The organism is Amycolatopsis dongchuanensis, from assembly GCF_039542405.1.
Classification (GTDB): domain Bacteria; phylum Actinomycetota; class Actinomycetes; order Mycobacteriales; family Pseudonocardiaceae; genus Amycolatopsis_E; species Amycolatopsis_E sacchari.
The window spans coordinates 121,638-178,174 of sequence record NZ_BAABIB010000072.1; the positions used below are offsets into that span (position 1 = coordinate 121,638).

General features: G+C 72.2%; 54 protein-coding genes (2 of these 54 cut by a window edge). 27 read left to right on the forward strand and 27 right to left on the reverse strand.

The annotated features are described in order from the left end of the window. The 4 genes in view from ABFX51_RS16750 to ABFX51_RS16765 are tightly spaced (at most 16 nt apart) and all read left to right on the forward strand, a layout consistent with a single transcriptional unit that may run on beyond the window. Positions 1-160 carry the 3' portion of a class I SAM-dependent RNA methyltransferase gene (locus ABFX51_RS16750; RefSeq protein WP_091510229.1) on the forward strand. The gene continues 1,082 nt to the left of window position 1, outside the view, so the window shows 160 of its 1,242 coding nt (coding positions 1,083-1,242); its start codon lies off the left edge, out of view; it ends in the stop codon at positions 158-160. Then, a complete protein-coding gene (locus ABFX51_RS16755; protein ID WP_091510231.1) occupies positions 138-704 on the forward strand; it encodes a TIGR03086 family metal-binding protein in 567 nt (188 codons plus the stop codon). Before ABFX51_RS16750 ends, ABFX51_RS16755 begins: the two co-directional genes overlap by 23 nt. Then, positions 704-1,870: a DUF2786 domain-containing protein gene (locus ABFX51_RS16760; RefSeq protein WP_245783167.1), complete on the forward strand. Its 1,167-nt coding sequence runs from the start codon at positions 704-706 to the stop codon at positions 1,868-1,870. Before ABFX51_RS16755 ends, ABFX51_RS16760 begins: the two co-directional genes overlap by 1 nt. A gap of 16 nt (positions 1,871-1,886) precedes the next feature. After that, complete coding sequence (locus ABFX51_RS16765) at positions 1,887-2,600, forward strand: leucine-rich repeat domain-containing protein (RefSeq protein WP_091510234.1); 714 nt, start codon at positions 1,887-1,889, stop codon at positions 2,598-2,600. Positions 2,601-3,610: 1,010 nt separating this feature from the next. Here ABFX51_RS16765 and ABFX51_RS16770 read toward each other — a convergent pair. After that, positions 3,611-5,077, reverse strand: coding sequence for an aldehyde dehydrogenase family protein (locus ABFX51_RS16770; protein ID WP_091510235.1), 1,467 nt, complete (start codon positions 5,075-5,077; stop codon positions 3,611-3,613). Positions 5,078-5,356: 279 nt separating this feature from the next. Between ABFX51_RS16770 and dxs the strand changes: the two genes are divergently transcribed. Further along, positions 5,357-7,255 carry a 1-deoxy-D-xylulose-5-phosphate synthase gene (dxs, locus tag ABFX51_RS16775; RefSeq protein ID WP_346054172.1) on the forward strand — a complete coding sequence of 633 codons (1,899 nt, stop codon included), beginning with the start codon at positions 5,357-5,359 and terminating at the stop codon, positions 7,253-7,255. Positions 7,256-7,685: 430 nt separating this feature from the next. On the opposite strand, the gene ABFX51_RS16780 is transcribed toward dxs, so the two are convergent. Both ABFX51_RS16780 and ABFX51_RS16785 read right to left on the reverse strand, forming a co-directional pair. Then, on the reverse strand, positions 7,686-9,278 hold the full coding sequence (locus tag ABFX51_RS16780) for a purine-cytosine permease family protein (RefSeq protein WP_245783168.1): 1,593 nt from the start codon (positions 9,276-9,278) through the stop codon (positions 7,686-7,688). 104 nt (positions 9,279-9,382) lie between these two features. Beyond that, the gene (locus ABFX51_RS16785) at positions 9,383-10,096 is read right to left on the reverse strand and encodes a TetR/AcrR family transcriptional regulator (RefSeq protein WP_091510240.1); all 714 of its coding nucleotides are present in this window, start codon (positions 10,094-10,096) and stop codon (positions 9,383-9,385) included. Between the two features lie 79 nt (positions 10,097-10,175). Between ABFX51_RS16785 and ABFX51_RS16790 the strand changes: the two genes are divergently transcribed. Beyond that, the gene (locus tag ABFX51_RS16790) at positions 10,176-10,907 is read left to right on the forward strand and encodes an SDR family NAD(P)-dependent oxidoreductase (RefSeq protein ID WP_091510242.1); all 732 of its coding nucleotides are present in this window, start codon (positions 10,176-10,178) and stop codon (positions 10,905-10,907) included. After that, on the forward strand, positions 10,904-12,367 hold the full coding sequence (locus tag ABFX51_RS16795; RefSeq protein ID WP_218153512.1) for an MFS transporter: 1,464 nt from the start codon (positions 10,904-10,906) through the stop codon (positions 12,365-12,367). The genes ABFX51_RS16790 and ABFX51_RS16795 overlap by 4 nt, the downstream gene beginning before the upstream one ends. On the opposite strand, the gene speB is transcribed toward ABFX51_RS16795, so the two are convergent. Both speB and ABFX51_RS16805 read right to left on the reverse strand, forming a co-directional pair. After that, positions 12,345-13,277 carry an agmatinase gene (gene speB, locus ABFX51_RS16800; protein WP_346054174.1) on the reverse strand — a complete coding sequence of 311 codons (933 nt, stop codon included), beginning with the start codon at positions 13,275-13,277 and terminating at the stop codon, positions 12,345-12,347. The genes ABFX51_RS16795 and speB overlap by 23 nt on opposite strands. After that, on the reverse strand, positions 13,274-14,710 hold the full coding sequence (locus ABFX51_RS16805) for a sodium:solute symporter family protein (RefSeq protein ID WP_346054175.1): 1,437 nt from the start codon (positions 14,708-14,710) through the stop codon (positions 13,274-13,276). Before ABFX51_RS16805 ends, speB begins: the two co-directional genes overlap by 4 nt. A 101-nt stretch (positions 14,711-14,811) precedes the next feature. On the opposite strand from ABFX51_RS16805, the gene ABFX51_RS16810 reads away from it, so the two are divergent. Then, positions 14,812-16,257 carry a PucR family transcriptional regulator gene (locus ABFX51_RS16810; RefSeq protein ID WP_346054176.1) on the forward strand — a complete coding sequence of 482 codons (1,446 nt, stop codon included), beginning with the start codon at positions 14,812-14,814 and terminating at the stop codon, positions 16,255-16,257. Positions 16,258-16,259: 2 nt separating this feature from the next. On the opposite strand, the gene ABFX51_RS16815 is transcribed toward ABFX51_RS16810, so the two are convergent. From ABFX51_RS16815 to ABFX51_RS16840, 6 genes are read right to left on the reverse strand one after another with little or no spacing between them, the layout of a single operon-like run. Further along, on the reverse strand, positions 16,260-16,511 hold the full coding sequence (locus ABFX51_RS16815) for a helix-turn-helix domain-containing protein (RefSeq protein ID WP_091510248.1): 252 nt from the start codon (positions 16,509-16,511) through the stop codon (positions 16,260-16,262). A 1-nt stretch (position 16,512) separates the two neighbouring features. After that, positions 16,513-17,769, reverse strand: a complete 1,257-nt coding sequence (locus ABFX51_RS16820; protein WP_091510263.1) for an NAD(P)/FAD-dependent oxidoreductase — start codon at positions 17,767-17,769, stop codon at positions 16,513-16,515. Then, complete coding sequence (locus tag ABFX51_RS16825) at positions 17,762-17,989, reverse strand: ferredoxin (protein WP_177228795.1); 228 nt, start codon at positions 17,987-17,989, stop codon at positions 17,762-17,764. The genes ABFX51_RS16820 and ABFX51_RS16825 overlap by 8 nt, the downstream gene beginning before the upstream one ends. Further along, a complete protein-coding gene (locus tag ABFX51_RS16830; RefSeq protein WP_346054177.1) occupies positions 17,986-18,573 on the reverse strand; it encodes a ferric reductase-like transmembrane domain-containing protein in 588 nt (195 codons plus the stop codon). Before ABFX51_RS16830 ends, ABFX51_RS16825 begins: the two co-directional genes overlap by 4 nt. 12 nt (positions 18,574-18,585) lie before the next feature. Further along, the gene (locus ABFX51_RS16835) at positions 18,586-19,356 is read right to left on the reverse strand and encodes a DUF4142 domain-containing protein (protein ID WP_346054178.1); all 771 of its coding nucleotides are present in this window, start codon (positions 19,354-19,356) and stop codon (positions 18,586-18,588) included. Beyond that, positions 19,340-19,855 carry a hypothetical protein gene (locus ABFX51_RS16840; protein WP_346054179.1) on the reverse strand — a complete coding sequence of 172 codons (516 nt, stop codon included), beginning with the start codon at positions 19,853-19,855 and terminating at the stop codon, positions 19,340-19,342. The genes ABFX51_RS16835 and ABFX51_RS16840 overlap by 17 nt, the downstream gene beginning before the upstream one ends. A gap of 266 nt (positions 19,856-20,121) precedes the next feature. On the opposite strand from ABFX51_RS16840, the gene ABFX51_RS16845 reads away from it, so the two are divergent. From ABFX51_RS16845 to map, 11 genes are all read left to right on the forward strand, one after another. Beyond that, the gene (locus tag ABFX51_RS16845) at positions 20,122-20,670 is read left to right on the forward strand and encodes a sigma-70 family RNA polymerase sigma factor (RefSeq protein ID WP_091510267.1); all 549 of its coding nucleotides are present in this window, start codon (positions 20,122-20,124) and stop codon (positions 20,668-20,670) included. A gap of 6 nt (positions 20,671-20,676) precedes the next feature. Next, complete coding sequence (locus ABFX51_RS16850; protein WP_346054180.1) at positions 20,677-21,375, forward strand: zf-HC2 domain-containing protein; 699 nt, start codon at positions 20,677-20,679, stop codon at positions 21,373-21,375. Positions 21,376-21,557: 182 nt separating this feature from the next. Next, positions 21,558-23,090 (forward strand): DUF1996 domain-containing protein, encoded by a 1,533-nt coding sequence (locus tag ABFX51_RS16855; protein WP_346054181.1) that lies wholly within the window; start codon positions 21,558-21,560, stop codon positions 23,088-23,090. A gap of 117 nt (positions 23,091-23,207) precedes the next feature. Next, entirely contained in the window at positions 23,208-24,140 is a 933-nt protein-coding gene (locus ABFX51_RS16860) for an SCO0930 family lipoprotein (protein ID WP_346054182.1), read from the forward strand. A 19-nt stretch (positions 24,141-24,159) separates the two neighbouring features. Continuing rightward, on the forward strand, positions 24,160-24,714 hold the full coding sequence (locus ABFX51_RS16865; RefSeq protein WP_346054183.1) for a sigma-70 family RNA polymerase sigma factor: 555 nt from the start codon (positions 24,160-24,162) through the stop codon (positions 24,712-24,714). Next, positions 24,711-25,394 (forward strand): anti-sigma factor family protein, encoded by a 684-nt coding sequence (locus ABFX51_RS16870; RefSeq protein ID WP_346054184.1) that lies wholly within the window; start codon positions 24,711-24,713, stop codon positions 25,392-25,394. Before ABFX51_RS16865 ends, ABFX51_RS16870 begins: the two co-directional genes overlap by 4 nt. A 45-nt stretch (positions 25,395-25,439) precedes the next feature. After that, the gene (locus tag ABFX51_RS16875; protein ID WP_346054185.1) at positions 25,440-26,117 is read left to right on the forward strand and encodes a response regulator transcription factor; all 678 of its coding nucleotides are present in this window, start codon (positions 25,440-25,442) and stop codon (positions 26,115-26,117) included. After that, positions 26,114-27,253, forward strand: a complete 1,140-nt coding sequence (locus ABFX51_RS16880) for a sensor histidine kinase (RefSeq protein WP_346054186.1) — start codon at positions 26,114-26,116, stop codon at positions 27,251-27,253. The genes ABFX51_RS16875 and ABFX51_RS16880 overlap by 4 nt, the downstream gene beginning before the upstream one ends. A 90-nt stretch (positions 27,254-27,343) precedes the next feature. Next, complete coding sequence (locus ABFX51_RS16885; protein ID WP_346054187.1) at positions 27,344-28,981, forward strand: peroxidase family protein; 1,638 nt, start codon at positions 27,344-27,346, stop codon at positions 28,979-28,981. Positions 28,982-29,007: 26 nt separating this feature from the next. Further along, positions 29,008-29,823 carry an aldo/keto reductase gene (locus ABFX51_RS16890; protein ID WP_346054188.1) on the forward strand — a complete coding sequence of 272 codons (816 nt, stop codon included), beginning with the start codon at positions 29,008-29,010 and terminating at the stop codon, positions 29,821-29,823. A gap of 74 nt (positions 29,824-29,897) precedes the next feature. Beyond that, entirely contained in the window at positions 29,898-30,677 is a 780-nt protein-coding gene (map, locus tag ABFX51_RS16895) for a type I methionyl aminopeptidase (RefSeq protein WP_346054189.1), read from the forward strand. Positions 30,678-30,721: 44 nt separating this feature from the next. Here map and ABFX51_RS16900 read toward each other — a convergent pair whose 3' ends face one another. The 5 genes from ABFX51_RS16900 to ABFX51_RS16920 form a co-directional block, all read right to left on the reverse strand. Continuing rightward, the gene (locus ABFX51_RS16900) at positions 30,722-32,830 is read right to left on the reverse strand and encodes a 3-hydroxyacyl-CoA dehydrogenase NAD-binding domain-containing protein (RefSeq protein WP_346054190.1); all 2,109 of its coding nucleotides are present in this window, start codon (positions 32,828-32,830) and stop codon (positions 30,722-30,724) included. Continuing rightward, entirely contained in the window at positions 32,827-34,020 is a 1,194-nt protein-coding gene (locus ABFX51_RS16905; protein ID WP_346054206.1) for a thiolase family protein, read from the reverse strand. Before ABFX51_RS16905 ends, ABFX51_RS16900 begins: the two co-directional genes overlap by 4 nt. 790 nt (positions 34,021-34,810) lie before the next feature. Beyond that, a complete protein-coding gene (locus ABFX51_RS16910) occupies positions 34,811-36,046 on the reverse strand; it encodes a ribonuclease D (RefSeq protein ID WP_091510288.1) in 1,236 nt (411 codons plus the stop codon). 68 nt (positions 36,047-36,114) lie between these two features. Next, on the reverse strand, positions 36,115-36,831 hold the full coding sequence (locus ABFX51_RS16915) for a response regulator (protein WP_091510303.1): 717 nt from the start codon (positions 36,829-36,831) through the stop codon (positions 36,115-36,117). 427 nt (positions 36,832-37,258) lie between these two features. Then, complete coding sequence (locus ABFX51_RS16920; RefSeq protein WP_346054191.1) at positions 37,259-37,819, reverse strand: DUF3000 domain-containing protein; 561 nt, start codon at positions 37,817-37,819, stop codon at positions 37,259-37,261. Positions 37,820-37,906: 87 nt separating this feature from the next. On the opposite strand from ABFX51_RS16920, the gene hemE reads away from it, so the two are divergent. Genes hemE through ABFX51_RS16940 form a run of 4 tightly spaced genes read left to right on the forward strand, consistent with a single transcriptional unit; the run spans position 37,907 to position 42,328 of the window. After that, positions 37,907-38,983 carry a uroporphyrinogen decarboxylase gene (gene hemE / locus ABFX51_RS16925; RefSeq protein ID WP_346054192.1) on the forward strand — a complete coding sequence of 359 codons (1,077 nt, stop codon included), beginning with the start codon at positions 37,907-37,909 and terminating at the stop codon, positions 38,981-38,983. Beyond that, positions 38,983-40,356 carry a protoporphyrinogen oxidase gene (hemG, locus tag ABFX51_RS16930; protein ID WP_346054207.1) on the forward strand — a complete coding sequence of 458 codons (1,374 nt, stop codon included), beginning with the start codon at positions 38,983-38,985 and terminating at the stop codon, positions 40,354-40,356. The genes hemE and hemG overlap by 1 nt, the downstream gene beginning before the upstream one ends. A gap of 4 nt (positions 40,357-40,360) precedes the next feature. Then, on the forward strand, positions 40,361-41,053 hold the full coding sequence (hemQ, locus tag ABFX51_RS16935) for a hydrogen peroxide-dependent heme synthase (RefSeq protein ID WP_091510307.1): 693 nt from the start codon (positions 40,361-40,363) through the stop codon (positions 41,051-41,053). Positions 41,054-41,065: 12 nt separating this feature from the next. Beyond that, positions 41,066-42,328 (forward strand): CoA transferase, encoded by a 1,263-nt coding sequence (locus tag ABFX51_RS16940; RefSeq protein ID WP_346054193.1) that lies wholly within the window; start codon positions 41,066-41,068, stop codon positions 42,326-42,328. 347 nt (positions 42,329-42,675) lie between these two features. On the opposite strand, the gene ABFX51_RS16945 is transcribed toward ABFX51_RS16940, so the two are convergent. The 5 genes from ABFX51_RS16945 to ABFX51_RS16965 all read right to left on the reverse strand — a co-directional run bounded on the left by ABFX51_RS16945 (position 42,676) and on the right by ABFX51_RS16965 (position 46,948). Beyond that, positions 42,676-43,440, reverse strand: coding sequence for a glycine-rich protein (locus ABFX51_RS16945; RefSeq protein WP_346054194.1), 765 nt, complete (start codon positions 43,438-43,440; stop codon positions 42,676-42,678). 457 nt (positions 43,441-43,897) lie between these two features. After that, positions 43,898-44,320 carry a peptide-methionine (R)-S-oxide reductase MsrB gene (gene msrB, locus ABFX51_RS16950; protein ID WP_346054195.1) on the reverse strand — a complete coding sequence of 141 codons (423 nt, stop codon included), beginning with the start codon at positions 44,318-44,320 and terminating at the stop codon, positions 43,898-43,900. A gap of 10 nt (positions 44,321-44,330) precedes the next feature. Then, on the reverse strand, positions 44,331-44,624 hold the full coding sequence (locus ABFX51_RS16955; protein WP_091510314.1) for a hypothetical protein: 294 nt from the start codon (positions 44,622-44,624) through the stop codon (positions 44,331-44,333). Between the two features lie 18 nt (positions 44,625-44,642). Beyond that, positions 44,643-46,151 carry a serine/threonine-protein kinase gene (locus ABFX51_RS16960; RefSeq protein ID WP_428832477.1) on the reverse strand — a complete coding sequence of 503 codons (1,509 nt, stop codon included), beginning with the start codon at positions 46,149-46,151 and terminating at the stop codon, positions 44,643-44,645. A 68-nt stretch (positions 46,152-46,219) separates the two neighbouring features. Next, positions 46,220-46,948 carry a TVP38/TMEM64 family protein gene (locus ABFX51_RS16965; RefSeq protein WP_346054196.1) on the reverse strand — a complete coding sequence of 243 codons (729 nt, stop codon included), beginning with the start codon at positions 46,946-46,948 and terminating at the stop codon, positions 46,220-46,222. A 43-nt stretch (positions 46,949-46,991) separates the two neighbouring features. Here ABFX51_RS16965 and ligD point away from each other — a divergent pair, with 43 nt between their 5' ends. After that, positions 46,992-48,008 carry a non-homologous end-joining DNA ligase gene (gene ligD, locus ABFX51_RS16970; RefSeq protein WP_346054197.1) on the forward strand — a complete coding sequence of 339 codons (1,017 nt, stop codon included), beginning with the start codon at positions 46,992-46,994 and terminating at the stop codon, positions 48,006-48,008. 120 nt (positions 48,009-48,128) lie between these two features. Here the strand turns inward: ligD and ABFX51_RS16975 are convergent, their stop codons facing one another. Further along, positions 48,129-49,019: an LLM class flavin-dependent oxidoreductase gene (locus tag ABFX51_RS16975; RefSeq protein ID WP_346054198.1), complete on the reverse strand. Its 891-nt coding sequence runs from the start codon at positions 49,017-49,019 to the stop codon at positions 48,129-48,131. 40 nt (positions 49,020-49,059) lie between these two features. On the opposite strand from ABFX51_RS16975, the gene ABFX51_RS16980 reads away from it, so the two are divergent. Next, the gene (locus ABFX51_RS16980; protein ID WP_346054199.1) at positions 49,060-50,085 is read left to right on the forward strand and encodes an MsnO8 family LLM class oxidoreductase; all 1,026 of its coding nucleotides are present in this window, start codon (positions 49,060-49,062) and stop codon (positions 50,083-50,085) included. Here the strand turns inward: ABFX51_RS16980 and ABFX51_RS16985 are convergent. From ABFX51_RS16985 to ABFX51_RS17000, 4 genes are all read right to left on the reverse strand, one after another. After that, complete coding sequence (locus ABFX51_RS16985; RefSeq protein ID WP_245783172.1) at positions 50,010-51,206, reverse strand: glycosyltransferase 87 family protein; 1,197 nt, start codon at positions 51,204-51,206, stop codon at positions 50,010-50,012. The genes ABFX51_RS16980 and ABFX51_RS16985 overlap by 76 nt on opposite strands. A 130-nt stretch (positions 51,207-51,336) precedes the next feature. Further along, positions 51,337-52,899 (reverse strand): alpha/beta hydrolase, encoded by a 1,563-nt coding sequence (locus ABFX51_RS16990; RefSeq protein WP_346054200.1) that lies wholly within the window; start codon positions 52,897-52,899, stop codon positions 51,337-51,339. A gap of 58 nt (positions 52,900-52,957) precedes the next feature. After that, a complete protein-coding gene (locus ABFX51_RS16995; protein WP_428832478.1) occupies positions 52,958-54,028 on the reverse strand; it encodes an ATP-dependent DNA ligase in 1,071 nt (356 codons plus the stop codon). Between the two features lie 15 nt (positions 54,029-54,043). Then, positions 54,044-54,568 carry a GNAT family N-acetyltransferase gene (locus ABFX51_RS17000; RefSeq protein WP_091510328.1) on the reverse strand — a complete coding sequence of 175 codons (525 nt, stop codon included), beginning with the start codon at positions 54,566-54,568 and terminating at the stop codon, positions 54,044-54,046. A gap of 84 nt (positions 54,569-54,652) precedes the next feature. Here ABFX51_RS17000 and ABFX51_RS17005 point away from each other — a divergent pair, with 84 nt between their 5' ends. Beyond that, on the forward strand, positions 54,653-55,111 hold the full coding sequence (locus tag ABFX51_RS17005) for a MarR family transcriptional regulator (RefSeq protein WP_091510330.1): 459 nt from the start codon (positions 54,653-54,655) through the stop codon (positions 55,109-55,111). Between the two features lie 2 nt (positions 55,112-55,113). On the opposite strand, the gene ABFX51_RS17010 is transcribed toward ABFX51_RS17005, so the two are convergent. Continuing rightward, complete coding sequence (locus ABFX51_RS17010; protein ID WP_091510333.1) at positions 55,114-55,860, reverse strand: pyrimidine reductase family protein; 747 nt, start codon at positions 55,858-55,860, stop codon at positions 55,114-55,116. A 40-nt stretch (positions 55,861-55,900) separates the two neighbouring features. On the opposite strand from ABFX51_RS17010, the gene zapE reads away from it, so the two are divergent. Next, positions 55,901-56,537, forward strand: partial view of a cell division protein ZapE gene (zapE, locus tag ABFX51_RS17015; RefSeq protein WP_091510335.1) — the 5' portion only. Its footprint extends 386 nt past the window's final position; 637 of the gene's 1,023 nt are visible here — the first part of the coding sequence; it begins with the start codon at positions 55,901-55,903; its stop codon lies off the right edge, out of view.

The following is a 56,537-nucleotide window of genomic DNA, read 5'->3' on the forward strand; positions in this document are numbered from 1 at the left end:
CCTGGCGACGTTCGCCGGATCGGGTTACCGGCTGGCGGAGTTGCGGGCGTTCGACGCGTTCCCGATGACGCACCACGTCGAGTGCGTGGCCCTCGTCGTGCCCGAAATTGTCGGTGGGTCGCGGCATGATGCGGGGCATGAATCCTCTGGACGAGTTTGACCGCGCGGCCGCGGCGGTCACGGGCATTGTCAGCGCGGTCGAGCCAGGGCAGCTGGAGCTGCCCACGGCGTGCACCGAGTGGTCGGTGGGTGACGTCATCGCGCACCTGCTGTACGGCAACGTGAGGGCGGTGGCCTTCGCGAGCGGCTCGCCGCCACCGGATCAGGTGCCGCTCGGCGATGATCACGTGGCGGCGTTCGAGCGGTCGGTGCGGGAGGTGCGGGCCGCGCTGAGCGAGCCGGGGCTGCTGGAGCGCACGGTGCAGACGCCGTTCGGGCCGTCGCCCGGCGTGCTGCTCGTGCACATGCGGCGCAACGAGTTCCTCGCACACGGCTGGGACATCGCCGACGCCACGGGACAGTCGACCGACTTCGAGCCGGAGCTGGTGGAGCGGGCGATCGCCCAGTGGCGGGAGCGTGCGGATTCCGTGCCCCGTGGTCCAGGCGCGCCGTTCGCGGCGGAGAAGAGCCCGCCGCCGGGCGCGAGCGCGGCGGACCGGCTGGCCGCGCTGCTCGGCCGTGAATCCGTGCGTGGCGGGCGGTAGTGCGCGAACTGGAGGACATCTCGAACCTGCTGCTGCACGCTGCGATGTCGGCGCGCGCAAGGGATCCGGTGGTCCGCGAGCTGACCGGTCCGGCGTTCGCCGGGCAGCGGCGGCTGGTGGACACGGCGGCGGACCTCGTGGTGCTGGAGGTCGTCGCGCGGCTGTTGCGGAGGGGGTGGCAGCCGTACGACGTGCACCGCATCGTGCTCCGGCGCGGTGACGGGGAAACGGCGTCTCTGGCCGGGGATGCGATCGCGGCCGAGGTGGCCCGCAGACCCGCTGCCACCGTGGACCGGCGGTGGCGGGAGCAGCTGGTGCGGATCGGCGCGGAGGTGTGGTGGCAGGCCGACCGGCCGCGGCTGACGCAGTGGGCCGAGCGGCACGGGCGAAGTCCGGAGCAGGCGTTGTCCCGGGCGGTGGGGGCGCTGGCGGTGCTCGCGCCGCTGCCACCGTTGCCGGAGCTGCCGTTGCCGTCGGGTGCGCGGGAGGGCGTGGACGAAAAGGTGCTGGCGCGCGTACGGGCGTTGCTGGCCAAGGCGGAGTCGACGCCGTACCCGGAGGAGGCCGAGGCGCTGTCGGCGAAGGCGCAGGAGCTGATGAGCCGGTACTCGTTCGAGCAGGCGCTGGTGGAGCCGCGGCCCGCCGGTGCGGCGCGCCGGTTCTGGCTGGACGAGCCGTACCTGGCGCCGAAGGCGTCGCTGGTGACGGCGGTGGCGACGGCGAACCGGTGCCGGGCGGTGTCGTACGAGAAGCTGGGTTTCCTCGCGGTGGTGGGGCACGAGGTGGACCTGGACTTCGTCGAGCTGCTCGCGACGTCGCTACTGGTCCAGGCCACTGAGGCGATGCTCGCGGCGGGGCGGCAGGTCGGGCACGGCGGTCAGTCGCGCACCCGCTCGTTCCGGCACGCCTTCCTGCTGGCGTACGCCGCGCGGATCGGCGAACGCTTGGGGGAGGCTGCCAGCGCGGCCGGCGCCGAGGTCGCGGACGACCGGTTGCTGCCGGTGCTCGCCCGGCGCAGCCAGGAGGTGGACGCGCTGTTCACGGCGTTGTTCCCCGCGGTCGGCCGCCGCAAGCACACGGTCAGCAACGGTGCGGGCTGGCACGCGGGCCGGGCCGCCGCGGACCAGGCGAAGCTGACGTTGGAAAGGAGGCGCCTGTCGGCGTAGGGGTAATTTTCGCGCGGTGACCCGCCTCGAACTCGATCACCGGAAGTTGACGCGCCTGCCCAGCCTGCCGCCGGAGCTGGAGTACCTGAGCGCGTACGACAACGAGCTGACCGAGTTGCCGGGGGAGTTGTGGCGGTTGGGGCGGTTGCGGGTGCTCAACCTCGCGGCCAACCGGCTGACGGAGATTCCCGCCGAGATCGGCCGCCTCGCGGCGCTGCACACCCTGGACCTGGGGCACAACCGGCTCACGTCGCTGCCCTCGGAGCTGGGTGACCTGCCGAACCTGAGCGAGTACCTGTACCTGTCGGGCAACAGGCTCACGAGGCTGCCCGAGTCGCTGACCCGGCTGTCCGCCCTGCGCTACCTCAGCGCGACGGACAACAGGCTCGAAGTGCTGCCCGAAGACATGTCGGGCCTGCGCGAGCTGCGCGAGTTGCGCCTGTACCGCAACGAGCTGCGCGAGCTGCCGGACACCATCGGCGAACTGAGCAAGCTGCGAGAGCTGCACCTGCGCGGCAACCACCTGCGCGGCAACCACCTGCGCGAACTGCCCGCCACGATCGCCAACCTGAGCGACCTGCGCTACCTCGACCTGCGCGAGAACAACCTCCACACCCTGCCGGACGCGCTAGCAACCCTGCCCCTGGTGAAGCTCGACCTCCGGTGGAACCGCTCCCTGAAGCACCCCCCATGGCTCGACGACCTCGAGGACTGCCTGGTACTGCGTTGAATCTATTTGTGGGAAGCGGTTTGGTGGTGGGCGCCGCTGTGCCGGTTCGCTGCCACCGCACGGTGGCTCGCGGGTGCGGCTGTGGCCGACTGCGGCACCGGGAGCTACCGCCGCGCGGCGTGGCTGCCCCGGCACGAGGTGGCTGCCCCGGCACGGGGTGGCTGCCCCGGCCCCCGGTGACTGCTGCCGCACCCGCCACCGCACGCGGCAGCTACTGCCGCACCCGCCACCGCACGCGGCGGCTACTGCCGCACCCGCCACCGCACGCGGCGGCTACTGCCGCACCCGCCACCGCACGCGGCGGCTACTGCCGCACCCGCCACCGCACGCGGCGGCTACTGCCGCGCGGGGTGGCTGCTGCCGCACCCGCCACCGCGCTCGGCAGCTACTGCCGTGCCCGGCCCCGCACCAGGCTCAGCCACGCGGCCCTAAGCCGCAGGCCTGGCTCCGAGCCGCCGGGCCGAGCCAGCCGCCGCAAGCGGCGGTCACCGGCGCGCCCACCCAGCACCACCCAGCTGCGCTGGCGCGAGCCAACCGCCCAGGCCGCGAGCCCCCTGCCAGCCACTGCACCCACCAGCCATGCTGCACTCGGCCTTGCGTCGAACTCACCGTGCGGCCTTGAGCCGGGGCACGGCTCCGAGTCGCCGTGCCGCGCCGCCCGGCGACTACCGCCCCGCCGACGCCCCGCCGACGCCCCGGCTCAGCCGCGGCCCCGAGCCGCCCTCGAGAGCCACCCAAGCCGACCCCGCACCCGGCCCTGCACTGGGCTCAGCCGCCCCCGAGCCGTCCCCGAGAGCCATGCCGACCTCCGCCGATCCCGCGCCAGGCTCAGCTGCCCCCGACAGTCACGCAGCCGACCTCCGCCGACCCGCGCTCGGTCCCGCACCGGACTCAGCCACCCGCGAGAGCCACTCCTGCCAACCCCGCGCCCGGCCCAGCACCGGGCCCTGCATCGCCCCCGAGCCGCCCCCGGGAGCCACCCCAGCCACCCCAACCCCAACCCCCGACCCTCAACCCCGGAACCAGCCCGACGGGCCGGGCCGCAGGTTCTGGTACACGTGCTTGATCTCCTGGTACTCCCCGAGCCCGGTGGGGCCCAGCTCGCGGCCGAAGCCGGACTGGCCGAACCCGCCCCATTCGGCCTGGGGGAGGTACGGGTGGTAGTCGTTGATCCACACCGTGCCGTGGCGCAGGCGGTTCGCCACCCGCTGCGCCCGCGACGCGTCCATGGTGAACACCGCGCCCGCCAAGCCGTAGTGCGTGTCGTTGGCGATGCGGACCGCGTCGTCCTCGTCCGTGAAGGTTTCGACCGTCAGCACCGGGCCGAACGACTCCTCGGTCACCGCGAAACCGCCCTGCCGCACGCCGTCGAGCACAGTGGGCAGGTAGTAGTGCCCGCCTGCCAGGCGCGGATCGGACGGGCGGCGGCCGCCGGTCCGCAGTACCGCGCCCTCCGCGAGCGCCGTCTCGACGTACTTCTCCACCTTCGCCAGGTGTTCCGCCGAAATCAGCGGCCCCGTCTCGGCCTCCGGGTCGAACGGACCACCCAGCCGGATCCGCTCCGCGCGGCGCACGACCTCGTCCACCAGCTCATCGTGCAACTCCTCCTGCACGATGAGCCGCGCCCCCGCCGAGCACACCTGCCCCGAATGCAGGAACACGGCTGTCAGCGCGTAGTCCACCGCCGTCTCGAAATCCGCGTCCGCGAAGACCACGTTCGGGTTCTTGCCGCCCAGCTCCAGCGCGACCTTCTTCACCGTCGCCGCCGCGCTCGCCGCGATCCGCCTGCCCGTCGCCAACCCGCCGGTGAACGACACCAGGTCCACGTCCGGGTGCTCCGCCAGCGGCGCCCCCACCTCGGCACCGGCACCCAGCACCAGGTTCGCCACCCCCGCGGGCAGCCCCGCTTCGGTGAGCGTGCTCATCAGCAGGATCGCCGTGTGTGGCGTCAGCTCGCTCGGTTTGAGCACGAACGTGTTGCCCGCGGCCAACGCCGGGGCGACCTTCCACGCCACCTGCAACAGCGGGTAGTTCCACGGCGTGATGAGCCCGCACACCCCGACCGGTTCGTACACCACGCGGCTGAGCGCGTCCGGCCCCGCGTCCACGACCCGCCCGGCGTGCTGCCCCGCGAGCTTGCCGAAGTACCTGAAGCACGCCACGACGTCGGCCAGGTCGTACTCGCTCTCCACCAGCCGCTTCCCGGTGTCGAGCGACTCGGCGCGGGCGTAGGTGTCGCGGTCGCGCTCCAGCAGCTCCGCCACGCGCAACAGCAGGTCCCCGCGCCGGCTCGCCGGGGTCGACGGCCACGGCCCGGAGTCGAAGGCCCGGCGCGCGGCGGCGATCGCGGCCTCGGTGTCCTCGCGGGTGCCTTCGGCGACGGTGCCGACGAGGGAGCCATCGGCGGGACAGCGGATCTCACGGGTCCGGTGCGCCCGCGGAGCGCGCCACTCCCCGTCGACGAACAACTCCGCCATCGCACCTCCCGCCGGTTGACGTCTTGACCGGTTCGGAAGCCTACGTGGCTGGCGCGCTGCCGCCGGAAGGCTGGTGAGAGCGGACACCTTCTCACCGTCCGTGAGCGCACGAGCAGAGTAGGGTGGCACGTCCGATGAGAATTGGCTCACGGACGGACCACCTTCGTCGCTGGTCCGGGCGTGGGACCGGACGGGCGCCCGGCGCGCGGGCACGGCGAGGGTTTCCTTGCTCCGTAGACTGAGCGGACGGTCGCAGGATCGATCAGGGTGAGGTGGAAAGTGACGTTGCTGGAGTCTGTGCACGGACCGGCCGACCTCAAGCGCATGGGGCAGGGCCAGTTGGAGCAGCTGGCGGGTGAGATCCGCGACTTCCTCATCGACCGCGTGCGGCGTGCGGGCGGCCACCTCGGGCCGAACCTCGGTGTGGTCGAGCTGACGATCGCGCTGCACCGCGTGTTCGACTCCCCCCGTGACGCGATCGTGTGGGACGTGGGGCACCAGAGCTACGTGCACAAGATCGTCACCGGCAGGCAGGACGGGTTCGACCTGCTCCGGCAGACCGGCGGCGTCGCGGGCTACCCGATCCGCTCCGAGAGCGAGCACGACTTCGTCGAGAACAGCCACGCCTCGACCGCATTGTCCTATGTGGACGGTCTGTCGAAGGCCTTCGAGCTGGCCGGCGGCGGCAGGCACACGGTGGCCGTCGTGGGTGACGGGGCGCTGACGGGCGGCATGTGCTGGGAGGCGCTGAACAACATCGCCGCCGAACCCGGCAGGCCCGTCGTCATCGTGGTCAACGACAACGGCCGCTCCTACTCGCCGACGATCGGCGGGTTCGCCGAGCACCTCGCGTCGCTGCGCCTGCAGCCCGGCTACGAGCGCGTGCTCGACGGCGGCAAGGAACTGCTGCTGCACACGCCGGTCGTGGGCCGTCCGATCTACGCGGCGCTGCACGCGGCCAAGGCGGGCATCAAGGACGCGCTGAGCCCGCAGATGATGTTCTCCGACCTGGGCCTGAAGTACCTGGGCCCGGTGGACGGGCACGACCTCGCGGCGCTGGAGAAGGCGTTCCAGGCGGCGAAGGCCTTCGGTGGCCCGGTCGTCGTGCACGCGGTCACCGAGAAGGGGCACGGCTACCCGCCCGCCGTGAACCACGAGGCCGACCAGATGCACCAGACCGACCCGATCGACCCCGAGACGGGCCTGCCGAAGCCGAAGGGGCGCAGCTGGACGTCGGTGTTCGCCGACGAGCTGGCGGCCATCGGCGAGGAGCGCGAGGACGTGGTGGCGATCACCGCCGCGATGCTGCGCTCGACCGGTCTGGACAAGTTCGCCGAGCGCTTCCCCGACCGCTGGTACGACGTGGGCATCGCCGAGCAGCACGCGGTCACGTCCGCCGCCGGGCTGGCGATGGGCGGTCTGCACCCGGTGGTCGCGGTGTACTCGACGTTCCTGAACCGCGCGTTCGACCAGGTGCTGATGGACGTGGCGCTGCACCGGCAGCCGGTCACGCTCGTGCTGGACCGCGCGGGGATCACGGGGCCGGACGGCCCGAGCCACCACGGCATGTGGGACCTGTCGCTGCTGGGCATGGTGCCGGGCATGCGGGTCGCCGCCCCGCGCGACGCGCAGACGCTGCGCGAGGAACTGCGGGAGGCCATCGCCGTGTCCGACGGGCCGACGGCGCTGCGGTTCTCCAAGGGGAGCGTCGTGGAGTCGGTGCCCGCCGTCGAGCGGCAGGGCGTGGTCGACGTGCTGCGCAAGCCGGAGGACGGCGCGGACGTGCTCCTCGTGGCGGTCGGCGCGTTCGCGAAGCTCGGGCTGGAGGCGGCGGAGCGGCTGGCGGACCAGGGCATCGCGGTGACGGTCGCCGACCCGCGCTGGGTGGTGCCGGTGCCGCAGGAGCTGGTGACGCTCGCGAAGGCGCACAGGCTCGTCGTGACGGTCGAGGACAGCGGGCGGCACGGCGGCTTCGGCTCGGCGCTGGCGGCCGCGCTGCGGGACGCCGAATGCGACGTGCCGCTGCGGGACCTGGCGGTGCCGCAGCGGTTCCACGAGCACGGCTCGCGCGAGGAGGTGCTGGCCAGGATCGGCCTGACGGCGCAGGACGTGGCGCGCCGGGTGACCGAGTGGGCGGCGAACCTGGTGCTCGACCCGCAGCCCGAACCGGCGGAGTGAGCTGCCCGCCCGGGGACGGGCGGGGTCGCGGTGGTGGTTGGTGGTCTGGACCGCGGGGTGCTGCCCGGGGTTGGGCTGGCGGCGGGAGGCCGCCTGGCATCGGCGGGTCGCCGTGGGGCCTGACCGGCGGTGCCCGGGGTTGGGTCGGTGGCGGAGCCCACCTGGTGCGGGCGGCGGAAGCCGGTGGCCTTGATGGCCTGACCGTGCTGCCCAGGTTTGAGTCGGTGGCAGGGAGTCCGCCTGGCATCGGCGTGTCGCCTGGGGCCTGACCGGCGGGTGCTGCCCGGGGTTGGGCCGGTGGCGGGGAGCCGCCAGGCATTGGCGAGTCGCCGGGGGCCAAACCGGCGGTGCGCAGGGTGGGCCGGTGGCGGCCCCCGCCCGGTGCGGGCGGCGGGAGCCGGTGGCCCGGCTGCCGGGCTGGGCCGAGAGATCACGGCAGGACGTGGGCTCCGCTCCGGTCCGTGCTCAGGCACAGTGAGCAGATCGTCCCGCCGGTGGCGCTCGTCAGGACGTCCGGGCGTTCGTAGGGTTCGCCGCAGACGACGCAGTCGTACGGGGTGGCGCTCGGGTTGCCGTCCGCGGACAGGCGGGGTTCCGCGATCCCGTCGTCCGCGCGGCGCAGGTAGTAGCGGCCGCGCGTGACGACGGCCATCAGCGGGGTCACCACCACCGCGACGCCGACCGCGACCAGTGGCGAATACGGTTTCAGCGCCTCGCCGAAGAGTCCGAAGTAGACGGCGATCGACAGCAGCGACGACGCCAGGAACGCCACCACGCCAACGGGATTCACCGCGTACAGCATGCCCCGGCGGAACTCGGGCAGCTTCGGCGACAACTTGAGCACGTACTTGTTCACCGCGATGTCCGTCGCCACCGTGACGACCCACGCGATCGCGCAGTTGGAGTAGAAGCTCAGCACGTTGTTGAGGAAGCTGAACATGTTCGCCTCCATCAGCACCAGCGAGAACGACAGGTTCACCAGCACGAACACCAGCCGCCCCGGGTAGCGCCTCGTGACGCGCGTGAACGAGTTGGTCCACGCCAGCGAGCCCGAGTACGCGTTCGTGACGTTGATCTTCACCTGGCTCAGCACCACCAGCACCAGCGCGAGCGGCACCACCAGCCACCCCGGCATGAGCTGCTTGAACACCCCGGTGAACTGCTCGATCGGCTCCACGGCCGCCGCCGAACCCACCGCGTCCAGCACGTACACCGCCATGAACACGCCGATCGCCTGCTTCACCGCGCCGAACACCACCCACCCCGGCCCGGCCAGCACCACCGACGTCCACCACGCCCGCCGGTTCTCCGCCGTGCGCGGCGGCATGAACCGCAGGTAGTCGATCTGCTCGCCGATCTGCCCCATCAGCGACAGGCACACGCCCGCGCCCAGCATCACCGCCGCCGTGCTCACCCCCGATCCGTGGGACAGCCACCGCTGCACCGAGTCCGGGTCCTTCACCACGAGGAACACCAGCGGCGCCACCATCAGCAGGATCCACAACGGGTTCGTCCAGCTCTGCAGCTTGGCCAGCGCCTTCATCCCGTACACCACGAGCGGGATGATGACCAAAGTGGACAGCAGGTAGCCGAGCCACAACGGCAGGCCGAGCGCGTACTTCAGCCCCTGCGCCATGATCGAGCCTTCGGTGGCGAAGAAGATGAAGGTGAAGCTGGCGAAGATGACGCTCGTCAGCACCGACCCGTAGTAGCCGAAGCCGGAGCCCCGCGTGATGAGGTCCAGGTCGATGTTGTAGCGCGCCCCGTAGTAGGCCAGCGGGAACCCGCTGACGAAGATGATCACCGCGGCGACGGCGATCGCGAGCAGGGCGTTGCCCGTGCCGTGCGTCAGCCCGATCCCCGCGCCGATCGAGAAGTCCGCCATGTAGGCGATCCCGCCGAGTGCGGAGGCGCCGACGACCGCCGGGGTCCAGCGCCGGTAGCTCCGCGGCGCGAACCGGAGTGTGTAGTCTTCGAGGGTTTCCTTGGCCTGGCGCTTCGGAAGCGTTTCTTCGACCGTCACGAACAGCGACGGTAGGATGACGCTGTTTCCGCTCGACGCCCTTTTCGTGACGGCGGGGTTACTTCACCGTTCCTGTCCACAAGGGACGGTCACGGGGTCCCTGCCTACCGGGTGATGCTGTCGAGCACCAGGTCGAGGGTGAAGTCGAAACGCTCGTGTCCGCTGCCGGACGTCAGTTCGGCGGCGTGCTCCCTGGTGTGGGGAAACCGGTCGGCCGGCAGGGAGCCGAGGCGTCGGAGGAGTTCGCCGCGGCTGAGGACCCATTCGTCGTCCGGGTCGGTCTGCCGGACGCGGACCAGGGACAGCTCGAGGGCGTAGGCGGCGACGTAGAGGGACAGGGAATCCATGGCCCAGGCGGCGGTCTGGGGCGGTATTCCGCCGGCGAGCAGGATCGCCAGGATCGCTTCGCTGACGCGCAGGGTCTCCAGGTTGGTGGGGACGGCCGCGAGCGCGGCGCGGGAGATGCCGGGGTAGCGCAGGTACTGGTCGCGCATCTGGCCGTACACCTGCCGGATCTGGTCGCGCCACCGGTCCGGGTCGGGTTCGGGCAGCACGAGCTCGGAGCAGAGCCGTCCGATGATCAGGTCGTCGATGTCGGCCTTGTTGACCACGTGCTTGTACAGCGACGAAGGGCTGACTCCGAGTTCGGCGGTGATGGCGCGGATCGTCAGCGCGTCGTAGCCCTGGGTCTCCACCACGTGCAGGGCGGCGTCGACGATCCGCTCGACTGTGAGCGGCTCCCGGCGCGGCTCCTGCGGTGCGGAGGTGGGGGCCTGCAGGTGCCGGGCTGCGCGCCGCGCCCTCGGATCTCGTGCCACAGGGGGATCCTAGTTGACTAAGTTCTCGCCGGAGAACTATGTTCGCCTTTGACGAACTTAGTTCTCCGACTGGAGCACCATGCCTCTCAAGACCGCTTTGATCACCGGGGTCAGCCGCCCGGCCGGGCTCGGCTTCGCCGTGGCCGGCCAGCTCGCCGAGCTGGGCTTCCACGTCGTCCTCACGGCACGCGACCGGGCTGCGGCGGAGCCGCTGGCCGCCCGGTTGCGCCAGGACGGGTACGCGGCCACGGCCCTGCGCCTGGACCTGTCCGACCGGGCCGGCATGGACGAGGCCGCCGGCTACCTCACCCGGACCTTCGGCCACCTCGACGTCCTGATCAACAACGCCGCGGCCATGCCCGACTTCCAAACCCTGACCGTGCTGGATGCCGACATGGACGCGGTGCGTTCCGCCATGGAGGTCTCCCTGATCGGGCCGTGGGCACTGACCCAGGCGCTGTTCCCGCTGCTGACCGCCGCACCCGCGGCCCGGATCGTGAACGTCTCCAGCCTGGCCGCCCTCCAGATCGCCACCGGACTGGACCTCGGCGCGCCGCTGCGCTCCCCGGCGTATTCGATGGCCAAGTTCATGCTCAACACCCTGACCGCCGTGTTCGCCCGCGCCCTGGCCGGCACCCCGATCCTGGTCAACGCCGTCGAGCCCGGCAACACCGCCACCCACCCCGAACGCGGCGACGACGACAACGACCGGCCCGCTGCGGAAAGCGCGCGAGGCGTGGTCTGGGCCGCCACCCTGGGCCCCGACGGGCCCAGCGGCGGGCTCTTCCGCGACGGGAAGCCGTTGTCTTGACCCGGCCCGCACACCGCTGGTGGATCCTGGCCGTCATCTGCCTGGCCCAGCTGATGGACGTGCTCGATGTCACGATCGTGAACATCGCCCTGCCGCACGCCCAGCAGGACCTCGGCTTCTCGGTCGGCGACCGGCAGTGGATCGTGACCGCCTACTCGCTGACCTTCGGCAGCCTGCTGCTGTTGTCCGGCCGCGTCTGCGACCTGGTCGGACGGCGGGTGATGTTCCTGACCGGCCTGATCGCTTTCGCCGCCGCCTCGGCACTGGGCGGCGCCGCACCCGACTTCGAGGTCCTCGTCACCGCCCGCGCGCTGCAGGGCGCGGCAGGCGCGATGCTCGCCCCCGCCGCGCTCTCCCTGCTCTCGACGACCTTCACGCAGGCCGGGGAACGCGCCACCGCGTTCGCCGTTTTCGGCGGCGTCTCCGGCTCGGGCGCCGCGGTCGGCATGCTGCTCGGCGGCATCCTCACCGAATTCCTCGACTGGCGCTTCACGCTGTACGCCAACGTCGCCATCAGCCTCGTCGCCCTGATCGGTGCCGCCACCCTCATCCCGCGCCAGACCAGGACCGGGAACCGGCCGCGGCTGGACGTCCCCGGCACGCTCATCGCGTGCGCGGCGATGTTCGGCATCGTCTACGGCTTCGCGAGCGTCGAATCACACTCCTGGACCACCCCGGACACCTGGGGCTTCCTCGCCGGAGGCGTGGTCCTGCTCGCCGTGTTCGCCTGGTGGCAGACCCGCGCCGCGCACCCGCTGCTGCCACCGCGCGTCCTCCTCGACCGCACGCGCGGCGGCGCCAACCTGGCGATCTTCATCGGCGGCATCGGCCTGTTCGGCGCGTTCCTGTTCCTGAACTACTACCTGCAGCAGGTCCTGCGTTATTCGCCGGTGGTGACCGGCCTCGCGTTCCTGCCCATGGTCGCCACCCTCGTGCTCGCCGGAGGAGTGTGCACCACCCAGCTCTACCCCCGCCTTGGCGCGAAACTCCCGGTCACGGCCGGCATGCTCATCGCGGCGGGGGCGCTCGCCTGGCTGACCGGCATCGGCCCCGCCAGCTCCTACGCCACGAGCGTCCTGGGTCCGCTGATGCTCTTCGGCGTCGGAGTCGGTGCCACCATCGCCCCGGCCATGAACGCCGGCACCACCGGCGTCCAGCCGCAGGACGCCGGCATCGCCTCGGCCACGGTCAACGTCGCCCAGCAGATCGGCGGCTCCATCGGCACCGCGCTGCTCAACTCGCTCGCCGCCGCCGCGCTGGCCGGGTACCTGGCCGGCAAGGACGGCACCAGCCAGGCCGTCCAGGTGGACGCGGCGATCCACGGTTACACGGTGGCCTTCTGGTGTTCGAGCGCGATCTTCGCCGGTGGTGCCGTGGCCTGCGGCCTGATCCTGCGAGCCGGCAAGCCCGAACCCGCTGGGCGGACCGAATACCAGGTCAGCGCAGGGAGAGCAGGCTGACCAGGTCGTAGGCGACGTGGGACGCCGCCACCGCGGTGATCTCGGCGTGGTCGTAGGCGGGCGCCAGCTCGACCACGTCCGCGCCGACGAGCCGGCACGTCCGCAGCCCACGCAGGATCTCCAGTAGTTCCCGGCTGGTCAGGCCGCCCGCCTCGGGCGTGCCGGTGCCGGGCGCGTGCGCGGGGTCGAGCACGTCGATGTCCACGGAGACGTACAGCGGGCGGTCGCCGATCCGCTGGCGCAGCGCGTCTACGGTCTCGTCGACGCCGCGCCGCAGGACGTCGGCGGCGGTGACGATGCCGAAGCCGAGCTTCTGGTCGTCGTCGAGGTCCGCCTTGCCGTACAGCGGGCCGCGCGTGCCGACGTGGCACACCGCGCTCGTGTCGAGGACGCCCTCCTCGACGGCGCGGCGGAACGGGGTGCCGTGCGTGTACGGCTCGCCGAAGTAGGTGTCCCACGTGTCGAGGTGCGCGTCGAAGTGCAGCAGCGCCACCGGGCCGTGCTTCTTGGCCGCGGCGCGCAGCAGCGGCAGCGCGATGGTGTGGTCGCCGCCGACGGTGACCAGCTTGGTGCCGCCCGCGGAAAGCGCTTCCGCTTCCTGCTGCAGGGTTTCGATCGCCTCGCCGATGTTGAACGGGTTCACCGCGATGTCCCCGGCGTCGGCCACCTGCGCGGCTTCGAACGGCGACACGTCGAGACCGGGGTGGTACGGGCGCAGCAGGCGGCTCGCCTCACGCAGCGCGGCGGGGCCGAAGCGGGCGCCCGGCCGGTAGGACACGCCGCTGTCGAACGGGACCCCGACCACGGCGACGTCGGCGCGCTCGACCTGGTCCAGCCGCGGCAGCCGGGCGAACGTGGCGAACCCGGCGAAGCGGGGGACGCGGGACGAATCGACGGGACCGACGGTCATGATGCGGGAACTCCTTCAGCTTCCGGCTGAGCCGCTTTCCCGCTCAGCCGTTCTGTCCAGCGCGCCAGCACGTCCGCGGGGGTTCGCGGCGTGGCGAAGCTGACGGCGAGGTAGACGACCAGGCTCGCGCCGAGGCCGTAGTAGATGGGCTCATTCGCCTCGAGCCCGTCGGTGATCATGAAGACGACCACCACGATCGACCCGGTCACCATCGACGCGAGCGCGCCCGCGCGGGTGCCGCGCCTGACGAACAACGCGCCGAGGATCGCCACCAGCAGCCCGCCGACCAGCAGGTTGTAGGCCACGGTCAGCGCCGCCACCACGTCGGTGACGACCATCGCGATGCCGATGGCCACCAGCCCGAGCACGAGCGTCACCACGCGGTTCGCGTTCACCCCCAGCGGGCGGGCGCGGAAGCGCGCGAGCAGGTCGTTGGTGCTGACCGTCGAGCACGCGATGAGCGCGCCGCTCGCGGTCGACATGAGCGCCGACAGCGCCGCCGCCAGCACGAGCCCGCGCACGCCCGTGGGCAGCAGCCGCTCGGCGATGGTGGCGAACGCGTCCTGGGCGCTGGCCAGGTCCGGGTACAGCGCCTTGGCCGCCGTGCCGATGAGGGCGCCGGCGAGGCCGTAGAGCAGGCAGTAGACGCCGGAGATGATGCCGCCCGTCGTGGCGACGCGCGGGGTGCGGGCGGTGAACACGCGCTGCCAGATGTCCTGGCCGATGAGCAGGCCGAAACCGTAGATGAGCACGTAGGTGAAGATCGTGCCGCCGCCGATGCTGGTGAACGAGAAGTAGCTGCCGTCCAGCCGCTCGCGCAGCCCGTCGAACCCGCCGGCCGACGTCAGCGCGATCGGCAGCAGCAGCGCGAAGATGCCGATCGTCTTGACCACGAACTGCGCGATGTCGGTGAGCGTGATCGACCACATCCCGCCGAGCACCGAGTACAGCACGACGATCGCGCCGCCGATGGCGATGCCCGCGGCGTCCGGGATGTCCAGCAGGACCTTGAAGATCGTGGCGAACGCGAGCGTCGAGGTGACGGTGAGCATGAGGGTGTACGCCCACATCACGACACCGGAGATCGTGCTCGTGCTGCCGCCGTAGCGCAGGTCGAGCATCTCGCCGACGGTGTAGACGCGGAGTTTGACCAGCCGCCGCGCGAACACCGCGTGCAGCACCAGGATGCCGAGCCCGATCGTGATCACGAGCCAGGCACCGGAGATGCCGTAGGTGTAGCCGAGCTTGACGCCGCCGATCGTGGACGCACCGCCGAGCACGACGGCCGACATCGTGCCGGAGTACATGAACCAGCCGAGCCGCCTGCCCGCGACGAGGTAGTCGCTCTTGGTGCGGGCGAGGCGCAGGCCGTACCAGCCGATCCCGATCATCGCCACCACGTAGAGCCCGATCACCGCGTAGTCGCCGCCCACGCCGGCCTCCTTCCCTCGCGCCGTTCCGGTCACCGTAGGACTCCGGGCCCGGCGTGCAGGAGAGGACGAACCATCCCAATCCGGGTTAGTCTCTGGCTGAAATGGCCAAGACACCGCCGCGGATGGAACCGGATGTCACCGTCCCGTTAAGAGCCGTGGTCGGCGACCCCGCTCTCGCGCTGGAGCCGGTGCGGGAGAGCTTGCGTCCCGGCGCGCTCGACCTGGCCGTCCGCTGGGCGCACGTGAGCGAACTGCGTGAGCCGGGGCCGTACCTGCTGGGCGAGGAACTGCTGCTGACCGCGGGCGTGAACCTGCCGGACGAGCAGCGCGAGGTCGAGCGCTACGTACGCGGGCTGCGGGACGCCGGGATCACGGCGCTCGGTTTCGGGGTCACACCGCCACTGCACGAGGAGCTGCCGAGGACGTTGCGCCGGGCGTGTGCCCGGTACGGCCTGCCGTTGCTCGTCGTCCCGGTGACCACGCCGTTCCTGGCGATCAGCCGGGCGGTGGCGGTCGCGCTCGCGGAGGCGAGCCAGCGGGACCAGCGGCGGATCGCGGAAGCCAGGGAAGCGCTTACCCGTGCCGCGTCCGCCGGGCCTGCGGAGGTCGCGCGCGGGCTCGCGCACCGCCTGCCGGGCTGGGTCGCGCTGGTGAACGCCGACGGCACCGCGGCCGTGGAGGTGCGGGCACCCCTGCCCATCCCGCCCGAGCTGGCCGCGTTGCTGGCCCGGCTGCGCGACGGCACCGGAATCCGCAGCGCGACAACGGAACTGGCTGACGGCACGTTCGTGCTCGCGCAACCGGTGTACCCGCAGGCCACGGCGTCGCGCCTGCTCGTCGTGGGGCGGCGGCAGCGGTTCGAGGCGACGGACCGGGCGGTGGTCGGCATCGGTGCGGCGTTGCTGGGGCTGGCCGACCAGCCAGGAGCGGCGGCGCTGGGCGGTACGCTGACAGCGCTGTTGCTCGGACGCGCGGACGCGGACGGGGTGCTGGGGGAGTTGCTGCCGTCAGGGGAGTACCGGGTGGTGGCAGGCGTGCCGGAAGGGAGTGCACCCGGCATCGGCTGGTTGCGTGACCGGCTCGGCACCCCGCTCGTGGAGACCAGCGAAGGTTTCACCGCCATCGTGAGCACGGCGCCGGACCTCGGCGAACTGCGGGCACACGGCTGGCTCGCCGTCACGACCCGGCCCGTGGAACCCGGCGAACTTTCCGTCGCCGCAAGGGAAATCCCCGCGCTGCTGCAACGCGCGCGGTCGACGGGCATGCCGGTCACCGCCGGAGAGGGCTTCGACGCGATCGTCCCACCGGAGGTCGCCAGGAGCTACGCCGTCCGCACGCTCGCGCCGATCGCGGACCGCCCGGAGCTGCTGGACACGCTCCGCGCGTGGCTCGCCCACCACGGCGGCTGGGACCGCACGGCGGCAGCGCTGGGCGTGCACCGGAACAGCGTCAGACACCGGATCGGACAGGCCGGACGCCTGCTGGGCGCCGACCTGTCCGATCCCGACGTGCGTATGCGGTTGTGGTTCGCCCTCAGCAGGGCCTGATCTCACTCGACGACGGCGATGTCCCCGTCGTCGAAGTGGATCGTCTGCCGCAGCCTGCCGCCGAGCGCGCTCGCGTACTGGGAAAGCGCTTCCCGCTCCGCGATCGAACCGCGCTCGATCTCGTACACGTGGCTCTGGGTCACTCCCATCTTCTCGGCGAGGTGGTGCTGCGTCAGGCCGCGGCTGCGGCGGATCTCGGCGAGGCGGTGCCCTCGCACGGCGTTCAGCAGCTCCTCGCTCGCGGTTTCGGCCATGTCACACCCCTTGCCCCACGGTCAGCCACTCCTCTTCCGAGAAGACCGCTTCGCCGAGGTCGACGCCTTCGGGCTCGGGTGCGGGGGTGTACTCCGGCACCGGCAGGCGCCGTTCCAGTTCGGCGGTCCACTGCAGCATCGCGCGTGGCCGGTCCCAGCTCGCCGCGCCGACCAGCTGGCCGTTCCGCACGAACCCGGTCACGCCGTCGGCCAGCTGCACGGTGTCCTCGCCGAGCGCGGGCATCCCGGCCATCTGCAGCCGGTGCTCGTAGATGCTCGACCAGGCGCGCGGCAGGGGGGTGAACGGCTTCGCGAGCCGCCTGCCCACCATCAGGTTCTCCGCCGCGGCCCGCGCGGACTCCACCGCGTTGATCCAGTGCTCGACGCGGCGGGGCGTTTCGTCGAAGCGCAGGTTCGGCCAGCGCGCGACGTCCCCGGCCACGACGACGTCCTCGGCGCCCTCGGCGAACAGGGTCGCGTCGCACAGCACGCCGTCGGTGATGTCCAGGCCCGAACCCCGCAGCCAGTCGACCGCGGGCACGCTGCCGATCGCCAGCACCACGCAGCTCGCCACGACGAGCTGGTTGTTGGTCAGGTGCAGGCCGAACGCGTCCTTCGTGCTGATCCAGTGCCGCACCTCGGAGTTCATCGCCAGCCCCGCGCGGTGCTTCTCGTGCGTCTCCGTCACCGCCTGCGCGACGCGCGGGCCGAACCGGTACAGCGGCGCCTTGGCGTGCCCGACGAGCGTGACGTCCCGGCCGAGCGTGCGCATGCTCGCGGCGAACTCGCAGCCGATGAGCCCGCTGCCGATCACGACTGCCGGCTTGTTGCTGGCGGTCAGCGCGCGGCGCAGCGACACCGCGTCCTCGACCGTCCGCAGCACCCGCACGCGCGGGTCGTGCCGTGGCGCGCCGGGCAGGTGCCGCGGCACGACACCGGTCGCGATGATCAGCCCGTCGTACCAGAGCTCCTCCTTGCCGGGCAGGTGCACGACGCGCTGGTTGGTGTCCAGGTGCGTGGCCCGGGTGCCCAGCCGCCAGTGCGCGTCCAGCTCGACGTAGGGCTTCAGGCCGGCGTCGATCGGCCGGATCTGGCCGGTCACCAGCTGCTTCGACACCATCGGCCGGTGGTAGGGCTTCCGCCGCTCGTCCCCGACGATGATGATCTCGCCGTCGAAGTTCAGCTCGCGCAGCCGTTCGGCCGCGCGCAGGCCGGCGACCCCGCCGCCGACGATGACGATCCTGTCTCCATCACTCATCAGACATCCCTCTCAGGACGATGGCCTGCATCGGGCAGCAGCGGGCCGCCGCGGCGGCCTGCTCGAAGTCCTCCTCCTGGAGCTGGCGCCGGTAGCGGAGCCTGCCGTCGCGGTCGAGCTGGAACAGGCCGGGCGCCTCCCACACGCAGATCCCGAAGACCTCGCAGCGGTCGTTGTCCACGCTGATCCGCGGGCCGCGGAAGCGGTTGAGCGTCTTCATACGAGCTCCTCCACCAGTCCGATGCGCTCGAGCGCGCGTGAGGGCAGGAACCGCAGCACCGACAGCGTGAACGTCGGCACCAGCAGCGTGATCCCGGCGAGCCACAGCACCGACAGGTGCCCGTTGGCGATCGCCCCGAAGAACGAGTGGATCGCCAGCAGCGGGATCGCCAGGTAGGCCAGCCGGTGCAGCCACAGCCAGCGGCGATAGGCGATGAACCGGTGCGTGCTCGCGGTCAGCGCGATCGCGAGCATCAGTTCCAGCCCGATGATGCCGAACGCGTGCCGGGCGAGTCCGCCGGGCAGGAACGGCACGCTCAGCTGCACCACCGAGAACGCGCCGAGGGACAGGAAGTGGAACGCCGCCGCGTGCACGATGCCGAACGCGAGCGTGAGCGTCGCCAGCACCATGTGACTGCCGCGCAACGCCTTGCGGCCGGTGATGTTGCGGACCCAGCCGGTGGCGGTCAGCACGCCCCAGCACAGCGTGAGGCACATGAACACGTAGGCGAGGCGTGCCGACATCTGCGCGACGCCGCGCAGCCCGGCGTCCGTCGTCGACTGAGCAAGAACGGACGTCGTCATCTGGACCGCCTTTCACCCCGCGGGCTGTTTTTCCCGCTCAGCAGTGCGGTTGGCTGCATAGTCGTCTCCTGGTCGATGTCTTCTTCTCGCGGAACTGCGGATGAGCCACAGCAGGAGCAGCGTCGCTCCGCACACCAGCAGGCCGAGCACCACGCTGGTGAGGATGTCCATGGACCCGAGGTTGAGCGCCGAGGCGGCCGAGGCCGACGCGGTCGTCCCGACGGGCGGCTGCGGCAGGGCGTCGAAATCGATGAGCCCGGTGCTCTCCAGCAGCGTGATGTGCCGCAGCACCACCTGGTTCGCGGTGTTGGCGAACGCGCGGATCTCGTCGTTGCGCGTGCCGGCGCGCACGTTGCCGATGATCGGGAAGATCACGCCGTGCGCGGCACGCAGCCGGTTGGCGAAGACCCGCTCGAACTGCGCCGACGAGGGAGCGGTGCGCATCTCGGTGAGCCAGCTCTGCTGGTCCGGCGTCGGCTGGTCGGGCAGCACCACGCGGTACTTCGCCGCGAGGTCGCGCACGGCCACGTCGAGCCTGCCGTGGTCGACCATCAGCGTCTGCCCGACGTTGCGCACCTGCGGGGTCTGCGCCCGCACCCTGGCCATGTCGCCGGCGGGCATCTCCCACAGCCCCGCCTGCCGGACGCGGTTGAGCAGGTCCCGGTCCGAGTCGGTGAGCGTCGCGGTCTGTGCCGAGGCGATCGCGGGTGCGGCCAATTGGGTCAACACCAGTACGACCACCAGTACCAGCAGTTTCCGGAGCCGGTCAGAGTCCGAACGCATCGGACCGCCCGGGGTCGGTGGCCTTGAGTACCTTCTCGCCGCGCGGCGTGATGGGGAACCACGCGCCGGCCATGCCCTGCCCCGCGGTCTCACCCGGCATCTCGTCCTTGGTGTAGCGGTAGAGCGGCCAGCCGCCGAGCGTGGCCTGGTCGGTGCCGTCGTCCCTGGTCAGCGTGCCGACGAGGGATTGGTCCAGTCCGGTCAGGTGCTCGGTGGCGGCGGCGGGCACGGGTTTCCACTGCTGCGCGCACGCGCCCGTGCACGTGGATTTCGGCGGGTTGGCGCTGTCGCGGTCGTAGCGGTAGATGGTGAACCCTCCACCGTCCACGACGATCTGGCCGAGGTCGAACGCGCGCACGGCGGTCAGTGCGGGGCCGATGTCGCTCGTGCCCATGGTCGCCATGCCGCTGCGACCTGCGGCGGAGGAGTACGGGCTGGAGACGTCACAGCCCGTGGTGACCGCGAACACGGCGAGTCCCGCCACGGCGATCGGGATCACCGATCTCGGTTTTCGTTGCATCACAAAGAGACTTCCTTCCCTGTCGGGGGCCAGGGCGGTCACGTCCACCCGCAAAGGACCTGCGTGCGGACGTGGTGAATCCACTGTGGACGGGGGAGTCCACAGTGGAGTGAAAGCGCTGTCGGGGGTCAGCGCCGTTGGGGCCTTCGCCGGGGGATACGGCGGGTGCCCGAATCCGGTTCAAAGAATGTGAAGGAATTTTTTGGTACTGGACTACTGCCCGGTTCACCGTAAAGATGTCGCCCGTGGGACGCCACAGCCGATCTTCACGAACCGTCGTCGAGCCGGAGGCCGACGCCGGTCCCGACGACCTCGCCGCCGCTCTGTACCAGGAGTTCGGGCGGCCACTGCTGTCGTTCGTGCTGACCTTGACGGCGGGCGACCGGCAGTGGGCCGAGGACGTCGTGCAGGAGACGCTGATCCGCGCGTGGCGCAACGCCGACAAGCTCGACCGCGAGCCGGAGATGCTGCGCGCGTGGCTCTACACCGTGGCCCGCCGCATCGTCATCGACGGCTGGCGCAGCAGGCAGGCCCGCCCGCAGGAGGTGGAGGAGGCCGAGCCCGACTCCGTCGGCGTGCCCGACGAGTCGGACCGCACCCTCGCCGCGATGGTCGTCTACGAGGCGCTGCGCAACCTCTCGCCGGAACAGCGGGAAGCCGTGCTGCAGACCTACATCCGGGACCGGACGGTGAACGAGGTCGCGGCCTCGCTCGGCATCCCCCCGGGTACGGTCAAGTCGCGCATCTACCACGCGGTACGCGCGCTACGGCGGGCCTTACGAGATCGGGGGTGACGTGAGGTGGGAGGGGTAGCGCACACCGACATCGCCGCCTACGTCCTCGGCGTTCTCGACGAAGCCGAGAGCGCGGTCTTCGAGGCCCACCTGCTCGACTGCCCGCACTGCCAGCTCGACCTGCTCGAGTTCTACGACCTGCCGGAGATCCTCGCCGAGGTCGGCAAGTACTGGCCGGACCCGCCGATCCCGCAGCCCCGCCCGCTGGGCGGCATGTTCGACGAGCTGGCCAGGCTGCGTCGTCGGAGCCGGATCATCACGCGCATCGCCACGGTGGCCGCGGTGCTGCTCATCATCGCGGGACCGCTGCTCACCCTCGCGCTGCTGCCGTCGGACTCCCCCGGCGAGGCGGCGCCCCCGCCCGCGCCGGTCGCCGCGAGCACCCAGGCGCCGCCGGGCACGGCGAGCATGTTCGTGGGCAGTGAGACCGGGAAGTCGTTGCAGGCACAGGTGATCGTGCAGCCGACGCCGTGGGGTTCGAACGTCGACCTCGAACTCGGCGGTGCCTCCGGGCCCAAGACCTGCCAGCTGGTCGCCGTGCCGTGGGCCGGCACCGAACAGGTCGTCGCCACCTGGACCGTGCCCGCGACCGGCAGCGCCGATCCGCTGCGGATCTCCGGCGGCACCGGCATGTCGCCCGCCGAGATCGCCCGGTTCGAGATCCGCACCACCGAGGGCGAGCTGCTCGCGACCATCCCGCGCTGACCAGGGAAGATAACGGCCGGATAACGGCCAGGTCGCGTTTTGAACTACTTGAGCCCCCCATCCGTATCTCCCAGTGACGGGCCTCGGGGGCCTTCTCCGTCACCACTTCATTTCCCGCTGTTGCCCTGGGTGCTGCCCACGCACGCGCGCCCCGGGGTCCCGACCCGAACGAGGAGTAGTTCATGGCCCGCACCGAAGGCCGACATCGCGTCAGTCGCAGAACCAAGATCGCGACCGGGCTGCTGGGCGCCGCGCTCGCGGTCAGCGGCATCGTCGTCGCGACCACCGCAGGTGACGCCGGTTCCGCGAACGCGGACGCGGTGGACAAGGCGTTCTTCGTCGACATCACCACCGTGGCGCCCAACGTGAAGACGCCGAGACCGCAGCGCGGCGCGTCCACCGGGACGTTCACGGTGGACTGCGGCAAGAACGAGAACCAGCACTTCAACCCGGACAACTTCATCGCGCAGCCCGGCGTCCGCAACGGCGCCCAGCACCTGCACGACTACGTCGGCAACCTGACCACCAACGCGGACTCCAACAACAAGAGCCTCCTGGCGGGCGGCACCACCTGCAAGAACGGCGACAAGTCCGCCTACTTCTGGCCGGTCGTGCGCATCGACACCGAGGACGAGGAGACCAACGCGCCCGAGTCGGCCGAGGAGGCCGACGTGCAGGCCGAGCGCGACCAGGCCGCCCAGGACGCGGTGACCCCGCGCGTGGACTGCCCCGACGTCGCGAGCCAGCTGGACAACGTGCCGGACCAGGCGATGGCCACGGTCGACAGCGAGCTGGGCAACCTCGACCAGCAGGCCGCGGCCGCCGACCAGCAGCTGGCGGACAAGCAGGACGCGCAGGCGCAGGCGCAGGTGCTCGAACCGCTGAAGGCCCAGCGCAAGGCCAGCATCGACAAGATCAGCCAGGCCACCGGGCAGCAGGTGGACGCGGGCGCCGACCTCGCCACGTGCGGGGTCAAGGACGCCACCAGCAACGGCATCGACAACGGCGACCAGAACAGCGACGGCGCCGGCACGCTCGCCGCGGCGGACAACCAGCGCAAGCGGGGCCGCGGCGGCAACGGTGGCAATGGCGGCGGCACGACGGCGCCGTCGTCGAGCGCGGCCGCGTCCACGAGCGCGAGCCAGCTGCCCGGCCCGGACGAGAACAACGAACTGTCCGGCAACGACGGGGAGATCCAGCGCCCCGCCACCGTTTCGCTCACGTTCCGCGGCAGCCCGGTGACCCGGGTGCGGGCGATGCCGAAGTTCCTGCGCGTGCTCACCGGTGACGCCAAGCAGAGCACCAACGGCACCGCCAACGCGCGTGCGGCGTGGACCTGCACCGGCATGGAGGACCGGATCCTCGACAAGTACCCGATCTGCCCCGAGGGCAGCAAGGTCGAGCGGATCCACGACTTCCCCAGCTGCTGGGACGGCAAGAACATCGACAGCGCCAACCACCGCACGCACATCGTGTTCCCCGACGCGAACGGGCGCTGCAAGCGCGGGTTCGTCGCGGTGCCGCAGCTGCGGGTCACGCTGACCTACGACATCCCGCGGGCGGTCCAGCTGGCCGGTCAGTACAAAGTGGACTCCTTCCCGGAGGAGCACCACAACCCGCTGTCCGACCACGACGACTTCGCCAACGTGATGTCGCAGCGCATCATGTGGCGCCTGGTCAACTGCATCAACACGGGCCGTACCTGCAAGGAGTGACGGGTTCCCCGGTGCGGTCCGGAAAGCGCTTCCAACGCTGAACCGGACCGCACCGGGAGCCGTGTGCCGGGTGCCGGTTCCTCCCCGGAACCCCGCCCCAGCGAAGGAGAAGCAGACATGACCGCGCGCCCTGTCCTCTCGATCGTGGCCGTCGCCGGCCTCGGCCTGCTCGGCGCCTGCAGCGCCACCACCGGTTCCGGCGCGGCGCCCGCGGGCCCCGCCCCGACCTCCGTCGTCGTGCAGCGCCAGGCGGTCGCCCAGAACACGACCAAGCTGGTCGCCGCCGAGGTGGCCGGGCTCGGCCAGGTGCTCACCGACGAAAACGGCAGGACCCTCTACCGGTTCGACAAGGACACCGCGAACCCGCCGGCGTCCACTTGCGACGGTGACTGCGCCACGGCGTGGCCGCCGGTGATGGCCACCGGCTCGGTCGACGTGCAGGGCGTGGACCCCGCGCTCGTCGGCACGGTGACCCGCAGCGACGGCAGCAAGCAGGTCACCGTCAAGGGCTGGCCGGTCTACCGCTACGCCAAGGACTCCGCGGCGGGCCAGGCCAAGGGCCAGGACGTCGGCGGCCTGTGGCACGCGCTCACCCCGGGCGGCGGCAAGGCCGCGAGCGCCGAACGGCAGACCGCGATCAACACCACGAACATCCCGGGGCTGGACACGGTGCTCACCGACCAGAACGGGATGACGCTCTACCTCTACACGAAGGACACCAAGAAGCCGTCGAAGTCCAACTGCGACGGCGCGTGCGCGACCGCGTGGCCCCCGCTGCTGGCCAACGGCGAGGTCGCCGTCAACGGCGTCGACCCGAAGCTCGTCGGCAAGGTCACCCGCAGCGACGGCAGCGTGCAGGTGACCGTCGGCGGCTGGCCCGTCTACCGGTACGCCAAGGACACCGCGCCGGGACAGGCCAACGGCCACGGCGTCAACGGCGTCTGGTTCGAGGTCGAACCGGCCGGCTGCAAGGTCGCCGAAGGCAAGAAACCACTGACCAGCTCCTCCTCGGGTGCCGCGGGCGCGGACCCGGGGAGCGTGAGCTACTGAGAGAACGAGGAGTGACCGGATGCCGGCTCTCTGGGCCCGCAAACGAGCGGCGGTCGCCGACGAGGCACTGATCCGATCGCTCTACGAGGAGCACGGGCGGGCGCTGCTCGCCTACGCGACCCGGCTGACGAACGACAGGGCCGCCGCCGAGGACGTCGTCCAGGAGACACTGGTGCGTGCCTGGCGGCACCCCGACTCGCTCGTCAACGGCAAGGGGTCGGTGCGCGGCTGGCTGCTGACGGTGACGCGCAACATCGTCACCGACCGCTACCGCGCGAAGGCCGCCCGCCCGGCGGAGGTCGCCGAGACCCCGGTGACCACGGCCGTGCAGGCCGACCACGCCGATTCGGTGGTGAACTCGATGCTCGTGCTGGACGCACTCGAACGGCTGTCGCCGGAGCACCGGGACGTGCTGACCGAGATCTACTTCCGCGGCCGCAGCGTCGCGGAGGCGGCGGAGACCCTCGGCGTGCCACCCGGCACGGTCAAGTCGCGGTCGTACTACGCCCTCAGAGCGATGCGGCAGACTTTTGGCGGGAGCAGGCAAGTGGCTTTTTCGGAGGTGACTGTGTGATTCCCGAGCACGAATCCCGCGCATTGGGTGCTTACGTGCTCGGCGCACTGGACCTGCAGGAGATGCGTGCGATGGAGCAGCACCTGGCTTCGTGCCGGCGCTGCCAGGCGGAACTGGCGGAGTTGCGGATGGCCCACGCCGCGTTGGCGGACCTGCCGCCGGAGGCGTTGCTCGACGGCCCGCCCGAGGGCGGGGACCTGGTGTTGCAGCGGACGCTGCGGCGCGTCCGGGAGGAGAGCGGCGCCCAGCTGCGCAAGCGGCGGACGGTCGTCGGCGTCGCCGCGGTCGCGGTCGCCGTGGCGCTCGCCGGAGGTGGGGTGGCACTCGGCCGGACCACCGCGCCCAGTGGTGCCGCGCAGGCCGCGGCGCCCGCGGGCACGAAGACCGCGTCGGCCACCGACGCCGCGACAGGGGCGAAGATGAGCGTGTCCGTCCAGCCCGCCGCGGGCTGGGTCCGGCTCGACGCGTCGGTCGCCGGGATCCCGCGTGGCCAGAAGTGCCGCTTGTTCGTCGTGTCCCGTGACGGCACGCGGGAAGAGGCGGGCAGCTGGCTGGTGTCGGAGGCCGGTGAGCACGACGGCACGAAGCTGTCGGGCGCCGCGCTCGTCGCGCCTGCCGACGTGACCGCCGTCGAAGTGGAGAACTTCGCGGGCCAGCGCTACGTCACAGTGGGCCTGTGAACCGCCCACAGACATCTCTCAGGAATCTGTGGCACGGTGGTTGACGTGCGAGTTCTGGTAGTCGAGGACGAAGAGCCGCTCGCGGACGCCATCGCCCGCGGGCTCCGCCGCGAAGGCATGGCGGTGGACGTCGCGCTCAACGGCGACGACGGGCACGAGAAGGCCACCGTCACCCGTTACGACGTGGTGCTGCTGGACCGCGACCTGCCCGGCATGTCCGGGGACGACCTGTGCAAGGAGATCGTCGCGTCGGGAGAGCTGACCCGCGTCCTGATGCTGACCGCCAGCGGCACCGTGTCCGACCGCGTCGAGGGCCTGTCCCTCGGCGCCGACGACTACCTGGCCAAGCCGTTCGCCTTCCCCGAGCTGGTCGCCCGCGTGCGGGCGCTCGGCAGGCGGGCCACCCCGGCCGCGCCGCCGCTGCTCGCCGCGGGAGACGTGGAGCTGGACCCGGCCCGCCGCACCGTGCGCCGCGGCAGCGGGCCCGTCGAGCTGACGCGCAAGGAGTTCGGCGTGCTCGAGGTCCTGATGGCGGCCAAGGGCGCGGTCGTCAGCAGCGAGGAGCTGCTGGAGCGGGTGTGGGACGAGAACGCCGACCCGTTCACCACCACCGTGCGCGTGACGGTGATGACCCTGCGCAAGAAGCTGGGGGAGCCTGGCATCATCGAGACCGTGGTGGGGTCGGGATACCGGGTGCCGGACGCCGGTTCGACGAAGGGGTGAGCCCGCGCGGCGGGCTGCTGCCGGGGAACAGCCTGCGGGCGCGGATCACGCTGCTCGCGACCGGGCTGGCCGCCGGCGTGAGCCTCGTGCTGCTCTGGCTCGCCTGGACGCTGGTCGGGGACGCCGTCGCGGCGGTCCCGCAACTGCCGCCGGGCACGGTCGTGCGCGTGGACGGCGTGGACGTGGACGCCACCGCGCTGGCCACGCACATGCGTGACCACGCGCGCGACAAGGTGCTGCTGTTCGGCTCGATCGCGTTCTTCTGCGTCGTCGCGGCCACCGCGATCCTCGCGTGGACCTTCACCTCGCGGGTGCTGCGCCCGCTGCGGGAGATCACCGGCACCGCGCGGCGGCTGTCCGTCGAGTCACTCGGTGAACGCATCGGCGACGTGGACTCCAAGGGTGAGCTGGCGGAGCTGGCGCACACCTTCGACGCGATGCTCGACCGGCTGCAGGCCGCGTTCGAGGCCCAGCGCCACTTCGTCGCGAACGCCAGCCACGAGCTGCGCACGCCGCTGTCGGTCATCCGCACCGAACTGGACGTCACGCTGTCCGATCCGGACGCCGATCCCGCCGAGCTGCGCCGGATGGCGGGCGTCGTCCGCGACGCGACCGAACGCGCCGGGCAGCTGGTGAACTCGCTCCTGCTGCTCGCGCGCACCGACGGCGCCGGGCTGGCGGTGAACGAACCCACTGACCTGGTGACGCTCGTGTCGAGCGCCTGGCGCGCGGTGCGCGGCGAGGCCGACCAGCGCGGGATTTCCGCCCGCTTCGCGACGGAACCCGCGCCGGTGCACGGTGATCCGGCGCTCCTGGAACGGATCGCGGGCAACCTGCTGGAGAACGCCGTGCGGCACAACGTCGAACACGGCTGGATCGAGGTCACCACCGGTACCGGGCCGCGCTGGTCCACCCTGCGCGTGCGGTCCTCCGGCGGGCTCGTCGATCCCGCGACGGTCAGCGAACTGTTCGAGCCGTTCCGGCGGGCAGGCGTCGCCCGCACCGCGCGGTCGGGCGCCGGGCTCGGCTTGTCGATCGTGCGCGCGGCCGTGGAGGCCCACGGCGGCCACGTTTCGGCGGAACCCGTTGTGGGAGGCGGGTTGTCGGTGACTGTCTTGCTGCCGGCAGGGACTTAGGTCACCGATTTCCCGGTATCGCCCTTTCGGAGGTGTGCCCGCCCCGCGCGCGGGAGCAGCGTGGCCCGCACCCGAACTGGAGGAGGCGAGATGCGACGCCACACGCAGAAGACCTACTACATCGTCAACGAGGGCGAGTTCGGTCTCGACCGCAACGGCGAGCCGCACCACTGGTGGCCCGCACCGGAAGCCGAACCGCGGCGGTTCCGGTTCTCCCGCATCGATCCCACCCGCAAGGGGCCGCGGCTGGACTCCGCGTTGCTGCAGGAGCTGGCGAAGGCGATGACGGCCCGCGGCGACTCCCCGGACGGGGACATCCCCGCCGGGTTCACCTACCTCGGCCAGTTCGTCGACCACGACCTCACCATGGACCGCACCGCCGCCTCGCTCGGCGAGGACGTCACCGTGGACGAGCTCGTGCAGGGCCGCACCCCGGCGTTCGACCTCGACTCGCTCTACGGCCGCGGACCGCGGCACCCCGAGGACAAGCGGTTCTACCAGCCCGACGGCATCAAGCTGCGCATCGGCACCACCGCGCTCGTGCCGGGCGACGACGCCGGGGTGAACGTCAACCGCACCGGGTTCGACCTGCCGCGTGCCGGCAGCGGCCCCACCAAGCGGGACGAGCGCGCGGCGCTGATCCCCGACGCCCGCAACGACGAGAACCTCGCGGTCGCCCAGACCCACGTGGCGTTCATCAACTTCCACAACCGCGTGGTGGACCGGCTGGCGGCGCAGAGCGTGCCGAGCGCGCTGCTGTTCGAGCGGGCGCGTGAGGAGGTCGTGCGCCACTACCAGTGGGTGCTGCGCCACGACTACCTGCCCAAGATCGTCAAGCCGGTCGTGGTGGACGACGTGTACGCGCACGGCCGGAAGTTCTTCGAGGCGACGGCCGCCGGCGGCCCGGCGACCATGCCGGTGGAGTTCTCGGTCGCCGCGTTCCGCCTGGGGCACAGCATGATCCGCGACGCCTACCTGTGGAACCGCGTGTTCGACTCGCCGCCGAACCTGCAGGGCACGTTGTTCCTGCTGTTCGTGTTCAGCGGCACGTCCGGCACGCTCAGCTTCACGAACGACCCGGCCGACCTCGACGAGCCGAACTTCGGGGACAACCTGCGCCTGCCGACGAACTGGATCGTGGACTGGCGGCGGTTGTTCGACTTCTCGGAGTTCGACCAGCCCTTCCACGGGCCGGGCCTGAACATGGCGCGCCGCATCGACACCCTGCTGGCCAACCCGCTCCACGCGCTGCCGGCGGGGTCCTTCGCGGGGATCGAGCAGGGGCTCGCGCAGGACGACGTGCAGCGCAACCTCGCGTACCGGAACCTGTTGCGCGCCAACATGGTCGAGCTCGCGACCGGGCAGCAGATGGCCGAGCTGATGGGGGAGCGGCCGCTGACCGCCGACCAGATCCGCACCGGCAAGGGCGGCGCGGACCTCGCACAGCTGCCCCAGGAGCTGGTCAACCAGCTCGTCGAGAACACGCCGCTGTGGTTCTACGTGCTGCGGGAGGCGGAGGTGAACGACGGGCACCTCAACGGCGTCGGCGGCCGCATCGTCGCCGAGGTGTTCCACCGCTGCATGGAGGCCAGCCGGTATTCGATCGTGCGTGACCCGGAGTGGCGGCCGTGGCTGGGTCGCGGGGAGAAGTTCACGATGGCGGACCTGCTGCTCGTGGCGGCCGACGGGAAGCTGGAGAACCTGAACCCCCTCGGCGACAAGCCCTGATCGTCCAGGGGAGTTATCGTGCAGTAATGGTTCCTGCGAAGCGGTTGAACAACGACGTCGAGATGCCCAGCCTCGGTTTCGGGGTGTACAAGATCCCGGATGACGAGGTCGAACAGGCGGTGCACACCGCGATCGAGGCCGGGTACCGCAGCATCGACACCGCGACGCTGTACCACAACGAGCGCGGCGTCGGCGCTGCCGTGAAGTCGAGCGGGCTGCCGCGCGAGGAGCTGTTCGTCACCACGAAGCTGTGGAACACCGAGCACGGCTACGAGCGGGCGCTGAAGGCGTTCGACGGGAGCCTGCGGCAGCTGGGCCTCGACTACGTGGACCTGTACCTGATCCACTGGCCGGTGCCCAGCCAGGACCTCTACGTCGAGACGTGGCGTGCGCTGGAGAAGATCCTCGCCGACGGCCGGGCGCGGGCGATCGGCGTGTCGAACTTCGCGATCCCGCACCTGCGGCGGCTGCTGGACGAGGCGGAGGTCGTGCCGGCGGTCAACCAGGTCGAGCTGCACCCGCACCTGCAGCAGGCGCAGCTGCGCGGGTTCCACGCCGAGCACGGCATCGTGACCGAGTCGTGGAGCCCGCTGGCGCGCGGCCGGATGCTGGAGCACGAGATCCTCACCACGATCGCCCGCAAGCACGGCCGGACGCCGGCGCAGATCGTGCTGCGGTGGCACATCGAGATGGACCTCGTGGCGATCCCGAAGTCCGTGAACCCCCAGCGCATCCGCGAGAACATCGACATCTTCGACTTCGAGCTGGACGCGCAGGACGTCGCCGCGATCGCCACGCTGGAGTCCGGCGGCCGCACGGGCGCCGACCCGGAGGACACGTAGGGCGTATTACTATACCGGCGAGGTGCTAGGGTAGCGGTATAACTATACCGACCATCCTGCGACGCGAGGTATTCGTGATTGAACTGAAGACGCCCGCCGAGATCGAGCGCATGCACGTGACGGGGCGTTTCGTCGCCGAGGTGCTCACCGAGGTCGGCAGGCTCGCCGACGTGGGCGTCAACCTGCTGGACCTGGAGCACCACGTGCGCGGCATGATCAAGCGGCGCGGGGCCGAGTCGTGCTACTGGGACTACGCGCCCTCGTTCGGCAAGGGCCCGTTCCGCAATGTCATCTGCCTTTCGGTCAACGACGCGGTCCTGCACGGCCTGCCCCACGACTACACGCTCCGCGACGGCGACGTGCTCACCGCGGACCTCGCGGTCACGATCGACGGCTGGGCGGCGGACTCGGCCCGGACGGTCATCGTCGGCACCCCCGCGGAGGAGGACCTGCGGCTCATCCGCGCGACCGAGGAGGCGCTGGAGGCCGGCATCGAGGCGGCGCGGCCGGGCAACCGCATCGGGGACATCTCGGCGGCGATCTGGACGGTCGCCCACGACTACGGCTACCCGGTGAACACGGAGTTCGGCGGGCACGGCATCGGCCGCACCATGCACGAGGACCTGCACGTGTCGAACAAGGGGCAGCCGGGCCGCGGGATGAAGCTCCGCCCGGGGCTGACGCTCGCGCTGGAACCGTGGTTCGCCCGCACGACGGACCGCATCGTCTACGACCCGGACGGCTGGACGATCCGCTCGGCGGACGGCTCGCGCACGGCCCACTCCGAACACACGGTCGCGGTCACCGAGGACGGTCCGCTGGTACTCACCCGCCGGTCCACAGAGGACGGTTGATCCCCTGCGGCGGAGGGCCGGGGTGGCCCTCCGCCGCCAGGAACCTACGCCGGCACCGAGGCGAGGCCCGGCGCCAGGAACGGCTTGCCGTTGACCTTCGTCGAGATGCCCGTCCGGTCCAGGTACGGCGTGATGCCGCCCAGCCAGAACGGCCAGCCCGCCCCGAGGATCAGGCACAGGTCGATGTCCTGCGCCTCCGCGACCACGCCCTCGTCGAGCATGATGCGGATCTCCTCGGCGATCGCCGACAGCGCGCGCTCGCGCACCTCCTCGGCGGTCGACGGCTTGTCACCCTGCTGCCACAGCTCGGCGACCTCCGGGTCGACGGTCTGCTGGCCCGACGAGTCCCACTGCCACACGGCGGTCTTGCCCGAGTCGACGAACCGCTTGAGGTTCTCGCTGACGCCGAACCGGTCGGGGAACGCCGCGTGCAGCGTCTCACCCACGTGCAGCGCGATCGCCGGGCCGACGAGCTGCGTGAGCACCAGCGGCGACATCGGCAGGCCCAGCGGGTCGAGCGCGTGGTCGGCCACGTCGAACGGCGTGCCCTCGTCGATCGCCGTCAGCACCTCGCCGAGGAAGCGCAGCAGCAGCCGGTTCACCACGAACGCCGGCGCGTCCTTGACCAGCACGCTGGACTTCTTCAGCTGCTTGCCCAGCGCGAACGCGGTCGCGAGCGACGCGTCGTCGGTCTTCTCGCCACGCACGATCTCCAGCAGCGGCAGCACCGCGACCGGGTTGAAGAAGTGGAAGCCGACGACCCGCTCCGGGTGCTGCAGCTTCGACGCCATCTCGCTCACCGACAGCGACGAGGTGTTGGTCGCGAGGATGGCCTCCGGCGAGACGTAGGACTCCAGCTCGCCGAACACCTGCTGCTTGACGCCCATCTCCTCGAACACGGCCTCGATCACGAAGTCCGCGTCCGCGAAGGCCGCCTTGTCCAGCGAGCCGGACACCAGAGCCTTCAGCCGGTTCGCCTCGTCCGGCGAAATACGAAGCTTGGCTTGAAGCTTATCCACCTCACCGTGCACATAGGACACACCCTTGTCGATGCGCGCCTGGTCCACGTCGGTGAGCACGACCGGCACCTTCAGCCGCCGCACGAACAGCAGCGCCAGCTGAGAGGCCATCAGACCGGCGCCGACGACGCCGACCTTGCCCACCTTGCGCGCCAGCGACTTGTCCGGCGCACCGGCCGGCCGCTTCGCGCGCTTGTTGACCAGGTTGAACGAGTACAGCCCCGCCCGCAGCGTGTCGTCGAGCAGCAGCTCGGCGAGCGCGTCGGTCTCGGCGGCGTAGCCCGCGTCGAGGTCGTTGTTCCGCGCCAGCTCCAGCAGCTCCACGGCCTTCGCCGCACCCGGCGACGCGCCGTGCGTCTTGCCGTCCACAATGGACCGTGCGCGGGCGATCGCGTTGTCCCAGGCCTCGCCGCGGTCGATCTCGCGGCGCTGCACGGTGACCTCGCCGTTGACGACCTTGGCGAGCCACGCCAGCGACTGCTCGAGGAAGTCCGCCGAGCCCAGCACCTCGTCCACGATGCCCAGCTCCGCGGCCTTGGCCACGTTGAGCATCTTGTTCTGGTTCAGCGCGTTCTCGATGATCACGGTGACCGCGGCGTCGGGCCCGATGAGGTTCGGCAGCAGCTGCGTGCCGCCCCAGCCCGGGAACAGGCCGAGGAACACCTCGGGGAACGAGATGGCCGCGGTGTTCTCCGACAGCGTGCGGTAGTGGCAGGACAGCGCCAGCTCCAGGCCGCCACCCATGACCGCGCCGTTGACGAAGGCGAACGTCGGGATCTTCGAGTCCGTCAGGCGGCGGAACACGGTGTGCCCGGTCTCGGCGATCTCCCGCGCCAGCGCCGGGTCGGAAACCGCTTCCACACCGGACAGGTCCGCGCCGACGGCGAAGATGAACGGCTTGCCGGTGACCGCGATCGCGGTGGGCTCGGCGGCGAACGCCTCGTCCAGCGCGGCGTTCAGGCTCGCCAGGCCCTGCGGCCCGAAGGTGGACGGCCGCGTGTGGTCGTGGCCGTTGTCGAGGGTGATCAGCGCGACGGGCTTGTCCAACCCCGGTACGCGCACCAGCCGCGTGACGGCCTTCGTCACGACCTCGTCGGGGAACGCGGCTTTCGCTTGTTCTGCCGTGAAAGTCACTTGTCGCTCCCGTCGTGGTTCGGGTTCTCCCAGAGCACGGAACCGCCCATGCCGATACCGATGCACATCGTGGTCAGGCCGTAGCGGACCTCGGGGTGCTCGGCGAACTGGCGCGAGAGCTGCGTCATCAGCCGGACGCCGGAGGACGCGAGCGGGTGGCCGCACGCGATCGCGCCGCCCCACGGGTTGACGCGGGTGTCGGTCTGGTCGATGCCGAAGTGGTCGAGGAAGGCGAGCACCTGCACGGCGAACGCCTCGTTGATCTCGAACAGGCCGATGTCCTCAATGGACAGACCGGTGCGGGCGAGCAGCTTCTCGGTGGCGGGCACCGGGCCGATGCCCATCACCTCGGGCTCGACCCCGGCGAAGGAGTAGCCGACCAGCCGCATGCCGACGGGCAGGCCCAGCTCGCGGGCGGTGTCCTCGTCCGCGAGGATGGCGCCGGTCGCGCCGTCGTTGAGGCCCGCGGCGTTGCCCGCGGTGACGCGGCCGTGCGGGCGGAACGGCGTTTTGAGCTTCGCCAGCTGCTCCACGGTGGTGCCGGGGCGGGGCGGCTCGTCCTCGGTGGCCAGGCCCCAGCCGAGCTCCGGGTTGCGGATCGCGACCGGCACCAGCTCGGGGCCGATCTTGCCGGTCTTGACGGCCTCGGCGTAGCGCTCCTGGCTCTGCGCGGCGTACTCGTCGGCGCGCTGCTTGGTGATCGCCGGGAAGCGGTCGTGCACGTTCTCGGCGGTCTGGCCCATCACGAGTGCGGTGGGGTCGACCAGCTTGTCGGCGATGATGCGCGGGTTGGGGTCGACGCCCTCGCCCATCGGGTGGCGGCCCATGTGCTCGACGCCGCCCGCGATGGCGATGTCGTAGGCGCCGAAGCCGATGCCGCCCGCGACGGAGGTGACCGCGGTCATCGCGCCGGCGCACATGCGGTCGGTCGCGAAGCCGGGGACGGACTTGGGCAGGCCGGCCAGCAGCGCGGCGGTGCGGCCGATCGTCAGGCCCTGGTCACCGGTCTGGGTGGTGGCGGCGATGGCGACGTCGTCGACGCGCTCGGGCGGCAGCTCGGGGTGCCGGCGCAGCAGCTCGCGGATGACCTTGACCACGAGGTCATCGGCCCGGGTGTTGGCGTAGATGCCCTTTTCGCCCGCCTTGCCGAACGGGGTGCGGACCCCGTCGACGAAGGCCACGGTGCGCACCGCCCGCGCGGTCGGCGCCAGGGGTGTTGCGGCCACGGTTGCTCCTCACGGAAAGAGGTGAAGGATGTACATCCGCACCATAGCCCTTGTTACCCACGGGTAACCAGGGGCGTGGTCCGGTCGAGTGGGACACACCACTCCCGGGGACGCGGCGGCTGGCGGCGGGGCGCTGGCGGGAGGGTGGCTGGCGGCGAGGGCGCTGGGGGCGGGGGCGCTGGCGGGAGGGCAGCTGCGATGGGCGGGGCGGCTGGCGGCGGGGCGCTGACGGCGGGGCGGCTCCGATGGGCAGGGCGGCGGCGATGGGCGGGAGGGCAGCGGGTGACAGGGGCGGCGGGACGGCTGCGATAGGCGGGGCGGCTGCGCACGGCTCCGGGAGCCACTCGCGGCCTCGCGAATGCCACCTCTCGCGCCCGCGCGAGGCACGGCGCCTGGCCATGGAGCGCCGCCAACGGCGGCGGTCACCTGAGCGGCGCCCCGTGCTGGGCCTTCGCCACGCCCCTCGGGAACGCGGCCTCTCGCCGCGCGGTCCACCGCTTCGCATGTGCCGGTTGTGGCGTCGGCATGGCGCCACCGCCCTCGCGAATCTGGCCTCTCGCCGGGTCGCGCTCGGCGCTGGAATGGCTCACTGCTTGGCGCATGCCGGGTGGCCGCAGCTTCCCAGCGGCGCCTCGCGCTGCCACGGCACGCGCCTCGCGCGTGCCGTGGCAGCGGCCGCGCGAAATCGGGATCCGGAAGGCCCACCGCCCCCCGGCGACCCCCAACGGCCCCGAAAGCCGCCCAGCGACCCCCGCTACTTCGCCTTCACCTGGAGGGCTTGCGAGAGCTCCCCGGCGGTCAGCTCGACCTGCCACGGGCGGGCGCCTCCGGCACGCAGCGCCTCGGCCACGCCCTCCGGCGAGCGGTCCTCCGGCGGCCGCCAGCAGGTGCGGCGCAGCAGGTCGGGCAGCAGGAGGTTCTCCACCGGCAGCTGGTGGTGCTCCGCGATGCGGTTCAGCGCCGTCCGCGCCGCGGCGAGGCGGGCCGCGGCGTCCGGGTCCTTGTCGGCCCAGCGGTTGGCCGGTGGCGGGCCGTCGTTCGGCTGGGAGGGGTTCGGCAGCTCCTCGCGGGGCAGCGCCCGCGCCGCCTGCAGGTGCCGGAACCAGTTCCCCGTGTAGCGCCGCTGCACGCGTCCGCCGAACACGGGCAGCGCCTGCAGCTCCGCCACGTTCTTCGGCTCCGACAGCACGGCGTTGATGATCGCGCTGTCCGGCAGCACCCGGCTCGGCGCGCGATCGCGCTTGCGGGCCAGCTCGTCACGCGCCTCCCACAGCGCACGCACCGCCGCGAGACCCCGCGCGCTGCGCACCTTGTGGATGCCCGACACGCGACGCCACGGCTCGGCGCGCGGGGCGGGCGGGGCCGCCGTGCGGACGGCTTCGAACTCCTGCCGCGCCCACTCCAGCTTGCCCTGCGCGGCCAGCTCGGCCTCGAGCTTCTCCCGCAGCGGCACGAGCAGTTCGACGTCGAGCGCCGCGTAGTTCAGCCAGTCGACGGGAAGCGGCCGCTTCGACCAGTCGGCCGCGCTGTGCCCCTTTTCGAGGCGGTACCCCAGCAGCAGCTCGACGAGCGTGCCGAGCGCGACGCGCTCGTAGCCCGCCAGCCGCCCGGCCAGCTCGGTGTCGAACAGGCTCGCCGGGGCGAGGTCGAGTTCGGCCAGGCACGGCAGGTCCTGCGAGGCGGCGTGCAGCACCCACTCCTCGCCGTTGATAGCCTGCCGCAGTGGCTCCAGCTCGCCGTCGAGCGCGATCGGGTCCACCAGCAACGTGCCCGCGCCCTCACGGCGCAGCTGCACGAGGTAGGCCTTGGGCCAGTACCGGTACCCCGAAGCGCGTTCGGTGTCGACCGCGATCGCGCCGGTGCCCGCGGCGAGCTTCTCGCTCGCCCTGGCCAGCTCGACCGGGTCGGAGATCACGGGAGGCGTCCCGTCCGCCGGTTCCCTCAACAGGATCGGTTCAGGAGCCTCGGGGCCGTGATCTGCGGTTTCCACAGCTTTCCACCCTACGGGACGGGTCGACCGCGCCTGGTGGACCCGTCCCGCAGAGCGGTTCGCCTCGGTCAGCGGATGACGCCCGCGCGCATCGCCAGTGCCACCATCTGCGCCCGGTCGCCGGTGCCGAGCTTGCGCCCGATCCGGGACAGGTGCGACTTGACGGTGAGCGCGGAGAGGCTGAGCTCCTCGCCGATCTCCTTGTTGGACTGGCCGTCCGCCACGAGCTGGAGAACCTCCACCTCACGTGCGGACAGTTCGCGCGGGGTGTTGTCCGTGCCCGGGACCCGCGTGCCGGTGGCCAGCACCGGTGCCACGCTCGGGTCCGCGTACACGCCGCCCTCGAGCACCCGCCGGACGCCGTCCGTCACCACCATGGGCGAGGCCGACTTGAGCAGGTACGCCTGGGCGCCCGCCTGGAACGCCGACCGCACGGCGTACGGGTCGTCCGAGGACGCCAGTACGACGATGCGGGGCCAGCCGTGGTTGCGGAGCTCCGTCACCAGCTCGATGCCGGAGCCGTCGGGCAGCCCCAGGTCGAGGATCGCCAGGTCGCACGGACCTGTCGCACTCGCCCTGGCACGTGCCTCGGCGACCGTGGCAGCTTCGTGAACGGTGCCCGCTCCCATCTGAGCGAGTCGTGCGGCTATAGCCTCCCTGAGCAGCGGGTGGTCATCGACCACCAGTACGGAAAACAGCTCTTCCCGCGGGTGCGGAACCATGCTCGCCGGCAAAGCACCGGCTGGCGTGGATCTGACGGCCTGAGATAAGCCGACGGCAGCCACGTCACTACCTCCCTGGAGTCGGTCGTGCCCCCCGACCGGCACCGGGACTTTCGGCCAATTAGCCGCGCCAGCTCTAGACCGAAAGTGGTGTCGTCGAAGGAGCACTCGAGCCGTCTCCGGGCGTCCGCGGGGGGATCGAACGGGTATCTATCCCGATCGAGTAGTTACTAACTGGTGTCTTTGTAACACGAATGGGTTAGTACACGACCAGTGGCTAACGGCTTGCGGAGCGAACACGATAGAGGAAGATTGAGCTGCCGCGGATGCTCGTGCATACGGCCCGTGCATCTGCTCGGGCACCAAAGTAGCCCGCGTCAAGCCGTACGGGGAGAGCGTTCACCAGAACGCACTAAAGACTGCCCTCACTGTTCGCAAGGGCCGTAACCGCCCCCATCGAGGGAACGGGACCGGAAGTCGGCTCCGGGGTTCAGGCCTGCCGGTGCCCGAAGAGGGTGACCCCGACCGGGGGAAGTCCGGCGACGCTCGACATGAGCTGCAGGAACGCCTCGCCGTGGGGTTCGAGGTGCTCGTCCAGCGGCGTCCAGGACGCGCGCAGCTCGAGGTCGTCGGTGCGGGCGGGGCCCGAGATCTCGCCGAACCGCGCGGACGAGGTCTCGGTGACGGTGCCGCCCAACGCGGTCCAGGTGGCCCCCGAATGCTCCAGCGCGTCGGTCAGCCACGACCAGCCGACGGTGGGCAGGAACGGGTCGGTGGCCAGCTCGCGGTCCAGCTCGGCCCGCACGAAGACCACCATCCGCAGCACCCCGTGCCACGCCTCCTGGCCCTCCGGGTCGTGCAGCAGCACCAGCCGCCCGGACGCGGGGACGTCGGCGGGGCCGGTGGTCTCGCAGCTGAGCGCGTAGGCCCACGGAGCCAGCCGCTGCGGCGCGCGGACGGCTTCGAGGGTCATCTCCGGCCGGGGCCGGACGGTCTGCAGCGCCGCGACAGCTTTGCGGAAGAGGTCTGGCGCCTGCGTCATCGCGGTCACCCGGCCGACTCTAGGACCGATCTTCGCGGTGGGGGCGTAGACGCGCCGAAGGAAGGCGGCGCCCGGGCGCGTGGCACGATGAACGCGATGTCTACTTCTGCCCCGTCGCGCCGGCGGGCTCAGCGCGATCTGTCGACGGCACCCCTGCTGGTCGCCGCCCGCGGCGGCCGCCCGTCCCGGGTGCCCGTGTGGTTCATGCGCCAGGCGGGCCGCTCGCTGCCCGAGTACCGCGCGCTGCGCGAGGGCGTGCCGATGCTCCAGTCCTGCTTCGACCCGGAGATGCTCGCCGAGATCACGCTGCAGCCGGTCCGCAGGCACGGCGTGGACGCGGCGATCCTCTACAGCGACATCGTCGTCCCGCCTTACGCGGCGGGCGTCGGGATCGAGATCGTGCCGGGCACCGGGCCGGTCATCGCGGAGCCCGTGCGGGACGCGGCGGCGGTCGCGGCGCTGCCCGAGCTGGCGCCAGAGCAGGTCGCCCCCGTGGCCGCGGGCGTCCGGCTGCTGGTCGAGCGGCTGGGAGACACGCCGCTGATCGGGTTCGCCGGCGCGCCGTTCACGCTCGCCTCGTACCTCATCGAGGGCGGCCCGAGCCGCCACTTCGAGCACACGAAGGCGCTCATGCGCTCCGAGCCTGAGCTGTGGCACACGCTGGCCGACCGGCTGGCGACCATGGCGCTGACCTTCCTGAAGGTCCAGCTGGACGCCGGGGCGGACGCGGTGCAGCTGTTCGACTCGTGGGCCGGTGCGCTGTCGCTGCGCGAGTACCGCGAGTTCGTGCTGCCGCACTCGGCGAAGGTGCTGCGCGGGCTCGCGGAGTACGACGTGCCGCGCATCCACTTCGGCGTGGGCACGGGTGAACTGCTGACCGCGATGCGGGAGGCCGGTGCCGACGTGGTCGGCGTGGACTGGCGGATCCCGCTGGACGAGGCCGTGCGCCGGCTGACCGCGGACGGCTCGCCCGCGCCCGCCGTGCAGGGCAACCTCGACCCGGCGCTGCTCGGCGCCTCCTGGCCGGTGATCGAAGCGGAGGTCCGCCGGATCGTCGCCGAGGGCCGCGCCGCGGCGGGGCACATCTTCAACCTGGGGCACGGGGTGCCGCCCGGTACCGATCCGGCCGTGCTGACCAGGGTCGCCGAGCTGGTGCACAGCCTGGAGCCGTGATGCGTGTCGCGGTCGTCGGTGGGGGGATCTCGGGGGCCACGGCGGCGTACCGGCTGCGGCAGCGGCTGGGCGACGCGGCCGAGCTCACGCTGTTCGAGTCGGACGACCGGCTCGGCGGCAAGCTGCGGACGATCGAGCTGGCCGGCACGCCCTACGACGTGGGCGCCGAGGCGTTCCTCGCGCGGCGCCCGGAGGCGCTGGCCCTCGTCGAGGAGACCGGGCTGGGTGACCGGCTGACGCATCCCACCCGCGCCCGTTCGACGGTGCGCGCCGGCGGGCGGCAGGTCGGCATGCCCGGCGGCACCGTGATGGGCGTGCCGGGTTCGGTGGACGCCGTCGCGGACGTGCTGTCCGAGGACGGCCGTCGCCGGGTCGCGGCAGAAGCCGGGTTGCCTCCCGTGCGGCTGGACGGGGACGTGTCGCTGGGCGCGTTGCTGCGTGAACGGTTCGGTGACGAGCTGGTCGACCGGCTCGTCGACCCGCTGCTGGGTGGTGTCTACGCGGGTGGCGCCGACGGTCTCGGCCTGCGGGCGACCCTTCCCGCGCTGGCGAACGCGCTCGACCGGGAGCCCGCCCCGCTCACCGCGGTCGCCGCGTCGCTGCTGCCGAAGTCCGCGAACCCCGCGCCGGTGTTCGGCACGCTCGTCGGGGGGCTCGGCACGCTCATCGACCGGCTGGTGGAGCTGGCCAAGCCGGACGTGCGGCTGCGCACGCTCGTGCGAGGGCTCCACCGCCTGCCCGAGGGTTTCCGGCTCGACCTGGGGGACGAGGCCGAGGACTTCGACGCGGTGCTGCTCGCGGTGCCCGCGCCCGCGGCCCGGCGGCTGCTGGGCGAGGTCGCGCCCGCGGCGTCCGCCGCGCTGGGCGAGGTCGAGGTCGCGTCGATGGCCGTGGTCGCGCTCGCGCTGCCGCCGGACGCGCCGGTGCCGGACGCCTCCGGCGTGCTCATCGGCGCGCGGGAAGGCTTCTCCGCCAAGGCGTTCACGTTCTCCAGCCGCAAGTGGGCGCACGTGGGCGACGGCGCGCTGTTCGTGCGCGGCTCCGTGGGGCGGTTCGGCGAACCGGGCGCGCTGCGCGCGGACGACGACGAGCTGGTGCGGCTGGTGCGGGCCGACCTCGCCGAGCTGACCGGCGTCACGGCCGAGCCGATCGCCACGCACGTGACGCGCTGGGGCGGCGGGCTGCCGCAGTACGGCGTGGGGCACCTGGACGTCGTCGAGCGGGTGGAGCGGGCCGTGGCGGAGGTGCCGGGGCTGGCCGTGGCGGGAGCGGCGCTGCACGGCGTCGGCATCCCCGCGTGCATCGCCACGGCGACCGGGGCCGCGAGCCGCATCACCTCTCAGACCACGGGAAACGCGGCGGTGCCATCATGAAGACATGGCGCGCCTGAACTACAGCGAACTCAACGACACCATCCGCTACACCGCCTGGTCGGTGTTCCGGGCCGAGCCGGGCAAGCTCCCCGAAGACCGGGGCGCGGCCGCCCGCGAGACCACGGAGTACCTGGACGCGCTGGAGAGCAAGGGCGTGGTCGTGCGCGGCGTGTACGACGTGTCCGGTCTGCGTGCCGACGCGGACTACATGATCTGGTGGCACGCGGAGGAGCCGGAGCAGGTGCAGGCCGCGTACACCGGCTTCCGCCGCACACCGCTAGGCCGGGCCTCGACGCCGGTGTGGAGCCAGTTCGCGCTGCACCGGCCCGCGGAGTTCAACAAGAGCCACATCCCGGCGTTCCTGGCCGGTGAAGAGGCTCGGAAGTACATCTGCGTGTACCCGTTCGTCCGCTCGTACGAGTGGTACCTGCTGCCCGACGAGGAGCGCCGCCGGATGCTCGCCGAGCACGGCAAGATGGCGCGCGACTACCCGGACGTGCGGGCCAACACCGTGGCGTCGTTCGCGCTGGGCGACTACGAGTGGATCCTCGCCTTCGAGGCCGACGAGCTGCACCGCATCGTGGACCTCATGCGCCACCTGCGCGGCAGCGACGCGCGGCGGCACGTGCGTGAGGAGATCCCGTTCTACACCGGCACGCGCGTGCCGCCCGCCGAGCTGATCGCCGCTCTGCCGTAGCGAGCGGGGCGCGTGTTCACCGGGCCGGAGTCGGTGCTGCCGGGGCCGTTCCGGGTGACCGAGGCGGCCGCGAGGGCGGTCGCCGCCGCGACGGTGGAGGCCGCGGAGTTGTTGCAGCTCAAGGGGATCGACCCGGGCCCGGTGTCGGTGGACCGGCGGCACGCGGCGGCCGCGTTCCGGAGTGAGCGCTACGTGCGCCTGGACGGTGAGCCGCTGCCCGGGTTGTGGGACCCGTTGACGGGGGACTACCGGGCGGCGGACGGCTGGGTCCGGCTGCACTGCAACTACCCGCACCACGCCGAGGCGGCCTGCCGGGCGCTCGGGACGAAGGACCTGGCGGCGGCGGTCGCGAAGCGGGGCGCGGAGGACGTGCAGGAGGCCGTGCTCGCGGAGGGTGGCGCCGCCGCCGCGATGCGCGGTCGCGAAGAGTGGCTCGCGCATCCCCAGGGGCAGGTGCTGGCCGAATCTCCTTTGGTGGCTTGGGATTCCCTCGGTCCGGCGCCGGTCACCGGACTGTCCACTTCGGAGCGTCCGCTCGGCGGCGTGCGGGTGCTGGAGCTGACGCACGTGATCGCCGGACCGGTGGCGGGGCGCGTGCTCGCCGCGCACGGTGCGGAGGTGCTGCACGTCGGCGCGGCGCACCTGCCCGCGCTGCCCGGGTTGTGGGCGGACACGGGGCTGGGCAAGCGGTCCGCGCACGTGGACCTGCGCACGCGGGCAGGGCGCGACACGCTGTGGCGGTTGATCGGCCAGGCGGACGTGTTCCTGCAGTCCTACCGGCCGGGTGCGCTCGCGGGGCTGGGTTTCACGGCGGAGAGGCTGGCGGAGGCGCGGCCGGGGATCGTGGTGGCGGAGCTGAACGCGTACGGCTGGGACGGGCCGTGGGCGGGGCGGCGCGGGTTCGACAGCCTGGTGCAGCTGGCGTCGGGCATCGCGGCGGAGGCGGCGGTGGACGGCCCGCGGCCGCTGCCCGCGCAGGCGCTCGACCACGGCACGGGCTGGCTGACCGCAGCGGCGATCATGACGGCCTTGCGGCGGCGTGCGCTGGAGGGCGGCAGCTGGCGCGTGCGGTTGTCGTTGGCGCGCACGGGATTGTGGCTGGACTCGCTGGGGCGCGAGGAGGGTTCGGCCGGGGAGCTGGACGTTTCGGGGCTGCTGACCCGCACCGGGCGGACCACGCACGTGCGCGTGCCGGGGGAGCTGCCGGGAGCCCCGCCGTGCTGGGCGTCGGCGGCGCCGGAGCCGGGCGGGGACGAGGCGCGGTTCGGCGCGTGAGGCCGGGGTTGGGCGGCGGCGTGACTCGGCGGGTGCCCTGCCGTGCTGGGCGTCGGCGGCGCCGGAGCCGGGCGGGGACGAGGCGCGGTTCGGCGCGTGAGGCCGGGTTGGGCGGCGGCGTGCTGGGCGTCGGCGGCGCCGGAGCCGGGCGGGGACGAGGCGCGGTTCGGCGGGTGAGGCCGGGTTGGGCGGGTGCGTGACTCGGCGGGGCGGTGACTCTGCGCGGCTGGGCCGGTTGCCGGGAGCGCCGTCGTACTGGGCGTCGGCGCCTGAAGCAGGGGCGGCGAGGCGATGGGGATCGACAGCCGATCCCCATCGCTGATCTCGCTCCGCTCGAGGCGCGGGACTCAGTTCACGGCCGTCCGGCGCCGCTGCCACACGAGGACACCGCCGGCAGCCGCGAGTGCGGCCAGCCCGGCCGCGGGCTGGACCATCGGGACCGCCGCGGGCTCGACCCACTGCAGCTTGACGACGCCGTCCTGGTTTTCCGCGTTGGCGCCGGTGGTGGTGCTGGCGTTGGTCACGCCGGGCCCGCCGAGGTAGCTGGATCCGCCGCCACCGCCGTTGCCCCACAGGTCGGCCGAGGGGCCGCAGGCACCGCCACCGCCGCCGTACCAGCCGCCACCGCCGCCGCCACCACCGTGGTAGCCGACAGCGCCGTTACCGCCCTGGAACTGGCTGCCGCTCCCGGCCGCGCACGCGCCGGGGTAGACACCCGCGGCGCCGCCGGCGGACTGCGTTCCGCCCCCGCCGCTGTAGGTGTTGCCCACGAGCCCGCCGCCGTCACCGGCGTCCCAGCCGCTGCCTCGTCCGCCGTTGCCCCCGGCGCCTCCGGCGACGAGCAGCGCGTTCGCGGCGACGTTCGGGGTGCCTGCCCACAGTGCGCTCATGCCGCCGCCACCGGCACCGCACCACCCGGTGCACTGACCGGCACCGGCGCCGCCGCCACCGAACGCGGGGACGCCCCACGAGGAGGAGCCACGCTGCCCCACCGTCACGGTGAGGGTCTGTCCCGGTGTGACGGCCACGTCACCGAGCGCCTCGCCCCCACGGGCGAAGTTCGAGCCGGCGCCGAGCAGATCGGCGTGCACGCTGGTCACATCGGCCGGCACGGTGAAAGTCTGCTGCCCACCGCTGTAGGTGAACTACACACATTTCGTGTAGCCGGGATCCGGGGTGCAGGCGACCTCCGCCGCCTGAGCCGGCGTGGCCAGAGCTCCCATCATCAACGCGCTGATGGCGCCGACCGCGCTCCGCCCACCCGCCGTCCTGTGCGGCGCAGGACTGGGGGTGGAGCGCCGTCACTCGGGGTGGGGCGGGAAAACAGTGCAGCCATACCGGCTCCTTCCAACTGCGCGATTTCGCGCCGGGCCCGTCGAGCCCGGTATGCACCAGACGCGGCGGCGGGCGCCGTCATCGCGCGGAAGCAGCCGGCCTACTCCGGCCGGAGGAGCACGTTGAACACCGGCGAACTGCGCCGGTAAGTGGTGATTTTCGCAGCAGGGGGGAGGAAAACCGCTGAAGTGTCCGCGCCGGAGCCGGGCCGCGTGCACGCGGCCCGGCGAACGGTCACGCCTGCGGGACGAGCCGCAGCGCGATGGAGTTGATGCAGTACCGCTGGTCGGTCGGCGTGGGGTAGCCCTCGCCCTCGAAGACGTGGCCGAGGTGGCTGTGGCAGGACGCGCACAGCACCTCCTTGCGCACCATGCCGAGCGAGCGGTCCTCGCGGATGAGGACCGCGTCGGAGTCGGCGGGGTCGAAGAACGACGGCCAGCCGCAGTGGCTTTCGAACTTCGTGTCGCTGCGGAACAGCTCGGCTCCGCAGGCACGGCACTCGTAGACGCCTTCGGTCTTCGTGTCGGTGTACTCGCCGGTGAACGGGCGCTCCGTGGCGGCCTGGCGGAGCACGGCGTACTCCTCCGGGCTCAGCTGCGCCCGCCATTCCTGCTCCGACTTGACCACGCGGGGGGTGGTTCCGGTGACAGGCTTCATGCCTCCCAGGTTACCCGGCGGAAAGCCACGCGATCGCCCGCACGACGATGTCCCACGAGGCCACGATCACACCCAGCACGATCAACACCACGATCGTCGCGGCGACCCACCACCGCAGGCCACCGGCCCGCGACGACGACTCCGCGAAGTCCTCCACGCGGCTCAGCGAAGCCTCGATCGTGAAGCCCGGCTCGCAGCGCTGCATCCGGTCCAGGTGCGCGGCGAACGCCTGCGCCTCGGGATCCTCCGGGTCCAGCCCGACCAGGTCGTCCTCGAAACGCGGGTTGCGCTCGCTCTCGGCCATGCCGTCAACGGTAGGCCATCAGCCCAGCTGGGTGTTCGCATCGATGCGCAAGCCGGCCGGGGTGTTCACCACCCGCCAGTGGATGCGGCTGCCGTTGACGGTGACGTACATGTCGACCGAGCCGTCCGGGTTCGTGCCGCCCTCGGCGCGGATCTGGTTGTACGACTGCACCTTGTGCTCGGCCCAGTAGGACTGGAAGCCCTGCACCGAACCGAACACCGCCTGCGCGCCCGGCGTCAGCAGGTTCCACGCGGTCTCGGTGCCGATCTGGTCCAGGTACTGGTCCACCACCTGGCCGGCCTGGCTGTAGTTCACGGCACCGGCGTTCCCGCTCTGGCCCACCGGCGAGGCCGGGGCCGAGCTGGACGGGCTCGACGACGGTGCCGACGTCGCCGTGCGGGGGCCGTTGCCCACGCCCTGCGCGCTCTTGCCGCCGTCATCGGAGCCGGCGGAGTTGAGCACGAAGAACAACACGACCCCGACCACCACGACGGCGGCCGCGATCGAACCGATGAGCACGTTGCGGCGCTTCGCCGCCACGCGTGCGGAGCTGTTCTGCCCGGCGGGACGCTCGGGCGGGATGAAGGCGGCCGTCGGGTTGCGCGGGGAGCGCTGGGGCGGAGCCGCGGCGACGGCACCGGTGCGCTGCCACGGCAGGCGTTCGCCCGGCGGGGGCGGCAGGGGCGGGGCTTCGGCCGCGGGAACCGCGGCCGGCTGTCTGCCCGCCGAGTACAGCGGCGGCGAGACCAGCGTGCCCGCCTTCACGTCCGGCTCGCCCGCGGCGAGCGCGGCCAGCCGGTCACGCGCCTCGGCCATGCTCGGCCGCTCCTCCGGCTCGACGCGCAGCAGGCTCATCAGCAGCGCGGTCGCCTTGCCGGACTGGCGCGGCGGGATGACCTGCCCGTTCGCGGCCGTGTAGAGCAGCGCGAGCTGGTTGCTGCTGTTGCCGTACGGCGGCTGGCCCTCCAGCGCGTGGTACAGGGTCGCGCCGAGGGAGAACACGTCGGACGCGGGCGAGGGGTCGGAGCCGCGGGCCAGCTCGGGTGCGAGGTACGCGGGCGTGCCGCCGATGAGGCCCGTCTGGGTCAGCGTGAGGTCACCGGCCGCGCGGGAGATGCCGAAGTCGGTGATCTTGGCGGTGCCGTGCTCGTCGATGAGGATGTTGGCGGGCTTGATGTCCCGGTGCACGATGCCGGCGCGGTGCGCGGCCACGATCGCCGACGCGACCTGCTGGCCGATCTTCGCGACCTCGCCGAGCGCCAGCGTGCCCTGCTCGGCGATCACCGCGGACAGGCTCTTCGACGGCAGGTACTCCATGACCAGGCACGGGTCGCCGTCCTGCTCCGCGACGTCGAACACGACGATGGCGTTGGGGTGCTGGAAGCGGGCGGCGTTCTTCGCCTCGCGCATCGCCCGCTGCCGCATGCTGCTGCGTTCGGCCTCGGACATCCCCGGCTGCGCGAGGATCTGCTTCACCGCCACCGCCCGTTCGAGGCGCTCGTCGACCGCGCGCCACACGACGCCCATGGCGCCGCTGCCGATGTGTTCGACGAGGCGATAGTGCCCTGCGATCAGCTGACCGGTGTCGATGGCGGCTACTCCTCGGAAACTGCCTGCACTTCTTGGTGGAATCGAGCGCGCACACCCTCCCCGCGCACCGCGTCGAGTGTAGCGGGCTGCTCCGTGCGGCTTCCGTAAGCTGCCCCGCGCAGGACCTTGATCATTCCGAGGGCTCCGACCAGGGCGAACCCGAGGTAGCAAGCGAGCAACGCCGGGGGCGTGCCGCCCGTGAGCGCGTCACCGAGCACGACGACCGCGACCGTGCCGGGCAGGCTGCCGAGCACCGTGCCGGCGAGGTAGGGCAGCGGGCGCACCGACAGGATCCCGCAGCAGTACGACAGCGGGGCGAACGGCACCACGGGGATCAGCCGCAGCGACGTCACCGCGAGTACGCCGCCGCCCGCGAGCCGCTCGTCCACCGTGCGCACCGCTTTCCGCCGCAGGTGCCGGGAAACCAGGTCGCGGCCGAGCAGCCGGGCCAGCCCGAAGCCGAGCAGGCCGGAGATCCCGGTGGCGGTCAGCGCGACCGCGACCCCCGCGACCGGCCCGAGCAGCAGCCCGGCGGCGAGGTTGAACACGGTGCGCGGGACCGGGGCGACGGTGAGCAGGGAGTACGCCGCGAGGAACAGCAGCGCGGTGGCCGGGCCCGCGCCCGCGGCCCAGTCGCGCAGGTGCGCCGGACTCGGCACGGGCAGCACGAAAGCCGCGGCGACGAGCACGGCGAGCACGACGACCGCGACGATCAGCTTGGTCCGGCGGGGCATGGCTTCCACGGTATTGCACGCTCTCGGCGGCTACGGTGGGGCCGTGCCCAAGAACGGTGAACCGGTCGAGTACCAGGTGGGGGAGCGGACCGTCCGCGTGTCCAGTCCCGACAAGGTGTACTTCCCCGAGCGCGGGATCACCAAGCGGCAGGTTGCCGAGTACTACCTGGCCGTCGCGGAACCGTTGCTGGCGGCGGTGGGCGAGCGGCCGACGACGCTCAAGCGCTACCCGGACGGCGTTACCGGCGAGTACTTCTACGCCAAGCGGCTGCCCAAGGGGGCGCCGCCGTGGGTGGAGACCGCGCGGATCACGTTCCCGTCCGGGCGGACCGCCGACGAGGTGTGCCCGACCGAACCCGCGGTGCTGCTCTGGGCGGCGAACCTGGGCACGTTCGACTTCCACCCGTGGCCCGTGCGCCGCTCGGACGTCGACCGGCCCGACGAACTGCGCGTGGACGTGGACCCGTCGGACGAGACCGGGTTCGACGATGCCGTGCGGGTCGCGCAGACGGTGCGCGAGGTGCTCGACGACGCGGGGCTGATGGGATACCCGAAGACGTCCGGCGGCCGCGGCGTGCACGTCCGGGTGCGGATCCGGCCCGAGTGGGACTTCATCGCCGTGCGGCACGCCGTGATCGCGCTGGGCCGCGAGGTGGAGCGGCGGCTGCCGAAGCTCGCGACGATCGCGTGGTGGAAGGAAGAGCGCCAGGGCCGGGTGTTCCTGGACTACAACCAGGCGGCTCGTGACCGCACGATCGCCTCGGCGTGGTCGGTGCGCGGCACGCTCCGGGCGACGGTGTCGACGCCCGTGACGTGGGAGCAGCTGGCGGAGGTTCACCCGGACGACTTCGACGTGTTCACGGTGCCCCAGTGGTACGCCGAACACGGCGACCCGCACGCGGCGCTGGAGTCGGAGGCGTTCGGGCTGGAGACCCTGCTGGAGTGGTACGCCCGCGACGAGCGGGACCACGGACTGGGGGAGATGCCGTACCCGCCGGATTACCCGAAAATGCCAGGGGAGCCCAAGCGCGTGCAGCCGAGCAAGGCACGGCCGGAGTGAAAGCGCTTTCAGGAGTTGATCAGCTGGTGCACGCGCAGCAGCTTCGCGCAGGCCGTGGAGGCCCGCGCGAAGCTCGAACGGCGGAGAACCGCACGGCACTGCCCCGATGGGAGCAGCCCCTCACCCCACCTGGGGCAGCACCTCCGCGGCGAGGCGTTCCATCTGCTCCGCCTGGTCGTACACCGGCGTGAACAGGATGAGTTCCGCGCCCGCCTCGGCGACTTCCCGCACGCCGCGCACGCACTCCGCGGGCGTCCCCGCCACGGCGACGGCCTCCAGGCCCCGCTTGCCGTAGATCGCCTCGAGACCGTCGGCCATGCGGCTGCGGGCGCGGTCACCGTCGTCCTCGACGGCGACGTAAATCCGTTTCGCGATGGGGAAATCCGGGTTCTCCGCGCGCGCGATCCGCACCTGCTCGGCGAACTTCTCGGTCGTCGTGGAGCCCGCGCCGAAGAAGCCGTCCCCGTGCCGGACGGCGCGGCGCAACGCGTTCGGGTGGCTGCCGCCGAACCACACGGGCGGCCCGGGCTTCTGGAACGGCTTCGGCTCCATCGGCGCCCCCGACAGCTGCCAGAACCGGCCCTCGAACGTCACCTCCGGCCGCGTCCACAGCGCCCGCATCACCTCCAGCCCCTCCAGGAACCGCGCCACCAGTGCCTCCCCGTCGACGCCGAACGCCGCGAACGGGCGCGCGCGGCCGCCCGTGCCGATGCCGACCTCCAGCCGGCCGCGGCTGAGCTGGTCCAGCGACGCGAGGCTCTTCGCCAGGTGCACCGGGTTGTGCAGCGGCGTCACGAACACCGCGCAGCCCAGCCGCAGCGTCTCGGTGCACGCGGCCGCGTAGGTCATGGTCTCCAGCGGCGACAGGTGCGGCATCGTGCCGAGGATCTGTTCCTGCGTCCACCCGCTGTGGAAGCCCAGCTCCTCGGCTCGGCGGACGTAGGCGCGGAACGTGCCGGGGTCGAACTCGCCGTCGGCGGCGAACTGGGGGATGGAGATCGCGAAGCGCATACCCGGAAATGTAGTCGCCGCGCCCGCTGTTGATCCCGGTATGAGGCTTTCCGTGCTGGACCGGTCGCGCACGCGCGAGGGGGCGAGCCACGCGGACGCGCTGCGCGACACCGTCGAGTTCGCGAAGCAGGCCGAAGCGCTGGGCTACCACCGGTTCTGGGTGTCCGAGCACCACAGCGTGCCCGGCGTGGCGGGATCCGCGCCGACCGTGCTCGCGGCCGCCGTCGCCGCCGCGACCGAGCAGATCCGCGTCGGGACCGGCGGCGTGATGCTGCCCAACCACCGCCCGCTCGTCGTCGCCGAGCAGTTCGGCGTGCTGGCGTCGCTGTTCCCCGGGCGCATCGACATGGGGCTCGGCCGCTCGGTCGGGTTCACCGGCGGGGTCCGCCGCGCGCTCGGCCACGACAAGGACGACGCCGACCGGTTCGGCGAGCAGGTCCGGGAACTGCTGGGCTTCCTCGACGGGACTCAGCGCGCGTTCCCCGGCGTGCACGCGTTCCCGGCCGAGGGGCTCCGCGTGCCGCCGTTCCTGCTGGCCACCGGCTCCGGCGCGGACCTCGCCGCCGAGCTGGGCCTGCCGCTGGTGATCGGCGCCGTGCGCGGCGAGCAGCGGATGCTGGACGCCATCGGCCGGTACCGGGAGAACTTCCGCCCGTCGTCCTGGTCGCCGTACCCGTACGTCGTCGTGTCGGTCACCGCGGCCGCCGCGGAGACCGCCGAGCAGGCCGAGCGGCTGCTGGTGCCGGAGGCGTGGTCGGCCGCCTACTCCCGCACGCACGGGGTGTTCCCGCCGCTGCTGCCGGCCGAAGAGGTCCTCGCGCTGGACATGTCCGAGCGCGAACGCCGCCTGTTCACCGAGGCGATGCGCGGGCAGATCCGGGGCACCGCCGAGGAAGCCGCGCGCGAGCTGCGCGCGCTGGCCGAGCGGTCGGGCGCCGACGAGATCCTGCTGACCACCAGCACCTACGACCGGGCCGAGATGCTCGACTCCTACTCGCGGCTCGCGGACAGCTTCCTGAGCCGGACCGCCACGACGGCGAACACCACGATCGTCAGCCAGATGTAGGCGTTGTGGTAGAGGAAGCCGAGCCCGTGCCAGTCGGGGAAGTCGAGCACGGTGCCGTGCTCGACGCCGAGTAGCGGCAGCACGTTGCCGGACACGAGGAACGCCGTGACGACGAGCGCGAGCCACGCGCCCCACGCCCGCGGCCGCAGCGAGGCGTCGAGCAGGCACACCAGCAGCGCGCCGAGCCACACCCAGTGGTGCACCCAGCTGTAGGGCGAGACGAGCGTCGTCGCCAGGCCGCACAGCACCACCGCGAGCAGCTCCTGGCGGCCGAACGACAGGCGCCGCGCGAGCCACAGGCACAGCAGCGCGAGCGCCACCGCCGCGAGGAACCACACGACCTTCCAGCCGCCGCCCAGCCCGATGTCACGGGCGAACATGCCGCGCAGCGACTCGTTCGACGGGTTCTCCGGCACACCCACGCGCGTGGGGTCGGCGAAGGCGCCGGACCAGTACGTCTTCGAGTCGTGCGGGAGCACCAGGAACCCGAGCACGACGGTGCCGACGAGCGACGCGGCCGACACCGCCGCCGCCCGGTACCGCCGCGTGAACAGGAAGTACCCGATGAAGAAGGCCGGGGTGAGCTTGATGCCGGCCGCGATACCGGTGAGCACGCCCTTGCCGCGGAACGAGTCCGGCAGCAGCGCGTCGACCAGCACCAGCGCCATCAGCGCGAGGTTGACCTGCCCGAACGCCATCGTCTCGCGCACCGGCTCGCACCACAGCAGCAGCGCCGAGACGGGCAGGCTGAACACGACGAGCCGCAGGTCGCGGCGGTAGTTCAGCAGCGCGAGCGCGGCCCACACGGCGACCGCCAGCACGAGGAAGTTGCCGATGCCGCCCACGTAGGAGAAGGCGACCCCGGTGATCTTCGCCAGCGGCGCGAACAGCAGCGCCGAGAACGGGGTGTAGACGAACTCCCACTCGCCGCGGGTGTGGCCGAGCAGTGGCGTGTCGTACACCGACGTGCCGTCGAGCACGCGTTCCCCGGCGATGCGGTACACCCCGAGGTCGAGCAGGTGCAGGTGGCTGCCCACGTCCTCGAGCAGCTCCTTGAGGAACCAGCCCCCGGCGAGCACGCCCAGCACGAGGATCGCCCAGAAGGCCGGTGCGGGCAGCACTCGCCTCTCCGGGGCCGAGGGCGACGGCGCGGCTGCCGGAGCCTCGACGGCGGATGACGACACGGCTTACCCCCAGTGTGGGACTTGACCAATGGCGACTGCCAAGCGTAACGGCAGACGGGGATCGCTCCTAGGCGGGGCAGAGGGTGCCGTTCGCGGGCACCCTTCCGTCCACGAGGAATGCCCGCACGACCTCGCCCACGCAGGGGGAACCCAGCGCCCCGTGCCCCGCGCCCTGCCACGAGACCCGCACCGCGCTCGTCATCTGCTGGGCCGCGCGGGTCGTGCCGGTTTCCGGCGTGACCGGGTCGGCCTTCGTGCTCGTCACCAGAACGGGTGGCAGCCCGGCGACTCCGAGTGATGGCAGCGCTTCGGTGCGTCCCGGCCACGGCAGGCACCACAGGAGCCGTTGCGTGACGAGCCCACCGAACAGCGGGGAGCGCTGCCGGAGGGTCTCGGTCAGCGTGCTGACCTGGTTCACCGGCAGCCGGGTGGCGCTGTCGTTGCACAGGGTCGCGAGCGCCGCGTCGAGCCTGGACGGCGCGAGCGGGGAGCCGTTGAGCAGCGGCGCGACGAACGCGGCCAGCGGGGTGGCGTTGCCGGTGCGGGCGGACTGGATCGCGTTCGCCAGCTCCGGCCAGCGCGTCCGGTCCGCGAGCCCGGCGAGGACCGCGTTGAGCGCGACACCCGGCCCGAACTGCACCCCGTTCGCGAGCGTCGGCGGTGCCGCGCGCACCTGGTTCAGCAGCGCGGTGACGACGCCTGCGGCGTCCTTGCCCAGCGGGCAGCCGCGCGCCGCGCAGTCGGCGCCGAACGCTTCGAGCGCGGCCTGCTGCGCCGTCGCGAGTTCACCGAGGACGGTGCCGGGATCGCTGGACGGGTCGGGCATGCCGTCCAGCACCACGCGGCCGACCCGGCCCGGGTAACGGTCGGCGTACGCGGTCACCACGTCGGCGGCTTCCCCGCGGGCGAGCACGTTCAGCTTGGGCACGCCCAGGTCCTCGCGGACGCGGTCGAGGTCGCCGGCCGTGCGCCAGCTGTCCAGCGCCTGCTGGGTGCTGCCCAGCTCGATCGCGCACTGCTGCCCCGCCCGGCGCGCCGCGTCGAGCACGGTGTCCAGCTCGCCGCCCGCCGGGTCCTGGGAGAGCAGCGCGCCCCGCACGTCGCTCGGCACGCAGCCGACGGGATCGGACTCGCCCGTGCCGCGGCGGTCGACGCCGACGAGGGAGAACCGCTGCAGCAGCGCGGGGGGCACGAGCGCCGCCAGGTGCGCGGCGTAGAGCGTGCCGCTCTCGCCGTCGATGTCGTTGAGCACCACGAGCGGGATCGGGCCGTCGCCCGCCTTGAGCACGGCGATGCGGGTCTGCACGCGGCCGGGCAGGTCGGGCGCGTCGAGCACCGACTGCACCTCGCCGCAGCTGAACCGGAGCGAGGCGGGCACCGCGGGGGGTTCCAGGCGGGCGCGCACCTGGGCGTCGCAGTCCGCCCAGTCGATCGACGGGGCCTGCGGGTCGGTCAGCGGTGGCAGCGGCACGGCCTGCGTCGTGCTCACCGGGCTCGACGCGGCGGGCTCGTCGTTCTCCACCACCGCCGGGCGCTGCGAGGGCCCCGCCGTGCACCCGGCGACCAGACCGGGCACCAGTACGGCGAGCAGCAGCAGGAAAGGCCGGCGGAGCAAGACGGATCCCCTCATCCTTCGTCGCGTTCTGCTCCGACCTTCGCACGCCGCCGGTGAGCGGCGGGTAAGCGGGTCAGGGTAGCCGGACCTCGCCCTTGAACACCGCGTCGAGGTCGTAGCGGACGGGTTCGTCGAGCTGCGCGTAACCGCACGAGGCGGGCTCGCGGTCGGGGCGCCAGCGGACGAACTGCGCGGTGTGCCGGAAGCGCGCGGGATGACCGCCTTCGGTGTGCTCGTAGGCCACCTCGACCACCCGTTCCGGGCGCAACGGCACCCACGCCGCTTCGGTGCTGCGCCAGCGCGTGATGCCACCGGGCAGCCGCTGCCCCTCCACCGGGCGGTCGCCGAGCCACGGGTGCTCGCCCTCGGTGATCAGGTCGGCGAGCTCCCCGGCGAGTTCGCGGCGGCGGGCGACGGGGAACGAGCCGACTACGCCGACGTGGTGCAGCACGCCGTTGTCGTCGTAGAGCCCGAGCAGCAGGGAACCGACGGCTTCTCCGGGCTCCGAATCCTTGTGCCACCGCAGGCCCGCCACGACGCAGTCTGCGGTGCGGGTGTGCTTGTACTTGGCCATCACGCGTTTGCCCGGCGCGTACGGCTCGTCGAGCGGCTTGCCGATGACGCCGTCCAGCCCGGCCCCCTCGAACAGGGTGAACCAGTCGCGCGCCACGGCGGCGTCCGTCGTCGCGGGGGTGATGCCGAGGCCGCCGCCCACCAGTTCCTCCAGCCGGGGCCTGCGGGCGCTCGTCGGTTCGTCCACAAAGGACTCGCTGCCGAGCGCGAGCAGGTCGAAGGCGACGAACGTGGCGGGGGTCTGCTCGGCGAGCAGCGTGATCCGGCTGGCCGCCGGGTGGATGCGCTCGGTGAGCGCGTCGAAGTCCAGCCTGCCCCCTCGGGCGACGACGAGTTCGCCGTCCAGCACGACCTGCTCCGGCAGTACCGCCGTCAGCTGCGTCAGCATCTCGGGGAAGTAGCGGTTGAGCGGTTTCCCGGCCCGTGACTGGAGCGTCAGCTCGTCCCCGTCGCGGAAGACGAGGCAGCGGAACCCGTCCCACTTGGGCTCGAACAGCCACCCGGCCTCGTCGGGGATCTGCTTCGCCGGACGGGCGAGCATCGGCTGGATCGGCGGCGACAGCGGCAGCATGCCGGCCATTCTGCCTCAGCGCGGCAGCGGGAGCGTGCGTTCGAAGAACACCAGCGGGCCCTGCAGCGGGTCCTCGTAGAGTTCCTGGAAGCGGAACCCGAGCGCGCGGACCAGGCCGATCGAGGCCGCGTTGTCCGCGGCGATGGTCGCGTAGACGCTGGAGGCGTCGCCGGTCGAATACGCCCAGTCGGTGAGGGCGCGGATCGCCTCGGTGGCGTAGCCGCGGCGCCGGTGGGCGGGCAGGACCTCGTAGCCCAGCTCGACCACGCCGAGTTCGTCGGGCGGGTGGTGGAACCCGGCTTCGCCGACCAGTTCGCGGGTTTCGCGCAGCACGAGCGCGCGGGAGAGCCACGGCGAGGCGGCCGGGTCCTCGCGGACGGCGGCGAGGTTCTCCTCCGCGGGGAGGATGTCGAGCCAGTCGTCGCTCACGGCCGCCTGGAGCTCCGCGGCGAGCCCGGCGGTGTCCCGCCCGACGGCGAGCCGCAGCGCGTGCTCGGACAACTCCACCAGGTCCAGGCGCGCGGACCGGAGAGCGGGCATGCCTTGAGCGTAAGCGGGCTTCCCGCGAACGCCGCCGCCGGCTGCTCTTGATCTCCAGTCCGCTGGAGGTTTTACGGTCGGCGCATGGCACTGAGGGAGTATTCGCAGGAGGAGCTGGCCGCGCAGCCGATCGGCGCGTGGACGGGGGAGGCGTACCGGCGCGTGGTGGGTGCGCTGCGCGCGCAGCTGGCCGTCGAGGACCTCACCCAGCCGCACTGGTGGACGCTCAACCACGTCGCGGGCGCTCCCGGCCGGTGGACCCGCGCGACGCTGGTCGAACGGCTGGCGAAGTACGAGGACCTCGGGATCGACTTCGACGACGTGTTCGACGACCTCGTGGCGCGGGGCTGGCTGGTCGAAACCCCGGAGGGCATGACGTTGACGGAGGCGGGAGAAGCGGGACGGCGGCGGGCCGAGGAGCGCAACCTGCGGGTGCACCGGCAGATGCACGAGGGCATCGACACCGCCGACTTCGTGACCACCGTCAACGTCCTGCGCCGCCTGGTCGCGAACCTCGGCGGGGACGGCGACCTGCCCGGCTGAGCCTAGGCGGCCTTCCGGTACCGCAGCATGGAAAAGCCGTCCTCGTAGAGGATCGACTCCAGCTGGAGGCGGTGGGGCTCGCTCGCCGTGCGGCCCATCGCGATGCGGGGGCCTGCCGCCCCGGCCAGCACCGGGGCGACGGTGAGGCACAGCTGGTCCACCAGGTCCTCCGCGATCAGCTCGCCGAACAGGTGCGGCCCGCCTTCGCAGTCGATCCGCCGCAGGCCGCGGGCGGACAGTTCCTTCAGCGCGGCCGTGAGGTCGATCATCTGCTCGCCCGCGATCAGCACGTCCGCCCCGGCCTCGGCGAGCGCGGCCCGGCGGTCCTCCGGCGCGGCGGCGGTCGTGATGACGATCGGCGGCACCTTGGTGTCGGTGAACAGCGCCGAGGACGGGTCGATCCGCGCGCTGCCGCTGACGACGGCGATCGGCGGCAGGTCGGACAGCCCGAGGCGGCGGCGCCGGGCCTGCCGCTCGGGGTTGGTGCGCGCGCCCCGGTACCCCTCGGCACGCGCCGTGCCCGCGCCGACGAGCACCACGTCGGCGAGGTCGCGGCCGAGCAGGAAGATCCGCTTGTCCGCGGGGGAGGACAGGCCCTCGGACGCGTCGTCGAGGGTGGCGGCGCCGTCGGCGGAGGCGACGAAGTTCACCTGCACCCACGGCCGGTCGAGGTCCCGCGGGTAGCCGTAGAGCCGCTCCAGGTCGTCGTCGGTCACGTCGTCGAGTGGGGTCGGCCACAGCATGCGCATGCCCGGAATCCTAGTGACCGCCCAGCACTACCCTCGGGCTATGCACCTGACCGACCGCCGTCCCGAGATCAGCCCCGACGAGCTGATCTCGGCGCTCGTGCCGCCGCCGCGGTTCGACGCCGTCCGGTTCTCGACCTACATCCCGAACCCGGACGAGCCGAGCCAGGCGCAGGCGGTCGAGTCGTGCGAGGCCTTCGCCGCGCGGATCTCCGCGCGGTCGGGCAGGAAGTCCCGGTTCTTCGGGTTGTTCGGCGGCGGCGAGGACGACGGCGGCAAGCAGGGGCTCTACCTCGACGGCGGGTTCGGTGTCGGCAAGACGCACCTGCTGGCTTCGACCTGGCATGCGGCGCCCGGGCCCAAGGCGTACGGCACGTTCGTGGAGCTGACGAACCTGGTCGGCGCGGTCGGGTTCGCCGAGGCGGTGCGGCGGCTGTCGGAGCACAAGCTGCTCGCGATCGACGAGTTCGAGCTGGACGACCCCGGTGACACGACGCTGGTGAGCCGCCTGCTGCGCGAGCTGACCGACGCGGGCGTGTACGTCGCGGCGACGTCGAACACGCTGCCCGACAAGCTGGGCGAGGGCCGGTTCGCGGCCGAGGACTTCCTGCGGGAGATCCAGTCGCTGTCCGCGCGGTTCTCCGTGACCCGCGTCGACGGCCCCGACTACCGCCACCGCG

Coding starts and splice junctions, on each gene's coding strand:
- ABFX51_RS16890 (WP_346054188.1), top strand. CDS start 29,008: ATGGTTCCTGCGAAGCGGTTGAACAACGACGTCGAGATGCCCAGCCTC.
- speB (WP_346054174.1), bottom strand. CDS start 13,277: ATGACCGTCGGTCCCGTCGATTCGTCCCGCGTCCCCCGCTTCGCCGGG.
- ABFX51_RS16980 (WP_346054199.1), top strand. CDS start 49,060: ATGAGGCTTTCCGTGCTGGACCGGTCGCGCACGCGCGAGGGGGCGAGC.
- ABFX51_RS16860 (WP_346054182.1), top strand. CDS start 23,208: ATGACCGCGCGCCCTGTCCTCTCGATCGTGGCCGTCGCCGGCCTCGGC.
- ABFX51_RS17005 (WP_091510330.1), top strand. CDS start 54,653: ATGGCACTGAGGGAGTATTCGCAGGAGGAGCTGGCCGCGCAGCCGATC.
- ABFX51_RS16990 (WP_346054200.1), bottom strand. CDS start 52,899: ATGAGGGGATCCGTCTTGCTCCGCCGGCCTTTCCTGCTGCTGCTCGCC.
- ABFX51_RS16770 (WP_091510235.1), bottom strand. CDS start 5,077: ATGGCGGAGTTGTTCGTCGACGGGGAGTGGCGCGCTCCGCGGGCGCAC.
- ABFX51_RS16820 (WP_091510263.1), bottom strand. CDS start 17,769: ATGAGTGATGGAGACAGGATCGTCATCGTCGGCGGCGGGGTCGCCGGC.
- ABFX51_RS16755 (WP_091510231.1), top strand. CDS start 138: ATGAATCCTCTGGACGAGTTTGACCGCGCGGCCGCGGCGGTCACGGGC.
- ABFX51_RS16810 (WP_346054176.1), top strand. CDS start 14,812: ATGGCCAAGACACCGCCGCGGATGGAACCGGATGTCACCGTCCCGTTA.
- ABFX51_RS16965 (WP_346054196.1), bottom strand. CDS start 46,948: ATGCCCCGCCGGACCAAGCTGATCGTCGCGGTCGTCGTGCTCGCCGTG.
- ABFX51_RS17000 (WP_091510328.1), bottom strand. CDS start 54,568: ATGCCCGCTCTCCGGTCCGCGCGCCTGGACCTGGTGGAGTTGTCCGAG.
- ABFX51_RS16835 (WP_346054178.1), bottom strand. CDS start 19,356: ATGCGTTCGGACTCTGACCGGCTCCGGAAACTGCTGGTACTGGTGGTC.
- ABFX51_RS16975 (WP_346054198.1), bottom strand. CDS start 49,019: ATGCGCTTCGCGATCTCCATCCCCCAGTTCGCCGCCGACGGCGAGTTC.
- ABFX51_RS16825 (WP_177228795.1), bottom strand. CDS start 17,989: ATGAAGACGCTCAACCGCTTCCGCGGCCCGCGGATCAGCGTGGACAAC.
- ABFX51_RS16855 (WP_346054181.1), top strand. CDS start 21,558: ATGGCCCGCACCGAAGGCCGACATCGCGTCAGTCGCAGAACCAAGATC.
- ABFX51_RS16960 (WP_428832477.1), bottom strand. CDS start 46,151: ATGGGCGTCGTGTGGCGCGCGGTCGACGAGCGCCTCGAACGGGCGGTG.
- ABFX51_RS16865 (WP_346054183.1), top strand. CDS start 24,160: ATGCCGGCTCTCTGGGCCCGCAAACGAGCGGCGGTCGCCGACGAGGCA.
- ABFX51_RS16830 (WP_346054177.1), bottom strand. CDS start 18,573: ATGACGACGTCCGTTCTTGCTCAGTCGACGACGGACGCCGGGCTGCGC.
- ABFX51_RS16955 (WP_091510314.1), bottom strand. CDS start 44,624: ATGGCCGAGAGCGAGCGCAACCCGCGTTTCGAGGACGACCTGGTCGGG.
- ABFX51_RS16995 (WP_428832478.1), bottom strand. CDS start 54,028: ATGCTGCCGCTGTCGCCGCCGATCCAGCCGATGCTCGCCCGTCCGGCG.
- ABFX51_RS17010 (WP_091510333.1), bottom strand. CDS start 55,860: ATGCGCATGCTGTGGCCGACCCCACTCGACGACGTGACCGACGACGAC.
- ABFX51_RS16815 (WP_091510248.1), bottom strand. CDS start 16,511: ATGGCCGAAACCGCGAGCGAGGAGCTGCTGAACGCCGTGCGAGGGCAC.
- hemG (WP_346054207.1), top strand. CDS start 38,983: ATGCGTGTCGCGGTCGTCGGTGGGGGGATCTCGGGGGCCACGGCGGCG.
- ABFX51_RS16885 (WP_346054187.1), top strand. CDS start 27,344: ATGCGACGCCACACGCAGAAGACCTACTACATCGTCAACGAGGGCGAG.
- hemQ (WP_091510307.1), top strand. CDS start 40,361: ATGGCGCGCCTGAACTACAGCGAACTCAACGACACCATCCGCTACACC.
- msrB (WP_346054195.1), bottom strand. CDS start 44,320: ATGAAGCCTGTCACCGGAACCACCCCCCGCGTGGTCAAGTCGGAGCAG.
- ABFX51_RS16790 (WP_091510242.1), top strand. CDS start 10,176: ATGCCTCTCAAGACCGCTTTGATCACCGGGGTCAGCCGCCCGGCCGGG.
- hemE (WP_346054192.1), top strand. CDS start 37,907: ATGTCTACTTCTGCCCCGTCGCGCCGGCGGGCTCAGCGCGATCTGTCG.